This is a genomic window from Pseudomonas putida (assembly GCF_001941965.1).
GTDB lineage: Bacteria > Pseudomonadota > Gammaproteobacteria > Pseudomonadales > Pseudomonadaceae > Aquipseudomonas > Aquipseudomonas putida_L.
Genome location: NZ_MKZO01000079.1, coordinates 1 through 55,514 on the forward strand (window position 1 = coordinate 1; position 55,514 = coordinate 55,514).

The window sequence follows — 55,514 nt, forward strand, 5'->3', positions numbered from 1 at the left end:
TCAAGCCAGGGTTTGGCTGGCGGTGTCAAGCGATGCGGTATAGGTAGTCAAAAGGGCTTCTCCCATGCACTGATTTGAGCGCTAATTATATGATATTTATGGATAATTTCCAAAGTTGATGACATTGGCGTGCGCCAAGGGCCGTGAAGCGCTATGTAAACCCGCACACCAATGAGGTCGTTGAGACCAAAGGTGGTAATCACGCGACCCTGAAAGCCTGGAAGAGTGAGCATGGGTCTCAGGAAGTCGAAAGCTGGCTGCAGGCGTAATCATGGAGTCTATTGAGATCAAGGATGTTCCGGACTTCATCGATAGAGTTAGCCTCCAGGATCTGATTACTGGTGACTCGATATTTCGTGGTCAATCCAAGCAAGGCAACCTGCTGCCAGGGGTCGCAAGGCATAATCCAAAGAAAGACTCTACTGCTGACGAGATCAAAACCCTGGATGAGTTTCGAAAGCACGGCCTGACTAAATTTCCGGGGTACATAGACGTCGACAATGAGTGGGATTTACTTGTCCTGGCTCAGCACTATGGTCTAAAAACCAGGCTCTTGGATTGGACTCATAATGCTTTAGCGGCGCTATGGTTTGCTTGTAGCAGTCGTGGTGAGGGCGATGCATACGTTTACATGCTCGATGCCCACACTCTTATGCTTAAATCAATGGAGGGTAGTCCTTTCAAACAGGCTAAGACCAGGGTGATAACCCCTAGCTTGAGCAACGACAGGATCATCGCTCAATCAGGTTGCTTTACGCTCCATATGTTCTCAAGCACTACAGACAGCTTTGTGCCATTAGAGAAAAATAAGGTCATCAAAAAACATCTCACTGAATACGTCGTAAAGGGTAAAAAGAAGGTTGACTTTCTGATGACTCTTGAGCGCTGCGGCGTCTCTGCGAAGTCTATCTACCCTGACATCAACGGGCTCTGTCAGTTTTTGAATTGGCGTGCACAAGGTTCGTATTAAGTGTTGCGCTCTCTTTTGCTCCATCTGCATTATAGAGATGAGAACAATAAGAGAGCGCAATAATGGACATCCGAGCAGCGATCGTCGAAGCCAATACCATCAACATTATTCAGTCAGGTAGCCACGCAATCCTCAAAAAGCAGGCCGAGGTCGAGGAGTTTTGTCAGGCCGAGTGCATCCGGCTTGTCGAAGAGGCGGTACGCCTGGGGTCTACGAAAGCCTCGAAGCACCCGCACCTGAATGAGCTTCCGCTATGGCAGTACATCTGCGCACTCGCCTGTGAAAACGAGTTCTACCGCGCCCTGGAGCGCACAGCGCCCTAGCTGAAGCAAGCCCGGCACCCCCGCTGGGCCTTGACATTCCTCACTCTGATTGCCAATCTGTCAATAACTGCCATGATATGAAGGGTCGGCATATGCTCACGTTCATCACACCCCGCGACCGCCTGCTGCTCCGTTTTTTGAAGCCAAAAGTCGCGGCGTGGAGGTGGTTTGCAAAGGCCAAGGGATTGGTAGGCATCTCTGCTGAGAGCCACGAGTTCCTGGAGCGCGCTATGAACGAGCAAATCGAGAACTACGACAGTTACTCGATGATTGGTGGGTTCAAGTTCCAAGATGGCCAATATTTGCTTAAGCTGCAAACAGCGGATGGCATTGTAAATCGCTATTGTTCGTCGCTTCTCGAAGTCGCGGTGATTGTGAGTTTCAAATTCAAAGTGTGGAAAGGGCCTGTTCTCAGTCTCACTCCGCCGTTTTCTACAGCAGCGCTTAATGCCACGAGCCCCAGTGACTTTATTTCAAGACTTCTAGGGCTGCTGAGAGAAGAACGGTTAGATAAGCTTCGTCGTCTCTGGCTCGTTTATCTAACTACTGAGCGAGATAGCGATGCATCTAGGCTTTCGCAGGTCAAGTGCATTACGGGTATTCTGTCTGGTAATTATGCGGCAGTACACTCAGAAGTGGATGTCGGCGAGAAATATTCTGCTGACTTGGTAAGTCTAGGAATCGACAAGAAACAGGCATACGACGATATCTTCGATTTGATGCACCCTCTAATTTTGAAAGAGCTGCAATTGGACAGGCCCCATGCTTATCACTTGTATTCGATTTGTGAAAGTGAGGATGAGCTACGTCGACTATTAAGTGGGGACATGGGTTTTCTTCGCGGCAGAATGGCAATGATGTGCGCTGAACAGCGGGAATATATGTTTGGCTCGGAGCTGGGCTTATGATGTACCTGCAAAACATCATCAAATTCTGTTCTCCAGCCACGATCCGTTTCGATGGTGGAAAATACTACTTCGATGAGTGCGAGTTTGCCACTTTCATTGAGTTCTTTGATTATGTCGCTCAGGTTTACTCGTTCTCTGAGGCGACAGTTAATGTGGACTGGGAGTTTGAATGCCTAAGCAGCATCGCTCACAGTATTTCGGACGAGCAAACAAACATTGATGAGGTTGAGTTTCTCTGGCATCTGCTAAACACCGTTTTCTTCGACGACCTGGGCCGCAATGAAGCCTTAGATATGATTATGGCCAAACTGTACTGGTCTCTTAATAATAGCGATGTCGACGCAGCCTGCAACGCCCTCACTGCCTACGCTCAACAAGCTAGAGGGGGTGAGAATGCGGCTGTCGTTAGTTAGATATTTGCAGTGGGTATTCCCAGTGTTGCTTAGATCCGAAGATGGCTATGTAATCTACGAGCGACAGAAGTACAGGTCTGAGCGCGATCTGATTGTTGCTTTGTACTCAAACTTCTTGGCTTTGCCGGAAAGTTATTATCGTGAGCGTGGTTTTGATAAAGTCTGGGACTTGGTTGATACCGTTGCGGATGAGGATCTTCTCTATCATAAGCTGGGGAATGAGGTTGCGGGGATTGCTTGGGAGCAGGGGTTCGTTTCTAGACTAGACAAGATTCTAATTGTCAACGAAAATGCGGCAGATGAGTATTATTGGGGAGTGTCGGTTAAGAATGAACTGGCCCTCATGAAATTTGCCCTGAAGTACATGGGCAGGTTTGCAGATATGATTTATGGAGGAAGTATGAAGTCGCTCATTCAGAGCTTTCATGATAAGAAGCGCGAAGAATTCATTCGCCGCTATCGCCTAGTTAATCCGGAGCGCGCGGATATCCTTGATGAATGCCAGACTGATACTGAGTGCGACAAATTCTTGAAGAATGATAAGGATTTTATGCAGGTTCTTCGTCGACGGCTAATGGCTGTTGGAAAGTTTGACTCGATTGACTATCTTACAGGCGCTGATTTGGGTAATTGATTTGGTTAAGAAAAACTGAATTGAATTTTGATGCAGAGTGGGCGCTGGAGTTTAATGACCAGATGCCCATGCGTGGGAGATTCTGGCTCAGATCAAGGGGGAATGACATGTCCGATCAAGCAGCTGATGTAGTACTTCAACACTTCATATCGCGCAACCTCCGGGGCCTGCAATCCATCCGTCATCATCTTGACAAGCACGAACTAAAGGCAGGGGCGGCGCAGCTCTTGGCCGATATTGCAGATCATCTCGATGCCCATGGATTTGATGGCAAGAAAAAGCCGTTGGGCGATGAGTATCGCGACCTGCTGCTGGAGCTTGCGACAATACTTGGGCCAATGCCGGTACTACTGGGGACTCAGCGTGGTGCACCTATTTGTGGTGATTATGAGCTTGTGCGCTGCCTGCTGAACCAGCTCCAGGAACATCAGGACGAGCTTATCATCGAGCAAATACCAGCGGCACTGATGAACTCCCAGTTCATATCGGGATGTTGCTAGTCTGGTTTTATCTGCACAAGCTGCCAGCAGGTCGAAAGCCTGAGCGCAAACTGACAGCCATGGAGTTATACAAGGCTTTTGAGGCATTGGATGAAGTACTCCCGTTCCAGAGCCAAGGCGATGAAGAGAGAGCAGCGCTGGATCTAATGCGACTACTGAGTGAGACTGGCTATGTTCATAACATTCTGTATCGAGCGCAAGCGGGCCGCTTTACTCCTTGCCAGTCTTTCTATAAAAAATTGTGCCTGCTAGAACCGCATGAGCTGTATAACCTCAGCCTGTTTCACACCGGAAGACATGGTCAATAGTTAGCATTCATTCCCCCGCGTGTGTTGGGAGAAAGCCAATAAAAGCAGCCTAGCTGCACGCCGAGATGGCTTTCAAGCGTAGAGATCGCGCGGGTCACAGCAGCAGGAGAGATATCCAGCAGCCTGGCTGCTGCTGCAAAACTTCTTTGCTCGCCAACTGCGGCGAACACCTGCATGAGATGAAACTGATCCATAGCTTCGGGCAGCCTCTCTACCGCTGTCTGCAATACAGACTACAGGGCCAGGGGCTTCGGAGTCACCGAATTAGCAGTTGTAGCTCAGTCGATGGAGGTGGAGGTACACCAACCCTGAGTTCTCCGTCCGCTTCTGTGGTCACTGACAGATCGGGCGTTCCAGGGCCCCTTTCTTTCAGGTGATTTCAATAAAAGCCATAATATGTTTCACGTGGAACATGGCACCTTTTTGAGAAAAACGATTATCCGAGTATTGCGGGTGATGCGAGATGCCTTTTTCACGGCTGCCCAGTCAGGAGCGGTGCCAATGACGGCCCACGGTCGATGTAGAAAGGTTGAGAGCCCGGGCTATCTCGGCTTGACTCAGTCCATCGGCTTTCAATGCCTGGACGGCCTTTGTGGTTTCCACACCTTTGGCCACTTGGGGATGTAGTGGCCCGTCTTGGTCGATTGGGATCTGGCAGTCCAGAAGCTCCAGTCGCTCTAGCTCTTCGGTTGCCTCCTTTAACATCTCTCGGGCTGAGCCACTCCTTTTAGCCCCATGCACCAATGCCAGCACTGCCAAAGGGCCGATCTCTAAGGCCTCCGCCAATGCTTCATTGGTTTCGATGGTCACTGCACTCTCGGCGTGCTCTAGACGGCTGATGTAAGACGCATCCACCGTGCGTGCCAGCTCCAGTTGGTTCAACCCTTTTCTTTCTCTCAAGAAACGGAGCGTGTTGGCATAGGCTCTGCGCAGCTGCATCTACTGAATCCCGTAAAAGGAGACGGTATGCCGCGATTGATATGTCCCTCACAAATGCATATAGTCAATTGATAGGGTATTCGGCTTTCGCCTGAGCTTTTGAAGCGCCTGCCTGGGGAGGGGCTCCATGTCTGTGTTCCAGGCGAAAGAGGTCGCTGTGGTCTGGGGCTGCCTCCTGGTCTTGGCTGGCGAGCCAGCCTTCACGAGCAAGCATTAGGGCATTAGAGACCTTGGTGCTGCTGCCCACAAGCTTCCCCCGTATGCAGGAAGTATTTAAGAGGAAGGATGCAGCATGTCACAAATGCGTAAAGTTGTAGCGATCGTCAGGAACTATCAGGAAAGAATTTCGGGTGAGTCTGCGGCACGCTACACCCGCGTACGGCTTGAAGATGAGTCTGGCAAGACATACTACATTAAGCGCTTGGTAGTCCCTGACTATCTGGCTAGAAAAGGGGCCTTCAGTAATGATGTGTCACGGACGTGGTATGTTAAGAGTGTTGATAAGCACACTGTTGTCATCGTTGGGTATGAAGACAGTTTTGGAAAGTTCTTCTACGACCTTGACGAAGTAAAGACCCTTTCCAAGGGCGCCAAGGTGCAGGGCTTTATTTATGCTATTGCTGCTGTGCCGGCGCCCATAATCGTCGCTGTAGCGACTTATGGTCTTGGGCTTCTGTTGATGCCGCTCTTCGTCTATCAGGCTTATAAGTTCCTCTTCAAAGTTCCTTCCATTCTTAGCCAAGCGACGCTAAAGAAGGATTTTCAGAATTTTGGAATCAGCATTTAATATTCAAGCTGAAGTGTCGCAGGCTTGTTCGAGAGGCGGGCTGTCCTAGCGTCAACCCTACGCGCCATTGGGATGCGTAGGGTTGACACCATTCTCATAGTTGTTAAACCGTCCTGTTAACTCAAGATTTCCAGGAACGGTTTCTTGTCGATCATTGCTGCTTGAGACTTTTTCTTTAAAAGCTCGATTAAATCGCCTTGGTTCTGCAGCAAGCTCACTATTTCTTCTAGGGTGCACAGAAAGTTGGTTCTGTGATTGAGGAACTCTGCACACTGACTGATCACGGCCTGCGTGTACCTGCTGTTTGAAATGAAGACGCCCGACACATTTGCCCGGTTCATCACCCTGACCAGGTGTGGCCCGAAGTCGCCTACACCCACAGGGTCTTTAAGCCACTTCATTTCTACTAGGTGAATGGCGCCCGAGAGTTCAATGACGCCGTCGATTTGCTCCAGCACGATTGCGTTGTCCGGTGCCCTGCGGACGAAGTTCTCTCTCACATGGATGCCGTAAGCTCGGAAGAGATCATTCAGCACCCCCTCCAGGCGTCGGCCTCGTTCTTGCGGTTGGTCGTCCATACCGAAGAGGGCGAAGAGGCGGTTCTTAATGTCCTCGACCTCGTTGCGCTTGCGCGCGGCCTCCAGCTGGGCTGCACGGTGTGTTGCTTGTGCTTGATCGCGTTCAGCCTCTCGCTCCTGCTGCATCCTGGTAAATGCATCTTTTTTGTTTACGGCTTCACGCACGCTGGCTACCAGGCCCCTGGCTTCGAGACGGTCGTCTGGCCAGCAAGATTCGAAATCCTCAAATTCGACGACCCGACGGATCACCCCGCGACGTGGGCCTAAACCGCTATCACCACGCTGATTCAAACGTGTCAGCACGGTGCGCACAATCTCGTACTTCTTGATCGAGTCTGGCGTGGTTTTCACCGTTGCGCTGACGGCTGCCAAATCCTCCTCAGTGACCCCGGCGCCCTGGAAAAACAGGATGACGGATTGCTTGGACTTGACCAGTTTCGGGATGGTATTGATCAGCAGTTCCAAGAGGTCTGCCGGGTAGTGAAATTGCTCAGCCATGAACGCACTCGTTTTCCGTAACCTTTCCGATGGCTCACGCAAGGCGAGCCCGCTGCGCTGGTCATCATGGCCGTAGATGGTCGGAAGGTAAATCCCGGCGCAGGGTAGTGGCGACGTTTGCCAGTTCATCTGACGTGGTTGGGCTACGTGACTAAGGGCAACGTAATCTCTTTCGGCACGTGCAAGCCCTCGACGTAGCCTTCGTCTCATGATGCTGCGGCTCAGCAGAGGGACAAAGCGAGTGGTACAGCTACTCTCAGCTTCAGATTTCAACCTGGCGGCTGGAGTGCGCTCCCGCCGAGTGTGCATGTGCTTGATTCTCGCTATGCACACGACCGGCGTTGATGTTCTGGGAGCTGACCAGTCGGGTAATTCCGGTGCCTTGGAGACAAAACTGGATCTGGCATCGATAATCGCGCGTCTTGCGCGCGTGCGGTGTTTTTATGTTTGGGGAGTCGAAGGAATGAACATGCCATCTATCAAGGCGCGCTTTCAAAGGTTCTATTGCCTGTCGGTGATGCGTATCCACCGGGCACGGACGAAAATCGGGATTTGGCAATCTCGACACGGCGTTAAATTTGGCGCTGCCGCCGTGTTGGCCGGGCTGCTGTTGACCTACTTCTCTCTTCCTTCCCTGACAACGCTCGTGGGTGATTACTTCAAATCACCTGAAACGATTAGCGCGCTCAGAAGCCTCCTAGGTGGCACAGGCTCAGCGTTGATTGGTGCCGCTGCCATTGCATTCTCGCTCATCGTGTTTGCTATGCAGACCAACGTCGAGAGAATGCCTCACGGCTTGTTTAGAAAGCTCAGTTCTGATCGCAGGCTGTTGGTGTCATTCCTGGGATCACTGCTGACAGCCATCACTATAGCGGGCACATCACTGATCCCAGGCGCCAGCTGGGCAATCCCTTCGATACTCGGTGCGCTATGGGGCATTGCTGTAATCATTTTCTTGTTTCTATATGCGTATCGCCGTGCCCTTCAACTCATCAACCCGCTTGAGCAGCTCAATCTAATGTCTGCTGCTGTGGGGCGAGATTTGCGCAAATGGGGAAGACTTGCTGATAACGCCAGCATCCTGCTTGAGGAGGATCGGACTCCTGACCCTGGCGACGAGCGAAATCAGTTCAACGCTTCGAGGTCAGCGTTTTACAACGCCAACGCTTCTTGGGTGACCTCTACGCTCGAAGCGATTCACTACTGCGTTTCTTACGCGAAGCGCTTCGCAGGGCAGGGTGACTACGACGTCACTGATTTCGCGTTCCGTCAGCTGGTGACAATCAACACTGCGTACTGCGAGGCCAAGCGAGGGACGTTTGTTGGCAGCAACCCTTTTGTTGAAATGTCAGGGGTGAGTGACCAGACGATAAATACGTCTCTTGAGCAGCTCAGGCAGACCATGCAAGACGCGCTGTCCAAAGGTGATGAGCGCCTGGCAGAGAGTACGTTGCGAGCCTTTCTTGCGTTGTATGGGGTTTACCTATGCATAGAGTATCCAGGTGGCGGGCAGGGGAAGCATCACGCGCTGCTCGCATCTACTTACCTGGTGTCTGCAATCGAAACGGTCATACCTCACGATAAACCTGACTTGATGATGCATGGCGTTCGACTGGTGGGCAAAGCGTCTAGATTGGCTTTGCGCCATAAGATTCCCAATGAGAGCGCTGGCTTGGCGGAAAAGCTAGGCAAGCTTGCCTTGGTGGGGGTAGTGAAATCGAATCATCAACCCGTCACGCTGACCGTATTCGAGCAGCTGGCGGAGGTTACCTTCGATCTACTAGTTGAGGGTAAGCATGATATTCACTTCGCCATCAGCAAGCTGCGTGAGGCGGTCTCAACCGCGTCGCAATGTTTTCTCGGAACAACCGATAGTGTTATTGCGTCCGTGCATTCCAGTACGCTTGGGCCATATTATTCGAGCACGAGCACTCGATCGCTAAGGCATCGCCTCACATCTCTGGTGAATGAACTGCTGGTGGCCCCTGAAGAGCACGAGCAAGCGGCAAGGATCATTTCAAACATCACCACTTGGGCGCATCAGATCTACCTTCCGCACAGGGAGCTCCTCCAGCTAGCCGTGCAAAAGCGATCTCAATTCACGTTCGACGCTATTGAGTGGATTATTGGTATCTCTGAACTATTGGCTGCTGTTTCACACGCTCCTGCCTGTCCAGAACACCTCCAGGATGAGCTCAGTCGTCACGCGATCTGGCTTATAGACTCGATTTCCTGGCTTCCGGATGATAGAGACGCAGTAACATTCATCGAAACCTTCGCACTCACTGAGAACCTTTTTGAGGCTGCCTGGCGCAGCCATACACAGGGCTCTAGCGCGCTTTATGAAACATGCAAAGCGCGGCTGCTTGAGTGGGCAAAAAAAGGAGGCAAGCATGAGACGGGCTGGCAAATCCTGGACTCTTCAATGAAGGCCTTAGTGGCACTGGCCATTCAGGAGGGGACTGAGGATTCTGTCGTGCAGCTCAAGTCTCAGATTGCCAGAATGGTAGCGAGTGAAGGTGCTCCATCTCCAGAGTCCCGTCAGCAAACAGCTGAACGGTTGGCCGTGCGTGCGCGGAGGCCGGGGCAGCATCCGGCTTTGCGTGCTATCGATCGTGTCCTTGATCATCAAGATGCTGACAGGGTACGCGAAGCACTGATGGAAGTTGCGCAGCTGTTAAGGGGGGAGGCCTTGCCTGAGTCTCAATGACCTTGAAGCTTGTTCAGTTGGTTATTGAGCCAAGGGAAACTGTTAGGGAACAGCCGCGCTGCAGTATCACGGGCTGCGCTATGTGCAGCGGTAGCCTAGGCGTCCATCACCAAGATTTTGGCGGCCTATGTAGCTACCACTATCATCTTGCCTAGAAAGACGACTAAGCCAGCTACCTGGCTTTCTTGAACGGTTTGAAAAGCTTGTCGGGAACGATGTAAAGGTCGCCATTTGCGCGTGAGCAAGCCACGTACAGCTTGTTCCGAGTCTGAGGATTGGCTTCGTGTAAATTGCCATTCTGGTATCGTTTCCAGGTATCGGCGCCCAATACGACACACACGTGCTCGAAGTGATCCATGCCTTTGCTCGCTCCCCAGTTCAGCGAGTGGCAATCGTATTTGTCGTGTTCCTTCAAGAAGAGCTTCACGACGTTTGGATCGGCGTGAAGGGTTGCGGCTTGTCCAGGTTCTTCGATCGTAATGATCTCACTGACCCGCTCCTGCTGCGCGCCCATGGTGATCTGCAGCTTTGCGGTGATGAAATCGCAGACGGTTGTAGAACACCGCCAGCTGTGCCCCAGAGTGGTTTTGTCCACCTTGATTCCGGTGTCACGGAATCGTTTCTCGTACTTGGTGATGTCTTCATGGAGCGATTTATTAACCGAACCGTCCCGGCTGGTGTCGTAAGTATGCTGATAGAAGTCACCAACAAAGGTCATACCCGCCTTTGCTTTCGAGATATCCAGCAGTAGGTTGAAGTCGTGGCCGGCGAAATCCTGCACCTCATCGACGTAGACATAGTCATAGAAACGCTCGATCCGCGCGCGTATGGCCGGTATGCATTTCCTCATCTCCAGCAATTTAGCCAGGCGGTTGTAGTAGAGCCTTCGACTCCCATCCCTAAAGCGCGCCATGTCGCTGAGCGGTGTCCGGGGGTTGGTTGGCAGTCGGAAGTTCATGCCCCGGGTATCCAGCTCTAATTGCAGCAGTGGGCGGTAACAAAAACCGTGCAAAAAGGAGAAGTACGTCATGACGGTGATGTTGGGCGGGATCGTCCCGAATTTTTGGATGATGCGATGTCGAAGGTGGCGATAGTTGTTCTCGGTATAGGTGACGATCAGAGCGCGCTGGTCAAGGCTCAGGCGATCAATCACCAGGCTGGTTTTCCCGGATCCGGCAACCGCGAAAATCACGCTCTTATCCACTGGATCGCCTCCTGGATGTAGGTAGGTGCGACGAGTTCTTCTGGCTTCTTCGTAAGGAGCTCGAACGCCACATCCGCCTTGTTTTTGAGCATGTAATCCTGAACCGTTAGGGTCTTGCGTGCTCCCCCGAATAGACCGTCACAGGTTTTCTGGTTGTCGAGGTAAAGGCCGATCTCGAACGTAGAGCGCTCATTGTTCTCGTCAGCGAAAATCCGGGCACCGTCGTACAGGCTGGTCTTGTAGTTCTCGACGCAATTCTGCTGGTGGTCATGGTCGTTGTCCCGGATTGCCGCGACTCTGATCCCAAGGAGCTTGCCGAGCTCTAGATAGCGTTTGAAGCTGGTACCACCGATCGAAATGATGTGGACGTTGTCTGACTGCGGAGTGGTTCCCGCGTGCTTGTTATAGAAGTGTTCCAGAAGGATGAATTCGGCGTCCCCCTCGACCAAAATGACCCTGTTCGACAAGGCAAACTCAAGCACATTGTTGTCCGGGGCCTTCATGAAAAATTCGGCAGTGGACTCCGTCAGATCCTTGAGCCGGCCTGCCTTTTGCTCGGTTCCCAGGAGTAGAGCTCGACGAAGATCGAGTCGTGAACAGATGTGACTACTGTGGGTGGCGATGAAGAGTTGGGTTCCCTGGGTGCGGGTCAGACGTTCTACCAGGCGCTTCATGTTCGTGTGGCTCAGATGGTTCTCGGGCTCTTCGAGCAACAAGGCGTGTAGGCCACCTCTGGCATCATGCTTCTGCAGCGCAAAATTGGTCTTGATGAAACACTGCTCGCCCTTGCCACGGTTTTCGATTGGGATCCCTTCCTTGGTGATCACCAGGTCAGTTTCCAGATTCGAACGCACGCTGGTTCGCAATGCGAACTGGTACTCGCCCAGCTTGGCATTCAGCTCCTTGAGATTGTCTCTTTGGAAGCCTTCCTTGCCCTGACGGTATTGGTTTTCGAGCCGATGGCGGTCTGGCACTTGGGTGTGAAAACCGAACACCGTCCGTGTGTATTCCCGTGCGGCGTACTCGGTGTCGATTCGAGAGCTGTCGATGAGTAGGTGCTTCACAGGCCTTCGATAACTGACGTGGGGTGCCCCGGAGAAGGTGGAGAACTGCACCGCGTAGTATTCGTATGGAAAGCTCTCTTTGTTATCCCGAAGCAGTTCAAGAATGGTTCCGCCGAAATCCTCCACCAAGGGAACGATGGCCAAACGCAGGCCATCGCTATCTGCCCCCGTCGAGTTCTGGCGTCCGTACAGGCCCTGGTCATCACCCGCTTCAAGAAAAACGTCCACTATCACCTCTGGCAGCAAATCGAGGCGGGCTGGGCCTGCCAGAAATTTCCTCACTGCAGATTGGTTCAGTAACGCTTCGTAGCCAATGGTTTCGACCCGGTTGCGACTCGCGCTCAATGCGAGGTCAAGGGCTAGTAGGACGCTGCTCTTGCCCGTCTCATTGTCCCCGATCAATACGTTGGTGCCGGCATCAAACTGAAGAGTCAGATCGCAAAAGCTTTTGAAATTGTGCAGCACGAGTTTGGTGATGGCCGGCATGAGCGTTTCCTGTTTGACCTTCGGCAGGGGGGCAAGCGTTCATCAGTCGAGTTTGGATACCTGGGCTTTCAGAACCAAGGTCAATGTCAATCTGCGTTTAGTGAGGGTTTTGAAGCGTCCCTCCCTAGGGGCTTTCTCGGGTGCGGTTGTGGAGTGTTTCCACATGCCCAAAACTACGACCTCATCGTCCTTTTCAATGCCTTTGAGCCACGCTGAATCCCTGGCCCAAATGCTCACCTCCAGGCCAATACCATTCTCTGCGTCATCCGGATCGACTCGGAACTTGTTCATCTGCAGGTTGATAACGTTCTTGGTCTTGTCACCCCTGATTTCAGTCCTGACGCTGCTCACCGCACCTTGAATCGCGACGGGATGTTGAACTGCGTTGTGCGACACTGCGTAATATGCTTCCGCGTGGCGCTCCGGTTCGAAATAGAACTGATTCCAGGCGACCTTCACATTGCCCTCAAACACCAGCTCCAGATGCTGTTCGATGTCCTGGTCTTTGTCACAGAGTGCGCGGAGCTTCAGGGCCCGCTTGGCGGAGTTGATGTATGCAGGAAGAGGATTTGGGTTGTGGGTGTAAGTCCGACCGGCTGTAGCACGAGAGCCCCCATCGTCCTCGAAATTACGACCACCTTTTTCTAGGGCTTCCTTGATCATGACCAGACGCATCCGGTAACGATTGTGCTGGATGCTTTCGATCAGATCTTCGGAGGTGCTGGCAATCTCGTTAATTTCCTCGTCCACCCCGAAACGACAATTCGTGGCATGAGCACCTTTGGGATAGAGACGAAAATAACCTTGGACGAAAACAGACTTGTCATACATTTCCCGGGTGTACGGTGGGTTATGAGCGACTGGCGTACCGCATTTGCATTGAAGAGGTTCGGCACCCGTGCCCTTGGTGTATGTTTCTGCTTCCCATCTATCGCCGTTTTGGTCGAAGGCGTGATCCATTTTGATGCCCATAGTCACTCCTCATGTCAAAGCCGGATCCGATCCCATGTCATATCGAGCCTGAAACCAGGGGGCGCTCTGCCGGCGACTGGGTGGTAGCCGATACGGTTGCGCTCCAGATATTACGGACACCTCTATCGTTCTAGTTTCTGGCTATATGCCATCAGTGTACCGATCGAGGGCTGGTCTTCAAGTAGGGACTACTCGTACAGAGCCGACGTCCATCCCCGCAACGCTCGGTTCTATGGCATCAAGTTGGGGGCCGCGCTTGCGAAGGTTTTCCGGTCGACTGGTTTTCCAGTCGCACCAGTCTCGCTCCGCACTGCGGCCCCTGATGACATTCGGCCTCTGATAAACTCCCTGTTTTTTCGCGGTGTGGTTGGCGGATGACAATGGAGTGGCAGCCAAAGCGCGAACCGATCCAGGAGGAACAATGCCCGGTCTGCCAGCATGGTGTCGTGCTTCAGCGCACGGGTAAGTTCGGTGATTTCAAATCCTGCTCGGGCTTTCCTCGCTGCAAATACAAACCCGGTAAGCCGAAACGCCATGGAGCTCGGCAGCCAAAACTGACCCGTCGTCCGTATTGATTCCGTCGTCGGCCTTGATCTAGGGTGCGATCGCATCGCGCAGTCGACGATCGATAACCCAAGCCCGCCGATCAGCTCCAGCACCGTGCGGCATATCTGCTGAGTGACGTCGTCTGCCGCTAACCTGTCCCTGAGGGAGTGACACATGCGTATTACAGGACGTAGTGAGCCCGAGGTGTTCGCTGACCTTGGCGCGCTTACCGCCAAACCGGGTTACGTTCACGCGATCGCTTTCATCTGCCATCGCGATAACATGGTCGCCTTTCGAGATGAGTACACCGTTTCTGATCTGAGTGAGCTCTACGGCCCCAATCGACTTCTCAGAACGGAAATCAACACCCTGCTAGGGCTGATGGTGCGCCAGCCGTTGGATCTGACGCTCCCGGAGCCTGCTCAAATCCAAGCTTATGTAGAAAAAACCGATGCGCTGATGGCTGAGCTCCATGGCTCAATGAACAGCGTCATCTTCGAGGCGCTGAAGCGCAGATCTGCGAGCGCGACAGATCGCATGTCTATTTGGGAAGGGCCGGCGCTGAGGGAGCCAATCTTCTACGGCCCGGAGTCCGCTTACAGTTTCCAGTACAGAGATTTTTTCGTCGACAAGCACGAGCACGATGACGCTTGGCTTCAGCAGAATAAGGGCTTCACGAGTCGTCAGGCACAAACAGTTGCCCGTGCAATGTGTTCGCTCATGGACTTACGCGCAACCCAGCTGCACCAAAATGGTAAGAAAGCACTGGAAGCCGTCACTTCACCTCTAGCTCACTTCGAGTTCACCACTGAAGAAGTCGCTCGAAAAACTGGGCTGGACATTGGTGTCGTACAGGCGGTGTTTGAGGCATTGACGTTCACCGGTCAGAACGCGGAATTTCGGGAGCTGGGGGATTACAACAGCGTGGTCGGGACGCCGTTGTTGCCGACTGATCGCGGGTCGGTGCTTCTCTTCATGCACTACGCAATTTACGAATCACTCTACGAGTCACCGTTCTTTTGGATGAAAGACGACCATGTCTATCGCCGACTCGCCTCTGACAACCGTGGCGCTTTCGTTGAGCGTTTTGCTTACAAACGATTAGCTGCGGTCTTTGGAAGAGCCAGCGTTTTCACCAACGTCAACATTCTTGACGGGAAGAATAGGGCTGGAGAGGCTGACGTGCTGGTGATCTTCGGTGACCGCATGATCATCGTTCAAGCCAAAGCGAAGAAGCTAACACTGGCCGCACGGAAGGGGAACGATGGTCAGCTCAAGGCTGACTTCGCTGCGGCTATTCAGAAGGCCTCTGATCAAGCGTGGGACTGTGCTGAGGCGATTCTCTCCGGCAGGTGCCGGATGATCGATGATGCGGGGTGCGAGATCGCCATGCCTAATTCGATCAAAGAGATCTTCCCGTTCTGCGTGGTATCTGACCACTATCCTGCGCTAGCGCTCCAGGCGAGCCAATACCTTGAGTTCGAAACCACGGAGATCGTCCGGGCCCCGTTGGTTATGGACGTTTTCCTACTGGACGTCCTGACGGAAATGTTGGACTCCCCCCTGCGACTCCTCAGCTACGTACGCTTGCGGGCGATCGCACGTGACAAACTCAGAGTTAGCCATGAGCTGACAGCACTAGGTTATCACCTGAATCAAAATCTCTGGCTCGACTCAACCTACAGCATGGCATCGGTGGACGACTCGTTCGCAGGTGACGTGGATGTGGCGATGACGGTGCGCAGGGAAGGAATCCCAGGGAAAAGAACACCACCAGGTATTCTGACGCACATGCTAGGTACCCAGTATGAGCAGTTGATTGCCCAGATTGAGCGAGCAGCAGATCCTGCAATGCTTGAGCTTGGTTTCGTGCTGCTGTCGCTGGATAGCAGGGCGTGTCAGCACATCCACCAGGGTATAGCCGGTATCACGGGTATGGCCATGAGAGATGGACGCCCTCACGACTTCACCTTTGCCATTGATGGAGGGGAGGCGGGAATTACGTTCCATTGCTACCCAGCTCCAGATCCTGACGCGATTGAACACCTGAAACTGCATTGTGAAAAACGCAAGTACGTGGAGCAAGCTGCTACATGGTTCGGTGTTTCCGTCAATACGCAGGGAAAAATTCAATTCGGCATGATGTACAACCTACCCTGGGCTCAATCAGACGTGATGGACGAGCTGACTAAGGGAATGCGAAAGCCTGTAGCCATGAGCGCGGCGATGAAAATTTTGCAGAGAGGCATGAGGCACGTGGAGCCGGGCCGCAATGAAGCATGCCCATGCGGTAGTGGAAAAAAATACAAGAAGTGCTGTCGCTCTTGAGTTTATTGCGCCCGCTTTGCGCTGTGCACTAGTAGGGCAATTCGCACGAATGTAGTGGCCTGTGGCTCAAGGTGCCGGAAAGCAGATCTCTGCGTTTTGTCGCTTGCTGCGACCTACTAAGATTTTTGAGCGTTTAAGTGCGTCTTATGCCTCATGCTTCTTTTCTATCGGCATCAGTGCCATGCCTGCAAACTCATCAATAGCTTCTTCAAGAATCCATTCGTCTTCAATTCGAATGAGTAGTTCGCTGTGCGCGTCAGACTCAGCCAGAGATTTGAAGTCTGGGAAAGAATGAAACTCAGAGTCCATTGCCGTTGATCTCACGACGTCCCGAATATCGCTTTCGTCTGCAGCAGTTGTGTAGTCGCAGTCGGCATCAAGGTTGACACGACTATCCGAGAATTCGTTCGCAACGGAGTGGATGGTCTTGCGCAATTCTGCGGCTTCTTCCGCGGAAAGATTTAGCTGGGTGGTTACTACTTCGACAGCCTTTGCATTCCATGATTCAGTGCTGGAGTGATAGTCGAAGCAAAACTCATTGTAAGCGCTGAGTGTTTTGCGAATCAGGTCAGTGTCATTGGTTTGAATTACGGCTGTCATGATGAATTTCTCTTGCTCGGTTGGTGTTTTTAGGTGTGAATGGTTTAAATGCAGTCACTGATGTTGAAGTGGTCGAAACCGGACGCATGGGTTGGGGTTGGCGTTCAAAATGCTTTGATGCACCTGATTTGATCTGTCAGCTTGAATTTTTGCAAGACTTTGTCGATCTCATCAAGATCAAGGTCTTCACAATATTCAAGGCCCCAGTCTAAGTCTTCTGAATCATTCTCGCGGCCTTTTCTGAGGGCGTTGCGATCGATCAACAGTGTGATGGGGTCAACAGCGATCGTTATAACGTCGTTGCCGATTTGCATATCTGCATACGCATAACTGGAACTGTCGGTTTCTTGGACAATGACTACGCCGATAATGGTACTCATGAACAGGCTCCTGGGACGGGCTTTTAGGCTACCTGATGACATAGGCGCAAATCAAGTATCTGCCATGATATGTCTGGCTGATTGCCACAGGCTTCCCTGAAAGCGACATAGGGTAGAGATTCTCCGATCCACTCAGCACGGGTCATATGACCGGCGCTGAAATAGCCCTCGTCAAGCCATCCAAAGCCCAGGTGCGGGCAACATGCCTTCGCGTGATCAAGCGGCAGCTTGCATGCGTGAAGGCCAGAACCCCTGCCGCCAGGGGATGTTTCTTCAGCAGGTGCCGGAATTTCATGATTGTCGTGTCTTCGGGGATCGGCGCGCTGGGCGTCAGGCGCGCAAATTGGAGCATCGGAGTGGCCTCGCAACCCGCTTCTAACATCAGGCTCTTTCCCGCAGTCAGCTCACGAGCTCTCTGTCAGACTGCCATGCCATCGATAGCTCCTGTTCCTGCACGAACTGGGGCAGGGTGAGCAAGTCCGAACGCAGCTGGTAGTAGCGCTCGCCGGGCTTTTTGTCCTCAAGCTCCCAGTTAGCTTGGATGCCTAGGAGGCTCAGGAGCAGAGCGATGATGGCTTTGATTGTGTCTTCGAGCTCCTTTTGCTGACGCGCTTTGAAGCTAAGACGGAGAGGTCTTCGATTCTTGGCTCTGAGCACGATGTAGTAGACTCGCACTCGTTCTTCGCGCTCTGAATCTCTTCGCGCAGCCTCTCTCTCAAGAGCTGGAAAGGTTTCTGGGTCATAGGATATTCCCTCCAGGCTGACCAATTTTTGGAATGTGAGGCGGCTGCGTTTGAGCTTGCGACCAGGGATGATGGTGCCTTGGTGCTCGTACGCGATGCCGCTGGGTTGGCCCTCCTGGTTTTTTGTGAAGTGGACGAAAACCCTCTGCTGGCGTAGGAGCCGAATCAGCATGAACATGTCGCCATGGGCCTGTTGAGTGGTTTCAACGGCGCCTGCGATTTTCGCGATCATTCTGTGCTTGAGAGGGATCGTCCCTTCGCGCTCAGCGGCTTCCAAGGCGTTCCTAGAAATTGCGGTTCCCCAGGTTTTCGTAGGCGATGGGGCTTTGCTCAGGTCGAAGTGATCCTCAATCCTGGAGGTGGAGTCACAGCTGCGGGAGCGCTCGTTGCTGTCCCTCACTATGCTGAACTCTTCATCCAGGCGAATGCGGTTGGCGACGATATGGACATGCTCGTGATCGGTGTCCCCGTGAAGAACAGCGACCCACTTGTTCCTCTCATCAAAGCCGAGGTCGGACAGGTACATCTCGATCGCTTCGCGCCACTGTTCGTCGTTTAGGTGCTCACCAGGAGGTAATGCGAGGATTGCGTGCCAGACGGGCTTTACCACGCGATCACTATCAATTGCGTTGTTTCGCAACTTTTCGACAGCATCAAACTCAGCAATCATGCCTTCGGCATCGATCTTGTCCTTGTCATGCCCATGGCGCAAAGGATCAGGCGAAAAGCAGTTGCGGCCAATCGTTCTGATAGTTGTCAGTGCATGCTCGTGCTTCCGCAAGCCAAATATATACTCGATGCGGTTTCTGAAAGAGCCCACGCCTTTGTCTGTGATTTTTCCAATCATCTTATTATTCTCCAATGCCCAGTAGGCGATTATTTATTTTAAATAGCTCTTGGATAACTTGCTCAAGGCCTTCGCCTTTATTGAGCAGGCCAGCGATCCGTTGCAGCTCCAAGGAAAGTTGGATGTGAGTCAGGGGGATGCGCACCTTGCCTAGGGCTTTGGAGTGGATAAGGAAGTCGCGAACGAAAGCGCCTGCGGCTTGGTAGCCGGCTTCCTCACACTTGCTCTTAATGATCTCTCGCTCTTTTGCACTCAAACGAATGATGAGCGGTTTGTCTCGGCGTTTGGCAGCATCAAGTGTTGGTCTGCCTTTCTTGTTATTGTTATTCACGCGCAACCTCCGAAGGAGAGTGAGCAGCATTAAATGTCTATCGTAGACACAACTGGCCACCCACAAGATCTAGTTTTATTATGCAAATGGAGCAAGGGGTGGTGGAAGTGTTTTATGAAAAATATTTGACTTAAATGTCGCTAAAAGTGCCTCAAAAGGCAACTCAAGTGCCAGTCTTGGCACCGGAAGTGTCTTAAATGGCCCGATATACTTCTGACTTCGCAATGTGTCAATGCGATATATCGTGGCTGTTACTGTGTGTGAGTGCGGTGCGTGTCAGATGTCGCTTTGCTGGTGTGCGAAATTATGAATAGTCGCAGTCAGGAAGAGCGAAATGTCCTCATGTCACTAATCGTGAATGCGAAATACCTGGGTGTCGCAGTCGACCGCAGTGACCTAATGCTGGGTCGCACTCATGCTGAGCGGAGCTTGGTGCTTTATCCGAAATGCGAAACCTGTGTGTCCGCTCGATCAGAAGCTGTAGACCGCATACGCCTGGAAGATATGGGAAGTATCACGGCTGCCGAGCAGATCCTCTGCACCCTGGCCAGGCTTTGCGAAGCGCGCAGCGCGTCACGCCACTGAATAACGGCGTCGAGGTAGACGTCGAACCGAGCCGCACACTAAGGCTGGCCAACTCTGCATCGCAGGGATTCCGTCCCGAGTAACGAAGGGACTGGTGCATTCGAACCCACTCCCTTCAGCCGGGTGGAAAGGGCTATCCAGCCACATTCTCCGGCTCCCAGCAAAGCGAAGCGCTGAGGGCGCGTCCAATGGCCGGTTTGTTGCTCCGGCCACTGACAGTCAGCGGAAATCTGGATCACGTCACCCTTTGCGCAGCGAGCTAGGCCTCATTCCTAGGCCTGAATTTTCACGATGCGGTGGGAGCTACGTACGGACGGAAGCCGAGCCCAAAGAAGTTTTCAAGCAAGAACGCCTCCCTGAATTCGATTCCTGGTGTATGGCGCAGAATCTCGTAGATATCTCGCTTATGGGCCTCAGGCATGCGCGCGCCGAAGATGATGGCGGAGACGGTGGCTGGAGCTTGATAAAGCTTCTCGCCAACATCCATGATCGCTCGCCATTCTTTCTCGTAGCTCCATTGCTTGGCCTTAGTGAACAAGCAGGCATCCAAAAAATTCTCCGTGGCGCTGGCAGGCAGGTTTTTCGCCGAGAGTGACGGGTACACATCGGTGTACTTCACAGGTTTGGCCATGGTCTGCAGCGGGGAGGTCTCATCGATTTTGTACTCGATGCAGAAGCCCTTGTGATACTCGGCGTAGTGAGACCACATCAGAATTTCATCGGGTACCTCGCTGAGGCAAAGCACGCCAATGTTTTGCATGAGCGCACCGAGTCCGTCGCGAAGCCGCTCATAAGCAAGCTCGTCCTCCTTGCACGGCACCTTGAGTGAGTCCTCCACCGCAGCATTTTGTGTTGCCTTCTCGACCGCGTGGACTACGGACTCTGCCAGCTTGCTGCGGTCGAGGTTGATGGCGCAGTCAAACGGGTCATTAAAGGAGGCCGGCGTGGACAGCCAGACTTTTTTATCGGCCAGGGACTGCAGCGAGTACTGCGTGACGCGTTGGTATTTATACAGGTGGGAAGGCGTGCTCATGGTGTCCTGGTTCACTGGGCAGATGGGGTGTCGCCTGCTTGGCGGCTGGGCTTGCTGCGCAACATCCCACTTTAGCCCGGAAGCCAAGCCTGAAGCTACCTAACCTGGGGCTTCTGAGCCGCCCCTCGCTTGCTCACCGGCTGGAAGTCGCCGCTCGGTCGCCAAGCTCTGGCTTCATGATGGCGCGAATGTCGTACAGCAAGCTGCTCACGTCATGTAGCTTGCTGATGAACTCTTCCAGTATCTCGTTGGTGACCTCGAAGTAGCGGTTTTTCTCGTCCAGCCGACGGTGCAGAATTTGCTGCCTGGCCTGGTTGGTGATCGGGTAGGCATGCATGATGTCCGATCGCCGGGTGTTCAGCGCTTGGAACATGTCAGCGGCGGCGCGGCCAATAGGCCCGACCTCTGGCTTCGTGGCTTTGGCTTTCTTTACGCACTTGCGAAATTCGCTGAGGATCTCGCCACCCGTTCTTGCCTGAAGCGCAGTGCGATTTACGACCGGATCCATGTGGTGAGCGAGCTCGGCCATGAAGCTGCTGAGGGAGGCAAAGCCGTACAGCGCAACTCCAAGTCGGTAGATGTATCCATCGTCAGCAGGAAGCGCGAGCCGGGTGAGTCCTCTGATGGCTTTGGTGTTTAGTTCGAAGGTCATGACGTGTACTCCAATATCCTTATCACGTACAGAAGATGCCGGGCTCCGGCCTGCGTGCAAGCCTGATCGCAGCAGTGGCAGATGACCTGACCGAAACCCAAAAAGCCGGTCACGGCGACCTAGGCTTCTGCGCCCAGTACCTGACTGCCAAGAACCAGTAATCAGCGTTGCTCAAGCCTCGGTACGTGCCGCATAGGCGTTCCGGGGCTTTTTATTGCCCATTTTGCGACTTGTTATGCCGGCTCACTATGAGCAAGAAACTCCTGCTCAGTCTCAATGAGGCATTTCATCTCTCGAACAACCACAAACTCCAAAGTCGCTGGAAGCCCTAGGGCATCTAGCTCGCCCTCCGCAATTGCATAACCCGTTTCGGGGGAGTCCGACCCCAAAAATGCGCAAATCCAAGCTATCAAGTACCTCATCACGGTAGAGTTCTCCGTACAAGGAGTGGAAAATATAATGAATAGAGCCCACATTTTCTCTTAACAGGGGCAAAACATATAGATCATTTTTATGAGACTCAAGATCTCCGCGAACTATCTTCCCCCAACCATCAAATGAGTCAAGTAGCTCACCGGGCTCCATAGTCACAATCAGGGACGCATGCTCACCTGGCACCCGCTTCAGCTGGAAATGGAGCAATGGCAATCCGCAATGAGTAGTATAATTTCTTAGCTTGTACAACAGCCTGTAAGAAAAATACTTATCAAACTCGGAGCCGAGCAAATCTACATGGCTGGTTAGTTCAGCAGAGCATTCTCCGAAAGCACGAATTATCTTCAGTCTAAAGTGATCCACAAAAATTCGTGACGTATTTAAAAACTCAAGAATTAAGGCGCCAGGCTCAAATGAGTAATCTACAAGCGCTTCTTGATTCAACTCCGCATTTGACCTAACCGCTTCCACGGCATTCTTCATGAACCTCTCGTAAGCCTCAAAAGCCCTGACAACCAACCGAAACAACTCGTGATCTTTGCTAAATTTTCGAATTATTGCTGCATGCCTGCGATACAATTCATACTCATCTACAGAAAGATCACGAACAAACTTGGTTCTCATCCCCTCAGCAAGCACTAGCTGATATTTTTTTTGGTGAGTCGCTCACTGCACTTTACTCTCTTTATTTTTCACAACCCCAACACCATGTAACAAAATTGCTTAGTCACATTCTGTTTTTTGCCGAATCAGCCTACCTTGAAAGAAAACCAAAAAAAAGCCGCCCTGAAGGGCGGCGCAGATGTCGGCTGGTGAGACCGAAGACCAGTAAAAAGCTGGGCTAGATTAGTGCTAGCCCTCTGGTTCACCTAGGCGTGAGGGTGAGCGGTGACTTGTATTGGTAGTGTCGGTCGGCAGTGCCAGGGGTTGGACAGACTTCTTGGGGCATTGGCATAGCCAGCGACTGGACTGATGCAGAGCTGAGGGAGCGAAAGGGGGTCTTTAGGCGGGCGTAAGGGGGGCGACCAGTGGTTCTGAAATTGCACACTGAGTGCACACGGGATAGCCTGTAGATCTGCGGAAGGCCAGTAAAATCAAGGCTTTCAGGCGGTTTTGTCGATCCCATCCATCATCGGGGCCACGCTGAAGCGGCGGGACAGGGCGGCAGGCTCGGTATGCAGGGTGGTGACGGATTCTGGGAGCATTTTTCGACTACGCGGTGTTGGGGCTCGTCAGGGCGCTTCGGCTTGCGGGCGGAAGGGGCTGTGACAGAGGAAAGGGCGTCAGTTTACCAGCATGGGCGGGGGTTGGCTTGACGTGGTATCGACTTGGAGGAATAGCGGGTTGATTTCCCTTGGGCGGGCGTTAACCTTGAGCCTTCGAGATGAGTCTTCAATCGGCCCAGAGGCCGTTGCCGGAGTGCCAGGCTGTTGAGCCGCTACCAACCCCCGTTGACCCTGACCCCACGCATGCTGGCCCTGACCGCCGAGATAGCCGAGCGCGTAGGGCGTTTATCGGCCGTACATGAAGATGCCCTGACTCCGCAACTGCGCCGGGGCAATCGCATCCGCACCATCCAGGCATCCCTGGCAATCGAAAACAACACCCTGAGCGTCGAGCAGGTGACGGCGGTGCTGGAAGGCAAGCGCGTGCTTGGCCTGCCGCGGGAAATCCAGGAAGTGCGCAATGCTTTCTCCGCCTACGAGGCCATGTCAGGCTGGCATCCGGCTCGTCGCGATGATCTGTTGGCGGCCCATGCGTTATTGATGCACGGACTGATCGACGACGCTGGTCACTACCGACAGGGCGGTGTCGGTATCTATCGAGGCGACCGCTTGCTGCATATGGCACCACCGGCCAGCCGCGTCGCGCAGTTGCTGGATGATCTGCTCGACTGGCTGGAGCGCAGCGAGCTGCATCCGTTGATTGCCAGTTGCGTGTTCCATTACGAGTTCGAGTTCATCCATCCGTTCGCGGACGGCAATGGGCGCATGGGGCGACTGTGGCAGACGTTGATTCTCAGCCAGTGGCGAGCGGTCCTCGCTTACTTGCCGGTGGAAAGTGTGATTCGTGAACAACAGGATGCTTACTACGAGGCGTTGGCACGTTCGGACAAGCTTGCCGAGGCGACGCCTTTCGTTGAGTTCATGCTTGGAGCGCTACGCGAAGCGTTGCTCGAAAGTGACGCCACCGCACAAGTAACCGCACAAGTAACCGCACAAGTAAATGAGCAAGTAGCGCGTCTCCTGGAACATCTCCTGCCCGGAGAGGCATTGAAAGCCAGTGAGTTGATGCAACGCTTGGGACTGACGCACCGTCAGGCCTTCAGCAACAGCTATCTCAAGCCAGCTTTGGCCGCAGGCGTGATCGAGATGTTAAACCCGGACTCTCCCCGCAGCCCCGCGCAAAAGTACCGTCGAACTCCCAGGTCATAAATCGGCAGCAGCCTATACTCACCGCTCCCCAGCCCCTCACCCGGAGCCCTCATGGAGCAGAGAAAATCCGGTTCGTTCGCCATCCTCCGCCTTGTCCAGGCCCGCGCCCGGGGCAACCCGCGACGTACGGTGCTGCTGTGCTTCAGCGTGCTGTTCCTGATTACCCTGGTCCTGGCCTGCCGGCAGTACTGGCTGGTGCAGGAGCGCGAGCTGGATCATCGCCAGTACAGCCTGCATCTGCAGGCGATCGTGATGGAGACGGCGCTGGCCACCGAGCGGCGCGAGATGCACTTTCTGCGTGCCACGGCCGAACGGACATTGCTGGCTGCCCGCGAACTGCCCGGCGCATCCTCAGCACCGTTGTCGACCGGCGCGACAACGGGCATCGAGGTGGCAGCGGGAGACGCGCCGGTGCGCATCATCAGCGACGAGCAGGTGCGCGCGATCCCGGGGCTCAGCCGCAGCCCCGGACAATTGGCCGAGGATCTGCGCCTGGCACGGTGGATGAGCAGGGTGCTGGCGGTGCTGTTCCAGGGCAGCAATCAGCAGGACCACCTGTTCTATGTCTCCAGCTCCGGGGTGATGGTGGCCTATCCGCCGATCGACGATCAGCATGTCGAGCCGACCCTGCGCCAGTTCGCAGCCTCGCGTCTGTTCCATGACGAAAGCAGCGGCGAGTTCGAGGTGCGTTTCAAGGCGGTGCAAGGGCAGGTCTTCAGCAGCGATCCGCGCCTGTTGCTGGGGACGCCGCTGCGGATCGACGGGGTATTGCGCGGGGCGCTGGTGTTCGATGCGCCGCAGCAGCGGGTCCAGGAGTATCTGTATCGCACCACGCCAGTGGATGAGGCCCATGTCCTGCTGGACGGCGAGGGCGAATTGATCGCCTCCAGCGAACGCCACTTCAACGCAGAACAAGGCCTGGACGGGGTGTTCGGCGCCGCCGCCGATCCACGCAGCGACCTGCGTGGTGCGGGCCTGGTCGATTATGGCCAGGGCCCGGTGCTCTATCGCGAACTGGAAGGCTCGCGGGCGCTGCTGTTGGCCCATATTCCTGCGGCCAGCCTGCGCTGGGCGGTGATTTCCCAGTTCAGCACCTTGTTCGTCTGCCTGTGGGTATCCCTCGCGGCACTGATGGTCATCACTTTGCTGATCGTCGATCGCCTGTTCCGCAGCCAGCTCGCCCTCAACGAACGCATGCGCGACCTCGGCCTGGTCGATCCGCTGACCCGCCTGGCCAATCGTCGCCGCCTGCAGACCGACTTCGACGGCCTGGCCCGGCGCCTCAAGCGCGAGCAGCCGATGGCCCTGCTGATGCTGGATATCGACAAGTTCAAGCGGATCAACGACAACTGGGGCCATTCCACTGGCGACGAGGTGCTCAAGCACCTGGCGACCCTCTGTTCCGCGCTGGTGCGCCCGCAGGACCTGATGGCCCGCTATGGCGGCGAGGAGTTCTGCGTGCTGATGCCCGGTGTCGCCATCGAGCAGGCCAGTGCCATGGCCGAGACCTTGCGCGCGGCAGTGGCGCAGTCGGTGTGCCTGCCCAACCCGCAGACCATGCTCAGTACCGCGCCCTCGCCGGAAGTGCGCCTGACCATCTCCGTCGGGGTGGCCGAGGTGCTGCTGGACGACTGCCATTCGCTGGAGGAACTGGTCGCCCGGGCCGACCGGCGCTTGTATGCAGCCAAGCAGAACGGACGCAACCAGGTGGTGGCGGACGACGCCCTACGGGTGGTCTGAGAGGAAAGTCACCAACTGCCGGCCGTGGGAACCGAGGGTTTCCCACTGCCGGAAGCAAATGCGCAGTTCCAGGGTCGCCCAGCGCTCGCCAAGCGCGACCCAGCGCACCGGCAACTCCTGCTCCAGCCGCCGTGCCAGGGTTTCTGGGAGCATGGCGATCCCGGCACCCTGGGCCACCAGTTGCGCGATGGCCTCGAAGCCGGGGGCGCGGACGCGGATCTTCAGGGGCATGGACAGGCTCATGGCCTTTTCCTCGACGAAGCGCTGCATGGCCCGTTCCGGTGGCAGGCAGACGAACGGATACCCGAGTGCATCGTGCAAATAGAGTTGCGCGTGCTCTGCCAGCGCATGCTCCGCCGGCACCAGCAGGACCAGGCGCTCGGTGCGGAAGGGCAGCGACACCACGCCCTCGTTGACCAGGTTGCCGTCATACACCCCGATCTCGCATTCCCCCGCCCGCACCCTGCGCAGGATATCCGCGCTCGAGTGCTCGACCAGATGCAGGTCGATCTCCGGATAGTCGAACAGGAACGGCCCAAGCACCGTGGGCAGGATGGTGCTGTTGGTCACGGTGGACGCCGCCAGGTGCAGGGTGATGCGCTTCTGCCCGGCCAGCTCCTTGAGCGTGTCTTCCAGCTTGCGCGCTTCGCCGAGCACCGCGCGCGCCGATTCCAGGACCAGGCGTCCGGCCGGGGTGAGCTGCATGCCGTCGGCGCGACGACTGAACAGGGCAACGCCGCTACGCTCCTCGAACTGGCGCAGGCGGGTGCTGGCGGCCGACACCGCCACCGGAAAGCTCGCGGCGGCCTTGCTCAGGCTGCCGCTTTCGGCGATAGCAGCGATCAGGCGCAGGTCGGGCAGGTCGAAGTGCATCCTTGGTTTCTCCAATTCAGAACGCCCTGTTCGGAAAAAAGCGATTCTGGCGGATCGGCGTTCTGTTCAGAATAAGCCTGTCATATTTTGGTGCAGAGCTCTACGAAATGGCTTTCTCTCCCCGGATTCAGCGCTACATCGATAACGGCAGCCTGTTCGCAGTGCTGGCGGCCCTGGGTTTCAGCCTCAAGGCGATCTTCGTCAAGCTGGCCTACGCCGCTGGCACGGTGGACGCGATCACCTTGCTGGCCTTGCGCATGGCGCTGTCCCTGCCGCTGTTCCTCTGGCTGGTGTGGTCCAGCCGGCATCACGCCAATGCGCCGCTGACCTGGGGCAGCGCGGGCCGGGTGATGTTGCTGGGGCTGTTCGGTTACTACCTGGCGAGCCTGTTCGATTTCTACGGCCTGCAATACATCAGTGCCGGGCTGGAGCGGCTGATTCTCTTCACCTATCCGACCCTGGTGCTGATCTTCCAGGCCGTGGCCCTGCGCGAGAAGCCGACGTTGCGGGTGCTGGCGGCGATGGGGCTGTGCTACTTCGGGTTGGGCATCGCCTTCGTGCACGATGTCAGTGTGTCCGGGGTCGGCAACCAGGTGATCATCGGTTCGCTGTGGGTGTTCGCCAGCGCCGTGACCTACGCGCTGTATTACTCCGGCACCGGGATGATGCTCAAGAGCATGAGTTCGATGCGCCTGGCCGGGCTGGCGGGAACGGCGTCGTCCTTGATGGTGCTGGGGCACTATGCGTTGACCGGGGACTTCTCCCTGCTCGGCCATCTGCCGGCGGCGGTGTGGCTCAACGCCCTGGCGATGGCGGTGTTCTCCACGGTGCTGCCGATCTACTGGGTGTCCCTGGCGATCCAGCGCATGGGCGCGACGCAGACGGCGGCGGTGGGCAACCTTGGGCCGGTGCTGACGGTGTTCGCCTCGTGGGCGGTGTTGAGCGAGGAGATCTCGTTGTACCAGATCGTCGGGTTGGGGCTGGTGCTGTTCGGGGTGTCGCGGTTGAAGCCGGGGAAACCCAAGGTGGAGGCGGTGGGCGTTGGCAAGGCTGAGGCTCTCTAGTGTTTTCAAGGGCCTCATCGCTGGCAAGCCAGCTCCCACAATAGCGTGCACCGCCGAACCTGTGGGAGCTGGCTTGCCAGCGATGAGGCCATCAGCAACACCATCAAGCTGAAGATTTGACCCCCTCTCCCAAAACCACACAAATCCGGTTCCTGCCCTCCTGCTTGGCCCGGTACAACTGCTCATCCGCCACCTCGAACACCCTGGCTGCGTTCTCCGAATACAACGGCCAGGCCGCCACGCCCATGGACACGGTCATGTGCCCGATGGTCTCGAACGTCGTCTCCTCCACCACGCTGCGCAAGCGCTCCGCCACCCGTACCGCCGCCTCCGGCGTGGCCCCCGGCAACAGCATGAAGAACTCCTCGCCCCCGGAACGGCAGATCACGTCGTTGTCCCGCGAGCAGCCGCGCATCAGTTCGGCCAGGGCCTGCAGGACTTCATCTCCCACCGCGTGCCCGAAGGTGTCGTTGACCTGCTTGAAATGATCGATATCGATCGCCACCACCGCGAACGGCCGCTTCTCCGCTTGCCACAGGGTCACCGCCAGATCCAGGCCGCGGCGGTTGCGCAGGCCGGTCAGCGGGTCGGTCTGGATATCGTGGTTGAGCTTGCCGAGGCGCTCATGCAGCAGGCTGAGGCCAATCAGCAGCGCACGCTTGAGCTCGGAAGATTCGAAGTACCAGGAGCGCACGCGCTGGATCTGCCCGCTGGTGTCCGGCTCGCTGAGTTTGTGCGCGCCTGCGGCCAGTTGCTTGAGCGGCTGGGCGATGATCCGCGAGAACCACCAGATCAGGATGAAGCTGATGATCGCCAGCGGGAGGGTCTTGGCGAACATGCTCAGGAGCAGGTCATTGAGCCCATCGAGGGTCGCTTCGGTGGAGCGCTGGGCGACGATGCCCCAGTGCGCCGAGTGCACCGTGGCGAAACCGGCGAGCATGTCCACGCCCTGGCTATTGACCACCCGTTGGGTTCCGCTGTCGCGGTCGGCAAGGCTGTCGATCAGGCTGTTGGCCCCGACGATGCTGCCGACCCGCTCGGCGTCCGGGTGATAGAGCAGCCGCCGGTTGGCATCGACCACGTAGAGGTAGGAACCATTCTTGTAATAGTGCTCGCCGAGCAGTTCGTTGAGGATGCTCTTGTGCTTGAGGTAGATGCTCCCGCCCACCAGCCCGAGGTAGTTGCCGCCACGGTCGAAGACCGGGTGGGAGATGAAGATGATCAGGTTGTTGGTCGAGGAAATATAGGGGCTGGAGATCATCGGCTTGCGTTCGCGCAGGGCCGCCAGCGCGCCCTCGGTCTGCAGCTTGCGTCCGACGATTTGCAGGGTGTCCGGCGAGGTGGACAGCACCAGGCCTTCGGCATTGGTGACGATGATCGAGTTGAAGGTGTTGGTCTGCAGGCGCAGGCGCGCGGCCTCGGCGTCGAGGAAGGCGTTGTCGTCGAAATTGCGGGTCAGCAGATTGGCCGCGTAAGCCAGTTGCTGCTGCGACGCCTGCAGGTAGGTTTCGGTACTGGACGCCAGTTTCGAGGCGTAGGCGTGGTTGGCTTCCAGGGCATTGTCGATGAGCAACTGGTATTGCACGCGGTAGCTGGCATGGAAGCTGTTGAGCAGGGTGACTAGGGCCGTGATCAGCGTCAGCAGGAGAATCAGGCTGCGCAGGTCCCAGCGAAAGAACGTCTTGAACGGCACCGAAGCCCCCTTGCTTCTGATCCGGTAGAGTGCCGACAAGGGTAAGCCAATGGCCACAAGGAAGGTAGGCCAATGCGCGCGATCAGGTCTGGTGATGGACCGGCCACCGGCAGCAGTAATATCATGGAGCTATCAAATCCTCTGCCATGAAGGCGATGGACCCGTGCTCCCGGATCATCGCCCGGCACCGGCTTTTTCAAGGACCCACCGGCCGCAGGGCCGGCATCTTTTGAGTAGAACATGACGTCTCAGGACAACCGTTCCATCGAATTGTCGCTGGCTCAACTGGCCGCCCTCGACCGGGTGATGGCAATCGCCGAGTTCAGCCCGGACGGCACCCTGCTGCGGGCCAATGAAAACTTCCTGACCCTGATGGGTTACAGCCTGGAGCAGGTGCGGGGCCGGCATCACCGCACCTTCTGCTCGGCCAAGCAGGTGCAGAGCCCGGACTACGCCGACTTCTGGCCGCGCCTGCGCAACGGCGGCGGCAGCTCCGGCATCGTCGAGCGCATTCGCAGCGACGGCCGCAGTTGCTGGCTGGAGGCGACCTACACCCCGGTGTTCGACGAGCAGGGCGAGCTGGCCCAGATCCTCAAGATCGCCACCGACATCACCTCGCGCCTGGCCCAGGAACGCACGCAGCAGGAGCGCCTGCGCATGCTCTCGCTGGTAGCCGATGCCAGCGACACGGCGGTGATGATCAGCGACAGCCAGCGCCGTATCGCCTACACCAACGCTGGCTTCGGGCGCATGTTCGGCTGGCGTGCCGACGAGATCAAGGGCCGCAGCCCGATGGCCCTGCTGGTCCCGGAAAGGGACGAGCAGAGCATCGCCGAGTACTACGCCGAGATGTACGCCGCCGGCTCCATGCAGCGTGAAGAGATCGTCGTCGGCAAGCAGGGCCAGCGGTATTGGGCCAAGGTGGTGAGCAACCCGGTGTTCGATGCCGGCGGCAACCTGCAGCACACCGTGACCCTGTTCACCGACATCACCCAGGCCAAGATGCACGAGGCCTTGCAACACCGGGTGCTGGAGTCCATGGCCCGGGAGCAGCCGCTGACCGAGGTGCTGGAACTGATCTGCCAGGAGGTGGAGCGCATCGCCCCGGAACTGGCGGCCTCGATCCTGCGGGTCGACGAGGAAGGGCAGTTGCACTCCCTGGCCGCGCCCAGCCTGCCGGCGGAGTACAGCCGCCAGCTCAACGGCGTGCGCATCGGCCCGACGGTCGGCTCCTGCGGGACGTCGGCCTGGCGCAATGAGTCGGTGCTGGTCGATGACATTCTCAGCGATCCGCTGTGGGCCGATTACCAGGGGCTGGCCAGCCAGCTGGGCTTTCGCAGTTGCTGGTCGACGCCGATCCGCAACAGCCAGGGCGCGGCCATCGGCACCTTTGCCTTCTATTTCCGCCAGCCGCGCAATGTCGCCTCGGCGCTGTTCCACCAGCGTCTGGTGGATGCCTGCGCGCACCTCTGCGCCCTGGCCCTGGAGCGGGAAAACTCGCGCCAGCGGATCCGCCAACTGGCCTATTACGACGCCCTGACCGGGCTGCCCAACCGCAGCCTGCTACAGGCCAAGGCCGACCAGGCGATCGCCAGCGCCGACCGCAACAACGAGCAGGTTGCGGTGCTGTTCATCGACCTTGACCGCTTCAAGCAGGTCAACGATTCCCTCGGGCATCCGGCCGGTGACGAGCTGCTGCGCCAGGTGGCTGCGCGCATGCGCAGTGAACTGCGTGCCTCTGATATCGCCGGGCGTTTGTCCGGCGACGAGTTCGTGGTGATCCTGCCGCAGTGCGATGCTGACCATGCGGCTGATGCGGTGGAGCGTATCCAGGTTCTGCTCAGTGAACCCCTGACCATCGCCGACACCCACCTGGCGATTTCCGCCAGTGTCGGCGTGGCCATGTACCCGTCCGACGGCTGCGATGTGGACACGCTGTTGCACCGTGCCGACATGGCCATGTACCAGGCCAAAAGCAGCGGTCGCGGCTGCTTCAGCTTCTTCAGCAGCGAGTTGAACAAGCTCGCCCAGGAACGCCTGGCCCTGGAAAATGCCCTGCGCGAAGCCTTGCAGAAAGGCCAGTTGCGCCTGCATTACCAGCCGCAGGTGGAGATGGCCACCGGACGCTTGTACGGGGTCGAAGCCCTGGCGCGCTGGACGCATCCGCAGTTGGGCGAGATCTCCCCGGCGCGCTTCATTCCGTTGGCGGAGGAGTGCGGCCTGGTCGCCGAACTGGGGCGCTGGGCATTGCGTGAGGCCTGCCGGCAGTTGTCCGAATGGCGGGCCAGTGGCCTGGCGGTGCCGGCGGTGGCGGTGAACCTCTCGCCGACCAGTTTCCATAACCTCGACCTGCCGCGGATGATCGCCGACACCCTGCGCACCCATGACCTGGCGCCGGCGGACCTGACACTGGAGCTGACCGAGAACATCCTGCTGGACACCAACCCGAGCACCATGAAGACCATCGACGAAGTGCATGCCCAGGGCGTGCGCCTGTCGATGGACGATTTCGGCACCGGCTATTCCAGTCTGAGTTACCTGCGGCGCTTGCCGGTGTCGGAGTTGAAGCTGGACCGCAGCTTCGTTGCCGACATCGAGACCGACGAAGCGGCGCGGGCCTTGAGCAATGCGATCCTGGGGATCGGCCGCAGCCTGCACCTGACGGTGGTGGCGGAGGGCATCGAGACCGAATCGCAGAGCGTCTGGCTGGAAGAGCAGGGGTATCCGGTGGCCCAGGGCTACCTGTTCTCGCCGCCGCTGGCGCCGGATGCCCTGGCCCGCTGGCTGGAGGAGCGGGTGGTGGTGTTGGGGGAGGCTGAGGTTTTGGGGTGACCTTGAGGGCCCTATCGCTGGCAAGCCAGCTCCCACAGGTTCAGCGGTGCACGCGATACCTGTGGGAGCTGGCTTGCCAGCGATGAGGCCCTGAGGATCACCAGAGCGCCAGGGTGTAACTCACGATCAAGCGGTTCTCATCCAGATCATTGCCGAAGTGGCTGGAACGCACCGTCGCATTCCTCCACTTCACCCCCAGGTTCTTCAGCGGCCCGCTCTGGATCACATAGCCGATATCCATATCCCGTTCCCACTCCTTGCCCTCCGGCCGTCCGGCCCCCAGATCGATTTCGTCGCCGCTCAGATAGCGGGTCATGAAGGTCAGCCCCGGGATCCCCACGCTGGCGAAGTTGAAGTCATAGCGCGCCTGCCAGGAGCGTTCGTCCTTGTTGGCGAAGTCGCCGATCTGCACGAAGTTCACCAGGTACGCATCGGCGCCATTGATGTAGGCGAAGCCGGTGTCGCCGCTCATGCGCTGGTAACCCAGGCCGAAGGCATGCCCGCCGACGCCGTAGGTGAACATCGCCCCCAGTGCCTTGTTGTCGACATTGCTGCCGCCGTCATCCAGCGAGCGGGCGAAGCGCAGGTCGCTTTTCAGCGTCTGCCCGCCGCCCAGCGCCCAGGTGTGGCCGAGACCGAGCAGGTGCTGGCGGTACAGGTGCTCGAGTTCGCCGTAGCTGTAGCTGCTGCTCAGGCTGTCGGTCCACTTGTAGTTGAGATGGCCGAAGTTGAAACGGTCGCTGGCGTTGCTGCGGGTGACGATGCCTTTCGCCGCCCCGGTGGTAAGGCTGATGTCCTCGTAGTCCTGGGAGTCGCGCTGGTTGACCTGGCGCAACTGGCCGAGGTCGAGGCTCAGGTTGTTGATTTCCTGCACCGTGACCTGCCCGCCTTGGAAGACCTGGGGCAGCAGGCGTGAATCGTTGGGCATCAATACCGGCAACTTGGGGATCAGCGTACCGAGCTTGAGCACGCTGTGGGAGGCGCGGACCTTGGCCGTCAGGCCGAGGTCGCCGTAGCTGTCCCGGGCCCGCTTGGGGGCTTCGCGGTCACGCTGCAGCAGGCCGCTGCCGGCGCGGTCCGGGCTGGAGTCGAGCTTGAGCCCGAGCAGGCCGATGGCATCCACGCCGAAACCCAGGGTGCCTTCGGTGAAGCCGGATTCGTAGCGCAGCAGGAAGCCCTGGGCCCATTCATCGATCTTCGACTGGGCCGCGCCGTCCTGGCGGAAGTCGCGGTTGAAGTAGAAGTTGCGCAGTTCCAGGCTGGCCTTGCTGTCGTCGAGGAAGGCGGCCTGGACCTGGCTGCAGAGGAGGGCGAGGGCCAGCGGGGTAAGAGTGCGGTACATGGGGGGATCTCTTGTTGTTGTTTTGGGATCAGTGACTGGAAGCGGCAGCGGCGCCAAGGCCGGTCTGGGCGCGGACGAACTGGTCGTCGAAGGCCTCGCGTTCACGGGCGGCGCGGGCGCTGTGGTCGAGCAGCGAGACCACCACCGTGACCAGGAACGCCAGGGGCATGGAGAACAGCGCCGGGTGGTCGTAGGGGTAGATGGCCTGGGCATTGCCCAGCACCGCGACCCACACCGCCGGCGACAGGATCACCAGCACCAGGGCGCTGACCAGCCCGGCGAAACCGCCGGCCAGGGCGCCGCGGGTGGTCAGGCCTTTCCAGTACATGGCCATGATCAGCACGGGGAAGTTGGTCGAGGCGGCTATGCCGAAGGTCAGGCCGACGAGGAAGGCGATGTTCTGGTTTTCGAACAGCAAGCCCAGGCAGATCGCGACCAGGCCCAGGCCCACGGTGGCGAAGCGGGTCACGCGCATTTCCTGTTGTTCGCTGGCCGTGCCTTTCTTCAGCACCGTGGCGTACAGGTCGTGTGAAATCGCCGAGGCCCCGGCCAGGGCCAGGCCGGACACCACCGCCAGGATGGTGGCGAAAGCTACCGCCGAGAGGAAACCGAGGAACAGGTTGCCGCCCACCGCCTTGGCCAGGTGCATGGCAACCATGTTGCCGCCGCCGATCAGCCCCGCTTTCAGGTCACCACCGACGAAGAACTGCGGATCGGTGCCGACGATCACGATGGCGGCATAGCCGAGGATCATCACCACCAGGAAGAAGAAACCGATGAAACCGGTGGCGTAGAACACCGACTTGCGGGCTTCCTTGGCGTTGGGCACGGTGAAGAAGCGCATCAGGATATGCGGCAGCCCGGCGATGCCGAATACCAGGCCGAGGGACAGCGACGCCGCGTTGATCGGGTCGGCCAGCATCGCGCCGGGGCCCATGATGTTCCAGCCCGTGGCATGGGCCTCGACGGCGCGGGCGGCGAGGGTTTCGAAGCTGAAACCGAACTCGGCCATGGCCAGCAGGGCCAGGGTGCTGCCGCCGACGAGCAGCAGTACCGCCTTGATGATCTGCACCCAGGTGGTGGCGATCATCCCGCCGAAGATCACATAGACCAGCATCAGTGCGCCGACCACCATCACCGCGGTGCGGTAGTCGAGGCCGAACAGCAGCTTGATCAGTTGCCCGGCACCGACCATCTGCACCACCAGGTAGCAGCACACCACGGTCAGCGAGCCGAAGGCGGCGAAGGTGCGGATGCGGGTCTGGTCGAGGCGGTAGGAGACGATATCGGCGAAGGTGAAGCGCCCCAGGTTGCGCAGGCGCTCGGCCATCAGGAAGGTGATGATCGGCCAGCCGACGAAGAACGCCACGGTGTAGATGAAGCCGTCGTAGCCCTTGGCGAAGACCAGGCTGGACAAGCCCAGCAGGGTGGCAGCGGACATGTAGTCGCCGGCGATCGCCAGGCCGTTCTGGAAACCGCTGATACCGCCGCCGGCGGTGTAGAAGTCCGAGGTCGACTGGGTCTGACGGGCGGCCCACCAGGTGATTGCCAGGGTGCCGAGGACGAAGACGAAGAACATGCCGATGGCATGCAGGTTGACCGGCTGTTTTTCCGCGACGATCGGCGCGGCGAGGGCGAGTGTCGGGGCCAGCAGCAGGGCGCCGAGGCAGAGCAGGTGACGGCTCATTTCAGTTCCTCCAGCAGTTCGCTGCTCATGGCGTCGAAGCGGGTATTGGCGCTGCGTACGTACCAGCCGGTGAGCAGCCAGGACAGCACGATCAGCGCCGCTGCCACGGGAATGCCCAGGGTCAGTTGGCGCCCCTCGGCCAAGGGTGCATGCAGCCAGTGCGGCTGGAAGGCCACCACCGCCATGAACAGGTAATAGGCGCCCAGCACGGCAGCGCTGAGGGACCAGGACAGGCGCGAGCGATTGCGTACCAGTTGCTGGAATTTCGGATTGGCGCGGATCCGCGCACAACGTTGGGCATGGGACAGGTCGGTGCTGCTCATGGGGTGGGGCTCCTTGGTTTTTCTTATGGTTTTTTGTCCGGCACTTTTTTCAGGGTGCAGGTGGTCGTGGCGGCGGGCCTGGGCCCGTCACCGGATGCGGAGGTGAAATGCGGCTGGCGCGTTTACGCGCCGGGGATAGGTGTTCGGAAGACGAAGAGGTGACGGCAGAGAACAGGACTGAATATCGACATGTGTGGCACCCGGCGGCTGATTGTTAGCTCTTGATGTTTGCCGCTTCCCTGTCGAGGAGAGGCGGCGCAGATGGCTCGGGGGGAGTTATATAACAGTCCTGAGTTTATATGGAAGTAATACCTGCAATATATAGTATTTATACTATATTAAACTTGGTTTTTATTGAGGTTTCTGGCTGAAGCGAGGCTGCTTAATGGATTAGTTACCAGATGGTCAGCGAATCTCTTCAAGACTCTCCATCAATTCCCCGGCCTCAGCCCTCAACGCCCCGCAAAACGCTTCGACGAACCCCGAAGACGGCCGAAACTCCGGCTGCACCAGCATCACCCGATACGGAATCGATACCTCCAGCCGCCGCACCTGCAACCCTCGCCCGGCCTCGCGCAGCGCGCTCAGCGGATTGATGATTGCTACCCCCAGCCCTTCACGCACCATGGCGCACACCGACGCCGCGTTGGTGGTCTCGATCACCGTATGCCGCTCGACACCGGCCTGGCGGAACTGCTCGTCGAGTTGCTGGCGATAGATATCCCGCCCGGCCAGGTTGATAAAGGCCACGCCCTGGAAGTCCGCCACCGCCAGGCGCTCGCGTTGCAGCAACGCATGTCCGTCGGGCAGCACGCAGAGCATGTCGGCGCTGAACAGCAACTCGCCCCGCGTGCCCCGTGGTACCTGTTCACCCTCGGTCAGCCCCAGGTCATGCCGCTGGGCACTGAGGGATTCCTCCAGCAACGGCGATTCCTGGGCACTGATGCACAGCCCGACCCCGGCATGCTGGCGCTGGAACTGCTTGCACACCCGAGGCAGCAGGGTCTGGGAAAACAGCGGCAGGCAGGTCAGGTCCAACTGGCCATGCTCGAAACGGCGGATCGACTCCACCAGGCTGTTGATCCGTTCCAGTCCCACATAGGAACGTTCCACTTCCTCCAGCAGCATCAGCGCCTGGGCGGTGGGCAGCAGGCGTCCGCCCTGGCGATCGAACAATGTCAGGCCACTGAGGCTTTCCAGGCGCGCCAGCTCCCGGCTCACGGTCGGCTGCGAGGTAAACAGCAGGCGCGCCGCGCCGGTGACGCTGCCGGCCAGCATGATGGCGCGGAAGACTTCGATATGGCGGACGGACAGGGACATGGCGGCAGGCCTGTTGCTGGAGAGGATGCATATCAGAACTGAATGATCTGACAAAGAATAGATATTTTTCTGAATGGCTGTCGTTCGGCATCATGGCGATCTTCCCAATCCCCGCAGGATGTTTCCCGCAATGACCACGCCTTCCGCCCTGGCCGCCGCCGCGCTGCAATTCCCCACGCCGTTCTGGACCTACGATGCTGCGGTGATCCGCGAGCGCATCGCGCGGCTGGACTGCTTCGACGTGGTCCGCTTCGCCCAGAAGGCCTGCTCCAACCTGCATATCCTGCGTCTGATGCGCGAGCACGGCGTGCGCGTCGATGCGGTGTCCCTCGGTGAACTGGAGCGCGCCCTGCTGGCCGGCTACAGCCCGGAAGGCGATCCGGCCGGCGTGGTACTGACCTGCGACCTGCTGGACAAGCCGACCCTGGCCCGCGTGGTCGAGCTCAAGGTCGAGGTCAACTGCGGCTCTATCGACATGCTGCGCCAACTGGGTGAACACTCCCCGGGCCATCGCGTCTGGCTGCGCATCAACCCGGGCTTCGGCTACGGCCACAGCCGCAAGACCAACACCGGCGGCGAGAACAGCAAGCACGGCATCTGGCATGACGAAATCGGCGATGCCCTGGTGGTGATCCGTCAGTACGGCCTGCACCTTGTGGGCATCCACATGCATATCGGTTCGGGTGTGGACTACGGCCACCTGGCCCAGGTCGGCGGGGCGATGGTCGCCACCATCAAATCGCTGGACCACGATATCGAGGCGTTTTCCATTGGTGGTGGTCTGTCCACGCCGTACCGCGAAGGCGACGTGGCGGTGGATGTGCAGCGCTACGCCAGCACCTGGCAGCAGGCCCGGGAAGAGATCGAGGCGTTCCTTGCCCACCCGGTGCGCATGGAGATCGAGCCGGGGCGTTTCCTCGTCGCCGAGTCGGGTCGCCTGGTGACTGAAGTGCGTGCGGTCAAGCGTGCGGGCAGCCGTCAGTTCGTGCTGGTGGATGCCGGTTTCAACGACCTGATGCGTCCGGCCATGTACGGCGCCTATCACCATATGAGCGTGGTCGACGCGGCGGACCGTGCCGAAGTGGAATGCGTGGTGGGCGGGCCGCTGTGCGAGTCCGGCGATGTTTTCACCCAGGACGACCAGGGCCTGGTCCCGCGCTTGCTGCCGCAGCCGCAGGTCGGTGATCTGCTGGTGATGCATGACACCGGGGCCTATGGCGCGTCGATGTCGTCGAACTACAACAGCCGGCCGCTGCTGGCCGAGGTATTGCTGGACGGGGCCGAGGTGAGGCTGATCCGTCGGGCGCAGCCGCTGGCTGATCTGCTGGCGCTGGAGCAGGGGCTGTAATTCAGGATCTTCATTGCTGCTGATGGCCTCATCGCTGGCAAGCCAGCTCCCACAGGTTCACCTCTGCCCTTGAGACCGGTGCAATCCCTGTGGGAGCTGGCTTGCCAGCGATAGGGCCATCAGCAGCACCACAAGGTCAGGATCAGAACTCGAACTCCTGAGCCATCACCACCCGACAAAACGCCCCCGCCAACGTCCCGTTGTGATGCGCCACGATCGCCTGCGCGCTCAACCCCGGCGTATCCGAACAGCTGTGCCCATCCGCCACCAGCACCGCCGCAAACCCCAGGTCCCCCGCAGCACGACAGGTGCTGTCCACGCAGTACTGCGTCTTCATTCCGGCGATCACCACGCCCGTAGCGCCACAGTCCCTGAGCATTTCCACCAACCCGGTGCCGACGAACGCATTCGGCCGGCGCTTCTCGAACACCTGCTCGCTGCCGTCCAGGCGCAGCTCGGGGATCAACCGGGTCAGCGCACTGTCCGGCGCCAACGGCGAGCCTTCAGGCCCCACATGCCGGGCCAGAAACACCGGCGCACCAGCGGCATGCGCCTTGTCCAGCAGGCTATTGACCACTTCGATCATCGCCTCGCCGCGCCACGGTTTATCCGGGCCATGAACCAGGCCGACCTGCAGATCAAGAATCAAGAGTGCATCCATGGGTATCGCTCCTTGTGATAAGCCAGCGATACCGGAACCCCAACGAAAAAGGCCCCGTCCATCGCTGGCGGGGCCTTTCGGGTCTGGCTGTCAGCAGCTCAGGAACACCCGTGCACCCCGCCGTTGGCGGTGGTGGTCGTGGTCGAGGTGCTGTGGAAAAGGTTCATGAAGCCGACAGTAGCGTTGATGGCGGGTTGATTGCAACCCTCACTGCAGTGCCAGCGCCCGGCTCACCACCATCCCGGCCAAGCCCAGGAGGCAGGCGAGGGCGATGGCATAGGCGAGGGTTCGCCACGGTTGCCATTGCCGCAGGTAGCACAGGGTATGGGCGATGCGCGCGGCCGTGAATACGCAGAATAGCGCCAGGCTGGCGCCGGCGGCAGTGTCCAGCGCCACGCACAGGCCGCCGAGCACGAAGAACAGCGGGATATTTTCCAGATCGTTGGCCCAGGCCCTGGCTGCCCGCGTGACCTGGGGCAACTCCTCGGGGCTCGCCTGGCGACCGACGAAGCGGGCGTCTTCGGCATTCTGGAAGGTCAGGCGACTGATGCGGTAGTAGCCCTGATAGCAGGAGATGCCCAGCATCTTCAGGAACAGGATCACGACACACAAGGCATACACGGACAGCAGGGCGCTCATAGTCATTCCTTTGCAAGCGATGGCGGTGACGCAGGCTAGCAGGTGGCCAGGCGGGGTACCTGATATTTCTGTCAGGTGTGGGAAATGTCTGCCGGTCATAGACTGGCACTGCGCAGTTCGGCGACTTCGCCGATGAAGGCCGGCTATGCCGCTGCCACGTGCCGATCTTCTTCGAACCCCGCGGGAACGAAGCATCCCAACGATTGCAGCGTTATCAGGAGAGGACATCATGGATGTCAAGATTCTTGCCCAGTTGCACGGTGTCAAAGCGCAAAGCGTGGTGGATCATCAGGAAGTCGACGGCGCGGACATCCTGCGTATCGACCTGAAAAACGAACCTGAACTGCGCCGTGCAATCGAAACGCGCGCGCGCGACCAGGATATTTTCGACACGGACCGGACGGTGGATGGCACGGCAGTGCGGTTCACGCCTGATCACCTTCTCAAGGCGCGGCAGCTCAATTTTGTCGATCCCGGTTTGCCCGGTGAGCCGCGTATCCCGGGCTGGCGCCTGGTAGCCGAAGTCTATGGGCCACGTGCCCTTCATGGTGCGGTCGTCGAACGTCTTGGGTTCTATACGTTCGACCGGCACAGTGGCAGCACGACCTATGATTTTTCCCAGCCCAACGAGCACCTCACCCGGCCTTGGGCGAGATACAGCCTGGGGTATCTGGACGAAGGTGACAAACTGGTGATGCTGGGGGTCAACCCCAGCAAGGGCAATATCGAGGTCAACCATATCGACACCGGCGAGAATGCCCAGGAGCTGAGCGGCACATTCGCCCGGGTGCAGTTCGACATGCCCAATCTCCATGAGCACTTCCCGCAAGCGCCTGACCGCGGATTCCTGGTGTACCTGCCGTCCGGTTTCTATCGGTTGAACGGCACCTGGTAACGGCGCAGCGACCTGATATTTCTGTCAGGTGTGCAGGGAAGGCCATCGCCATGGACTGGCCTTGCGCATTTCGGCGACCTCGCCAATGAAGGCCGGGCGTGCCGCTGGCACGTGCCGGTCTTCTTCGAACCCCGCCGGGACGAAGCGTTACGCAAATGCCGGCGCACTCGAGGCCAACGGTAGTCCGGATGGGGTATTGTCCGGGCTACAGTCTGGCGAGGAGCGGCTCAGGGCCGCGCCGTTGGTTGCTGCGCTGGGTCGATACGAGCCAGTTGCACGGCCAGGACGTGGGGGGTGAGCTTGGTGCTCTCGTCGTACATCCTGTTCTGAATGGCGCCGACCACCTGGATGGCAGATTGAATCGAGCTCTCGCTGATTTCCGCAAAGTTTGGCATCGAACCCAGCTTTGGCGAGTTGATCCCGATCTTGGTGATTTCCATGGTGCCGGTCAGGTTGCCGGCCTTGGCCGCGAAGCCGATGGCGATGAGGCTTCCAAGGTCGAGGTTGGCCTTCTTGGTAGTGATCGACGCTTTGATCCGGATCCCGACTCCCACCAGGCAGGGCAGGTTTCCATTGTCGGTGAGCTCGTCTCGGTACTTGGAGTAATCGAAGATCACCGTGTAGTTACCGGCATTGCCGGAAAACTTCGCTCCCATGTAGCCGACGCCCACTTCGTGGTCGGTCTTCAGGATCGATACAAAGTTCTTTTCCAGCGGCAGCAGGTCATTGATTTCCTGGTTGTTCAGTTCCGACCAGTATTGCCGCTTGATCCCGTTGCCCGTTTGCCTTTCTACCCAGTCCGAGTTGCCCGGATGCACCGAAACGAACTCGTTCGTGGTGGGTGTCAGCTGATGATTGTCGACGTTTTTGTAGGGCACGGCACAGCCCGCCAGCGCACTGCACATGGCGAGGCTTGCCGACAGGGCTTTAAGTGTTGTTGTCATGCGCGTACTTCCTTCCTGGAACTTGATGGGTGGCAGAATGATGGCCGGTTGCCGGGAGGAGCATAGATGATCCCGTGTGGGCCGGATGAGGGTATGGTCCAGGCCAGGGAAGAAAATGTCAGTGCGCAAATATTTTGTGTATCTGTCTGGTCATGAACGGCTTCCCCGCCGGTTGACCTGTACATTGCGTTCACCCATCGCCGCCGCCTCGGGTCATGGCGCGCGAAGCTCGCCGTTGCGCAGATCCTCTCGACATGGAGCCGCGGCACCAGGGCCATGCGCGGGATCAGCTAACGCATGGCCGGGCGGGGTACCTGGTATTTCTGTCAGGTGGGGGAAACCTCTGCCGGTCATAGACTGGCCTCGCGCAGTTCGGCGACCTCGCCGATGAACACCGCACGTGTCGCTGCCGCGCGCGGTTTTCTTCGAACCCCGTCGGGACGAAGCATCCTGTTCATTGCAGCGCTACGAGGAGACGACATCATGGATGTCAAACAACTTGCTTTGCAGGCGGGCCTGAGACCGGAGAGCGTGGTGGAACACAAGCACGTCAAGGGCGCGGATATCTTCCGTATCGATCTGAGCAAGGCGCCTGAGCTGCGTCGTGCTGCGCAGCAGCGTTCCGCTGGCGGTATCCAGTTGCCCGATGGCGATATCTTCAACACCGGGTTCCTGCTCGACGGTGTGGAGCGCGACCCCGGGTACGTTGCCGAGCATATGGGGAAGGAGCGCAACTACAACTTCATTGGTCCGGACCATAGACCCATTCCCGCCTGGTTCCTGAGGGCGGAAAACTACGCGCCCAACAGTCTGTATGGCGCGCTCGTTGAGTTCGTCGGCTTCTGGGTCTTCGATAAACACAGCGGCTCCACGACCTATGATCTCTCCACGCCGCACGACGGGAGCCGGCCCTGGATGCGCTACGGCCTGGGCTATTTGCCGAACCCTGACGTCTACATGTATTACATCTCGTTCGCGCCGACTTCGGGCTTTATAGAAGTTAACCATGACGCGGCTGGCGAAAACCGCATGGACCTGAACGGTGCGTTCGCGAAGGTGCATTTCACCATGCCCAACTGCCGCGATGTGTTCCCGCAGGCGCCGGACCGTGAGTTCACCGTGGAGCTGGGTGGCCATTACCAGCTTGTCGGCACCTGGTAACGCTGCGTGGCTGGCGGCCAGGCCCTGGGGGCTGGCCGCCGGCTTTGCAGGCGCATCGCACTCTTCAGGAGGCACCCCCATGAATCCCGATTTTCTCGCCAGGCAATCCGGCGTCAGCGTACACAGCGTGATCGATTACCAGCACTTGGGCAGGACGCACATCCTGCGTATCGACCGGGACAAGGAGGCCAGGCGGCGTCAGGCGCTCAAGGCGCGCGCCGAGGCGGGATCTTGTGAGGCCATCTTCACCAGCGGTCCGGGTGAGGTTCATCCGGACGGCTGGCCTTTCTCGATTTCCCCGAACAGCCATTCCCGGAATACCTCCAGCGCCACCGGCGCTTCTCCCGGCCGGCTGACCAGCACATAGCGTTCGCTCAGTTGTGCCACTTCCGGCCAGGGTGCACGCAGCCGATCCTGCGCCAGATCCTCCTCGACATACAGGCGCGGCACCAGCGCCATGCCCATGCCGGCACGGGCGGCGTCGATCAGCAGGGAGAAACGGTCATAACGTGGGCCGCTTTCATGCTGGGGAAGCGCGATGCCGCTGTGCCGTGCATAGGCCGCCCATTGTTCGCCATCCTCGTGCTTGTGCAGCAACGGCAGCTCAGCGGGCGCACGCTCGGCCAGACCCGGATGGCACACCGCAAGCAGCGGCGCCTGGAACAACGCCTGCACCTGCATCCCGCTCCAGGCCGGGTGCTCGATATTGATCGCCGCATGCAGCCCGCTGTCGGCCAGGTTGAATGGCTCGGTGCGTTCACGAAGATTGATCCGCACCTGCGGGTGGCGCTGGTGAAAATCTGCCATGCGCGGAATCAGCCAGCGGCTGGCGAGGGTCGGGATCACGCCGATTTCCAGCGGCGCATCGACCCGGGCATCGGCCTGCAACTGGCGGGTGCGGCGCTCAATCAGGTCCAGCGCCTCGCGCATCTCGGCGGCGTAGCGCGCGCCCAGGTCGGACAGTTCGACGCGATTACCGACCCTGTGGAAAAGACGTACGCCGACCTGGTCTTCCAGCTTGGCGATCTGTCGGCTGATGGCGCCTTCGGTGAGTGACAGTTCCTGCGCGGCGCGGGCAAAACTCTGATGGCGGGCAGCGGCTTCGAGCGCGAGCAGGGCGGTGGTGCCGGGGAGACGTCGTGTCACGGGAGATGCAGTCCTTGCAAGGGGGCGACAGGATGACGCATGGGCAAGCTGCCTTGCAAAAAATTCGGTAACGATTTCGTCGTCGGGATCACTAGCATTCCTCATCCAACAACAACGGAGCCATGAGGGCTATGAGGACGATCGATCGGGTATTGCTGGGCGCCGGGCTGCTGGTGCCGTTCTGGCTGTTTTTCGGGGTGCTGATCACGGCCAGCCAGTTCCCGGGGTACAGCCATGTGGAGTTGGCCATGAGTCAGTTGGGCGCGGTGGGGGCGCCGACCCATGAGCTTTCGCCCTGGGTGAACAACCTGCCGCTGGGGCTGTTGTTCGTGTTGTGCGGGGTGGGCTTGTTCCGGCGTTTCGAGGGCGCGCGGCTGGCGTGGGTCGGGGCGCTGCTGGTGGTGGTGCATGGGCTGGCCAGCATGAGTGCCGGGTATTTCCCCTGCGACCAGGGCTGTGTGCCGGCAGAGCCCTCGTTCTCCCAGCGCATGCACAACCTGTCGGGGCTGGTGATGTTCCTCACCCTGACCCTGGCCAGCACGCTGTGGATCTTCCAGGGCAAACGCCTGCTCGGCTCGGTGGCCTTTTCCCGGTTCTCGCTGCTGTGCACGGTGCTGGCGCTGGTCACTGTCGGGTTGATGGCCGGGGCTATGGAAAGCGGACATGGCTTTGGCCTGTACCAACGCCTCAACTACGGAACTGCGGTGATCTGGCTGGCCGTACTGGCGTGGATGAGCCAGCGCTGAGGTGAGGGCTGGCAAAGACGGTGGACTACATGACATCATGTAATAACATTACGTTATTTCAATGAGTATCGATTGCGCATGTCTGCCCCGCCTTCCACCCGTCTTCACTCGATCGATGCCCTGCGTGGCTTGGTCATTCTCTTCATGTTGCTGGATCACGTCCGCGAGACTTTCTACCTGCATCTGCAGGTCAGCGATCCCATGGACGTGGGCCAGACTGATCCGACGTTGTTCTTCAGCCGCACCCTGGCGCACCTGTGTGCGCCGGTGTTCATTCTGCTGACCGGTCTTTCCGCATTTCTCTATGGCGAGAAGCAGCAGGGCAAGGCGGCGGTGTCGAGCTTCCTGTTCAAGCGTGGTTTGTTCCTGGTGGTGCTGGAATTCACCCTGGTCAACTTCGCCTGGACCTTCCAGTTGCCGCCGAGCGTGATCTATCTCCAGGTGATCTGGGCCATCGGTCTGAGCATGCTGGCCTTGAGTGCGCTGATCTGGCTGCCGCGGGCGGTGCTGACCGGGCTGGGTGTGGTGCTGGTGGCGGGGCATAACCTGCTGGATGGCGTGCACTTCCCGGTGGAGTCGGCGATGCACGTGCCGTGGGCGGTGCTGCATGACCGGGGCTGGATCGAGGTGTCCGAGGGGCTGCGTTTGCGCACGTCTTATCCGTTGCTGCCGTGGATCGGGGTCATTGCACTCGGGTATGCGATGGGGCCGTGGTTTGCCCGGGGCAGCGAGGCGCTGGTGCGGCGTCGGCGGTTGTTGCTGGCGGCGGGTTCGGCGTTGGGGGTGTTCTTCGTGCTGCGCTTGCTCAATGGGTATGGCGAGAAACCGTGGGCAGGTGGCGAGACCGCGGTGCAGACGGTCATGAGCTTTTTCAATATCACCAAGTATCCGCCTTCGCTGCTGTTCCTGGCGTTGACCCTGGGAATCGGGCTGTTGCTGCTGGTGGTGTTCGAGCGGCGGAACGAGGGCAGGGTGGTCCGTTGGCTGGCGGTGTTCGGGGCGGCGCCGATGTTCTTCTACCTGCTGCACCTGTATGTGTTGAAGGTGCTGTATGTGCTGGCGGTGGGGCTGTTCGGGACCAATCATGGGCAGTATTTCGGGTTTGATTCGATGGCCGCGGTGTGGGCCGGGGCGGTGGTGCTGGCGCTGGCGTTGTATCTGCCGGTGCGCTGGTTTGCCCGGTTGAAGGCGCGGCGGCGGGATATTGCCTGGTTGAAGTACTTGTAGGCTGACAACACGGACCATGTGGGAGCTGGCTTGCCAGCGATTGCAATAGTGAATTCACCATCGCTATCGCTGGCAAGCCAGCTCCCACAGGGTTAGCGGTGCTCGTGAGGTCTGTAAAGGTGTCGCATATAGCTACGAAATTCCCGCTATGTCCGACTTTTCTGTAGGCAATTTCCCAATCATACTTCCGCGCCTAGTTTGACGTTGCACTCCTGGAAATGGCTGCCTAGTCTTCGCCGGTCGCTGCGGTTTGGCGATCAGGTTTGGTCACCTGTCGACTTTTTTGGAGTCGCTCATCTTCAACGTTGAGCGCGTTGGCTGCTGTCATGGCGGCTGTGCGCGGAGCACCCTCGGGTGCGCCGGATAATGCTCCTGAAGTCCCGGTTGACCAATCCGCGTACAGTCGCCACCCAATTGTTTGGTCACGTTATGGATGGCGATTCTCTCAGACTTCCGGAGTGCCACCATGATCAAACCCGTACCCGATCCACCCCGCACCGCCCACACTCACTTCGCCACCTGCAACGGCACCCATCCGCCGTTGTTCAGCGTCTGCGAAGGCGCCAGCATGGAAGATGTCCTTGTGCACCTGACCATGTCCCTGTCCTCGGCTTATGAAACCAACTACCAGGTCTGCGAATCGGCGAGCAAGCCGATGCAGAGCCTTGCCTGGGCGACCCAGCATTCGCTGGAGATTTGTCAGGCGTTGGTGGAGTCGTTGCTTAAGAAGGCAGACGGGAAGCGGGGAGGCCTCTGATCCATTCGAGGCCATCTCACGCTGGTGGCCTCATCGTTCGCTATGGAGCAGGGTAAAAGCCCCCAGTTCGGTTCTGAACTGGGGGCCGCTAAGTAGGGGGTGTCTGTCGTAACAGATGTCATCAGGTACCGGCTTTGAATTCCTGAGCAGTCATTTGCCCGAGGTAGGAGCATGCCAATAGCGTGGCAGTGCTGCTGACTTCGGCCCCCTGCTTTGCAGTCTGAATATCGCGCAAGGTCACGTGCGGTTCAGGGAATCCGTAATACGTCGAGGCGTAGGCAGTGTGCCCACCATGGTTGTCGAAGAAGGTCAGGCAGTAATAGTGCAGTCTATCCATTGTTCCAGTGCTCCTTGCTTGAAAGACGATGGAGTGTAGTTGAGCGTTCTGATTTGTCGCCCTCCCAGCCATAAAAAGCCAAAGAAGACCGGGATCAGGGGGGGGGCGGCGATGAGCGAGCAGTTTTTGGGTGACGAGAAAGGCGATGAGGTCACTGCTGGTATTAGCATTGTGGAGCGTCCCTGAGGGTCCTCGGCCTACGAAACCAACTATCAGGTCTGCGAATTGGCGAGCAAGCCGATGCAGAGCCTTGCCTGGGCGACCCAGCATTCGCTGGAGATTTGTCAGGCGTTGGTGGAGTCGTTGCTTAAGACGGCAGAGCGGAAGCAGGGAAAAGAATGATCCTTCCAAGGCCATTTCATATTGATGGCCTCATCACTGACTACTTGCTCAGACAGTTCCCACCTGACAGTCGGAGTCATCCGGCTGACTAACCCACTACATCTAGCAAGCATTTGCGTCCTCAGGAAATAAAGGACGCAGACACATGACCGCCCGAAACAAGGCGCTGCTCTCGGCTTGTGCCGTACTGCTGTTCGCGCTGTTCACGGCACTCGCCATGATCACTCGCATCTCTCCCAGTCCCCGACATATCGGGGGCGAAAAACTGCCCTGGTCGGGTAAGCGTGTTGGAGATGATTGATGATGAAGGCGATACGTTTGCAGTCGAGTGGCTTTTGGCGCTGGCGAAGGATGAGGGCTTGTTCTTCAACCCCAGATCAGAGGACAAGAACATCAAGGTGATCATGGAGCGCTTCATGCCTGGGTCAACCCTCGAAGGTGTCTATGATCTGGATGACAGACCAGATACCCATCGATTTGATTTTGCCTACACGACCTCTCAACGAGACATATTTTTTAACGTCTACGTGAATGCCTTGGAGACCTGGCTTGATGTTTCGGAAAGCAGCCCAGGCCTCGGTGGATCTGCGATCTATGCGGGCGTAGCCAGCTTCGCCTTCAACACGCGACGTACCTTTGTCGGGGATCCTGGGGGGCTGTCCGACCTGGCGCTGCGTAGACGACTTGACAACATGCTATGCTCGGCAATCAAGCACGGCAGCACAGATCATATAGCTCCTCATCCTGATCAGATCAGCGGTAACGAGAGCTTAGGCGTTCCTCCTCTGACTTGGGTCAGGGGAGGGACTCCAGGCAACATCCAGCGCATGATTGAAACCGTAATCGTATCCCTAGAAAACGTTGTGCCGGAGGTGGCCCATGCCCATTACGACTTCCACGCAAGAGCCTTCTGCAATTCTGAAGGCAGACAGCTATTGGAGCCAGTTCTGGGAAGCTGGGGTCATCAGCTTGCAAGAAGCGGAAAGGCGAGCGCTGGGATCACTACGTTTAAGAGATGCATACTGCTCCGATCCCTTGTACGCCAGAAAAGCTGCGCGCGACCCCTCCTTCTGGAGCAAGTTCTACGCGACTCGCGTCAATTCGTAGACCACGGTGAGCTCCTGGGCATCTTCTATTGATTGTGCAGTCACTCTTTCCAAAAGGCCCCATTGGGGCCTTTTTCTTGGGTGTTTTCAGGTATGGCGCGTTGCGCATAAGTACAACTGCGGCATGATCAGACAATTCCTGTGTGATGACAGGAATAGTCCTACTGACTAATCCATCTGATCCAGTAAGCATCTGCGCCCTCGGGAAACCATGGGCGTGGATACATGACAATCAGCAACAAACGAATCCTCATCCTGCTCGCTACCTGCGCGGCGTTGCTGCTCGTTGTGTTCACGGCACACGCCATGATCACTCGCATCGATCCCAACCCCCGTCATACCGTGGGCGAGCAACTGGATGAACTGAACGGCGTCGCCATCTACTACAACGGTGGGGTCAATACGGTGCTGGGTCGGAACCTGAGTCCAGACGGTTACAACCTGGGCCTCCGTTACCAATGCGTAGAGTTCGTTAAACGCTATTACTTCGAGCGTTATGACCATCGCATGCCTGACTCATATGGCCATGCGAAGGATTTCTTCGATCCGAGGTTGATCGATGGTGAGGTGAATCCCCAGCGGGCCATGCTGCAATTTCGCAACGGCAGTTCCGTGCGGCCCCAGGCGGAAGATTTGCTGGTCTTCGCGCCCACGTTGCTCAATCGCTATGGCCATGTCGCAGTGATCGCCAATGTTGGCGAGGGCAGCTTGGAGATTGCCCAGCAAAATCCTGGACCCTTCGCTGGCTCAAGAGAGACATTGCGCCTGATGGCGCGTGAGGGGCGGTGGTACGTCGAACAGTCACAGGTTCTGGGTTGGTTGAGATTGTCGGACGTAGAGGGATTTCCGCCTCCCATGTAGGCAACTTCCTGATAACCCTTTCGCGCCTCGTTTGACATGGCACTCCTGGAATCGCACATCTAGTCTTCGCCGGTCGCTGCTGTCATGGCGGCTGTGCGCGGAGCACCTTTGGGTGCGCCGGAGTGTGTTCCAGAATGCCGGTTGACCAATCCACGTACAGTCGTCACCCAATCGTTTGGTCACGTTCTTGATGATGGTTTCCACCGCCTATAAGACCAACTACCAGGTCTGCGAGTCGGCGAGCAAGCCGATGTAAAGCCTGGCGTGGGCGACCCAGCATTCGCTGGAGATCTGCCAGGTGTTGGTGGAGTCGTTTATGAAATCGGGTCAGAAACCCATTTCCTGAGTTGAGCGCTGAACAAATAGGCTGCCGGGTCTGCACGGCAGTCTTTCCAAGCAACTTCAAAAAAGTCCTACAAATCCGTCAGAAACGTCTGATTTATCCAGTCTCTCCGAACCTTCACGGTTGCAGCCTCCCAACCGACACGCACCGCTGTCCTTTCATCTCGAAGACAAGGCCGGGGCTCACAAGCAAGGAGCAATGCCATGGATATCAGCACCTCACGTTTTACCACTGAAGTTTCGCCTGTGTTGTCCGTCACCCAGGAGCTGTCCTGCTTCGAGAAGGACGTTTGAATCATGGCCCGCTCAATACTCTTCGGCCTGGGTCAAGGTCTCCATGGTGACCAGACTACTACGGGCGCGGTCTGCTTCAGCAGCTTGCCCAACATGGCGCAGGATGGACGCGGTGTCCTGCGGCTGGGCGACAAGACCACGCGATGTCCTCGATGTGGTGAAGTCGGCACCATCGCTGAAGGCCTGGATGCCTTCAAATGGATGGGGCAGCCTACAGCAGTAGACGGGGCGCGTATTCAGTGTGGTTGCCCAGCAGGCAGCAATCGACTCATAGCGAAGGATGGAATGCCTACGGGGGTAGCAGAGCCGGCTACCGGGGCGGCAGCTAGCTCAAGCCCGGCTCAGCCACAACCCTATTCTCAACCTGCTGCTGCCACGCGGGCTGCTCCGCCAGTGCCTGCTGCTCGGTCTTCGACACCAACTGAAGACAACGAACTGGCCGAGCCCGGCTTCTACATCGTTCCGAAATCCATTGGTCGCCGCTCACTGGAAGCCGAACTGTTCGGGGGGGGCCTTCTCCCGAGGTGATGCGCAAGTTCAACGCAATGAACGGCAGTCTTGGTCAGGACATCGTCAAGGCTGGGCAGTTGGTTGTGCTCAGCGATCCCCGCAACTACATGTGCACGCAGGAAGAAGCGCATCTGATGGAGGCGGCGGAGGAGGTGGCTGAGGCATTGAAGGATCTGTCGCCGGAAGATGCTGATTTCATGACTGAGCATCAAGCTCAAATTGCGGCGATTCTCGGAAGCGTTTCGACTTGGGCAGGGGTGACCGCTGCGGGAATGGAAAAACACATGGGCGATATCACTCGCTCTTTGGTGAAGCTGGAAGAATTGTATGGTGACACTTACCGTAGGTATGGCCGTCTCAACGTTCCAGAATTTTTTGCCAGGCGGAAAGACATTCTGACGGAGCTTGATGGCAAGCTATTCAACTCCTCCAAAATTCGCAGTTTCCTTTCTTTAGGGAGTCATCCAACCTTGCAGAAATCCTTGGGTGTCTCGAGCAAGAGCTTGGTGCATCATTGGAAAAAGTCTGGTGGGGTGGGGCCAATTCCAGGCTATTCTAAGTACGTAAGGACTATGGAAAGAGCGACTTCCTACATGAAGGGGGGTGGTTACCTTGCTATCGGTGTTGGTGATGTCTCCTCCGCACTCATAATCAAGGAGGCTTGTGAGGCAGGCTCGTCAGGAACATGTGCAAGGATTGCAATAACTGAAACTTCAAAGTTTGCGGGGATGTCTTGGGGAGGAATGCAGGCCGCGAAGATAGCAGTGAAAGAAAGCGCGTATGTGTGCTGGAAATTATCCAAGGATCCGAGGAGGTTTGCAGTCTGCAATATCGCGGTTGTCGCGGGCTCCTCCTACGCCGGAGCCGAGCTTGGGGCGATTGCGGGGGCAGCGGTTGGTGAGGCTGCTGTACAGACTGGAGAGGTCATTCATGACCTTTATCTGTATGACTGATTGGTATGTCTGGTCATCCATACTAATGTTTATCTCTATTTTAGGGGTGCCGGTTACCTTCGCGGTTTCGTTTTCCTATAGGGTGTACATAACAAGAAAGTATCTGGACGAAATGATGATGGAGATAAAAAGCAGTCCTGATCTGAGCTCTACGATGAAAGTGTATGCTTCATTGGGGTTTTTCAAGAAAATGCTCATTCCAGGACTTCTGCATGGTGCAGTATCAGAACCTAGGTTTCTTTCGATCGGGTTTATTTCGAATGGTGATGTTAAGTCATTTCCGAGGCACTTTAGACGCATCCTGTCCAGGGACAGCATTTTTCAGAAGGTTAGTATTTTCTGGTTTCTGATCGTTGTGCTGCTTTCGTATCTTTATCTTGGCTAGCGTCAGATCTATACCACGCGGCTCCTGTGTGAGCATCGCACGTTAGACACTGAAATAAAAAAGGCCGCTGGATCCCTCCAGCGGCCTTTCTCATCCAGCCAGCGCCCAATCAAAACGCCAACTTATACCCAATCAACAACAACATCCCCGCCAGACAAGGCCGCAGCACCGAGTCCGAAATCTTCCCGGTCAGATGGCTGCCGATATAGATCCCCGGCAGCGAGCCCAGCAGCAGATACCCCAGCAGCGACCAGTCCATGTTGCCCATGCTCGCATGCCCCAACCCGGCGACCAGGGTCAGCGGCACGGCGTGGGCGATCTCGGTGCCGACCAGGCGGCGGGTGACCAGGTACGGATAGAGCAGGAACAACGCCACGGTGCCCAGCGCGCCAGCGCCGATGGAAGTGAGCGAAACCATCACCCCCAGCACCACACCAGTGATCACGGTCAGGATGTTGAGGCTGCGCCCGCTCAGGTGATAGCGGTCACCGGCATGCTTGCTGGCGAAGGCCTGGAGTTTGGATTTGAACAGGATCGCCAGCGCCGTGAGGATCAGCACCACCGCCAGGCCCTGCTTGATGACGGCGTTCAGCGCCGCCGTGTCGGTGTGCAGGGTGCTGAGGAACCACAGGGTCGCTGCCGCCGCTGGCACGCTGCCCAAGGCCAGCCAGCCGGTGATGGCCCAGTCGATGTTCTTCTGCTTGCCATGGACCCAGACGCCACTGGCCTTGGTGATGGCCGCGTAGAGCAGGTCGGTGCCGACCGCCGTGGCCGGGTTGATGCCGAACCAGAGCAGGATCGGGGTCATCAGCGAACCGCCGCCGACGCCGGTCATGCCGACGATGAAACCTACTACCAGACCTGCAATGGTGAAACCAAACGAACCTACATCCATACGCTACCTGACACGCTCTTGATCGACGGGGCCGGCGCAGCATAACGGATGTTTTTATGCCCAAATATATTTGTATCGAATTAGCTTATAACCGATATCGATTCGGTCTATGCACTGAAGCTGGCCTGGATATGTGTCAGGTGCATTTTTGTTGCCTTTGAGGGCCTCATCGCTGGCAAGCCAGCTCCCACAGGTATCGCGTGCACCGCTGGACCTGTGGGAGCTGGCTTGCCGGCGATGAGGCCTTAAAGAGCGCCGCGAATCCCAGGCTTTTTACGCAATCTTTATGCCTCAAGCCCTACATCTGTCTCGTCCCTTTACGCCCCTAAGCCAGAGAATTTTCCTACGCGGCAACCGCCGCCGAACGGAGATTTCTCATGAGCATTCTGGACGGGGTGTCACTGCTGCTGGCAGTGGCGTTGTTGGTGTACCTGATGGCCGCGCTGCTGCGCGCCGATCGCGGCTAGGGAGCGGCCATGCACAGTTACGATTACGCATTGCTCCTGGCCTTCTTCGCCCTGGTGCTGCTGCCGGCACCCTGGCTCGGGCGCTTCTACTACAAGGTCATGGAAGGCCAGCGCACCTGGCTGAGCCCGGTGCTCGGGCCGGTCGAGCGCGGTTGCTACCGCATCGCCGGGGTCGACACCCAGCAGGAACAGAACTGGAAGCAGTACGCCCTGGCCCTGCTGGTGTTCAACCTCGCTGGCTTCCTGTTCCTCTTCGCCGTGCTGCGTCTGCAGGGCTTCCTGCCGCTGAACCCGCAACAGCTGCCCGGCCAGGAGTGGTCGCTGGCGTTCAATACCGCCATCAGCTTCATGACCAACACCAACTGGCAGTCCTACAGCGGCGAAGCCTCCCTCAGCTACCTGAGCCAGATGATCGGCCTGACCGTGCAGAACTTCGTCAGCGCCGCCACCGGCCTGGCCGTGCTGGTCGCGCTGTGCCGCGGCATCGCCCGCCGTAGCGCCGGCACCCTGGGCAATTTCTGGGTCGACATGACCCGGGCCACCCTCTACGGCCTGCTGCCGCTGTGCCTGGTACTGGCGCTGATCCTGGTGTGGCAGGGCGTACCGCAGACCTTCAGCGACTACGTGCACGCCGTGACCCTGCAAGGCGCCGACCAGGTCATCCCCCTCGGCCCGGCCGCCAGCCAGATCGCCATCAAGCAACTGGGCACCAACGGCGGCGGCTTCTTCGGGGTGAACTCGGCCCATCCGTTCGAGAACCCGACGGCCTGGTCGAACCTGTTCGAAGTGGTGTCGATCATCCTGATCCCGGTGGCCCTGGTCTTCACCTTCGGCCATTACGTCAAGGACCTGCGCCAGAGCCGGGCGATCATCGCCGGCATGCTCGCGCTGTTCCTGGTCGGCGGCGCCACCGCGCTGTGGGCCGAGTACCAGCCCAACCCGGCGCTGAGCAATCCGCAGGTGGAACGGAGCGCGCCGCTGGAAGGCAAGGAAAGCCGCTTCGGCACCACCGGCAGCGTGCTCTGGACGGTGACCACCACAGCCGCCTCCAACGGCTCGGTCAACGCCATGCACGACAGCCTCAACCCGCTCACCGGGATGGTCGCGCTGGTCAACATGATGGTCGGCGAGGTGATCTTCGGCGGCGTCGGTGCCGGGCTCTACGGCATGCTCCTGAACGTATTGATCGCGGTGTTCCTCGCCGGCCTGATGATCGGCCGCACCCCGGAATACCTCGGCAAGAAGCTCCAGGCGCGGGAGGTGCAACTGCTGGTGGCGACCCTGGTGGTGATGCCGGTCGGCGTGCTGATCCTCGGCGCCCTGGCCACCGCGCTGCCGGGCCCGGCAGCGAGCATCAGCAACCCCGGCCCCCACGGTTTCAGCCAGTTGCTCTACGCCTACACCTCGGCGGCGGCGAACAACGGCTCGGCCTTCGCCGGCCTGGGCGCCAACACCACCTTCCATAACCTGATGATCGGCCTCGGCATGCTGATCGGGCGCTTCGGCTACATCCTCCCGGTGCTTGCCCTGGCCGGCAGCCTGGCGCTGAAGAAGACCGCACCGGTAGGGCAAGCCAGCTTCCCGACCCACGGCCCGCTGTTCGTCACCCTGCTGGTGGTCACCATCCTGCTGGTTGGCGGCCTGACCTTCCTTCCGGCCCTGGCCCTTGGCCCGGTCGCCGAACACCTGAGCCTGGCCCTGCAAGGAGTCACCCCATGAACATGCCGATTCGCGACGTGAAAACGGCACCAACCACCCGCGCGCAAACCTCGTTCGCCGCCCTGTGGCGGCCAGCGCTGGTGCAAGCCTTCGTCAAGCTCGACCCGCGTCAGCTCAAGCGCGCCCCGGTAATGCTGGTGGTGGAACTGACGGCGATCTTCACCACGCTGCTGTGCCTGCTGCCCGATGAGCAGGTACCCACCGGCGTGGCGGTACAGATCGCCCTGTGGCTGTGGTTCACCGTGCTCTTCGCCAACTTCGCCGAAGCCCTGGCCGAGGGCCGTGGCAAGGCCCGCGCCGACAGCCTCAAGGCCGGTAACCAGGGCCTGACCGCACGGCGTCGCACTGCCGCCGGCAGCTTCGAAGTGGTCGCCGCCACCGCCCTGCGCAAGGGCGATGTGGTGCGGGTCGAGGCCGGCGAAATGATCCCCGGCGACGGCGAGGTGATCGAAGGCATCGCCGCGGTCAACGAGGCGGCGATTACCGGTGAATCCGCGCCGGTGATCCGCGAGTCCGGCGGCGATCGCTCGGCGGTCACCGGCAGCACGCGGCTGGTGTCGGACTGGCTGCTGGTGCGCATCAGCACCAACCCCGGCGAGTCGACCCTGGACCGCATGATCGCCCTGGTGGAAGGCGCCAAACGGCAGAAAACCCCCAACGAGATCGCCCTGGATATCCTGCTGATCGGCCTGACCC

The 55,514-nt window shown here is 58.2% G+C and carries 52 protein-coding genes and 3 pseudogenes (1 of these 55 running past the window's edge); 29 read left to right on the forward strand and 26 right to left on the reverse strand.

From position 1 onward, the window contains the following. Window positions 1-128: 128 nt before the first annotated feature. The 7 genes and pseudogenes from PSEMO_RS34010 to PSEMO_RS32605 form a co-directional block, all read left to right on the forward strand. Window positions 129-269, forward strand: a pseudogene (locus PSEMO_RS34010) (DNA binding protein); the annotation flags it as partial. A 2-nt stretch (window positions 270-271) separates the two neighbouring features. Continuing rightward, window positions 272-970 carry an FRG domain-containing protein gene (locus PSEMO_RS31260; protein ID WP_081430373.1) on the forward strand — a complete coding sequence of 233 codons (699 nt, stop codon included), beginning with the start codon at window positions 272-274 and terminating at the stop codon, window positions 968-970. Between the two features lie 62 nt (window positions 971-1,032). Beyond that, on the forward strand, window positions 1,033-1,293 hold the full coding sequence (locus tag PSEMO_RS31265; RefSeq protein WP_075806726.1) for a hypothetical protein: 261 nt from the start codon (window positions 1,033-1,035) through the stop codon (window positions 1,291-1,293). Between the two features lie 92 nt (window positions 1,294-1,385). Next, complete coding sequence (locus tag PSEMO_RS31270) at window positions 1,386-2,201, forward strand: hypothetical protein (protein ID WP_075806727.1); 816 nt, start codon at window positions 1,386-1,388, stop codon at window positions 2,199-2,201. Then, entirely contained in the window at window positions 2,198-2,614 is a 417-nt protein-coding gene (locus PSEMO_RS31275; RefSeq protein ID WP_075806728.1) for a hypothetical protein, read from the forward strand. Before PSEMO_RS31270 ends, PSEMO_RS31275 begins: the two co-directional genes overlap by 4 nt. Beyond that, entirely contained in the window at window positions 2,595-3,248 is a 654-nt protein-coding gene (locus PSEMO_RS31280; RefSeq protein WP_075806729.1) for a hypothetical protein, read from the forward strand. Before PSEMO_RS31275 ends, PSEMO_RS31280 begins: the two co-directional genes overlap by 20 nt. Window positions 3,249-3,355: 107 nt before the next feature. Next, entirely contained in the window at window positions 3,356-3,748 is a 393-nt protein-coding gene (locus PSEMO_RS32605) for a hypothetical protein (protein ID WP_144443658.1), read from the forward strand. Window positions 3,749-4,106: 358 nt separating this feature from the next. Here PSEMO_RS32605 and PSEMO_RS31290 read toward each other — a convergent pair. Further along, window positions 4,107-4,250 (reverse strand): annotated as a pseudogene (locus tag PSEMO_RS31290) (helix-turn-helix domain-containing protein); the annotation flags it as partial. Between the two features lie 292 nt (window positions 4,251-4,542). Further along, window positions 4,543-4,995 carry a helix-turn-helix domain-containing protein gene (locus PSEMO_RS31295; protein ID WP_075806730.1) on the reverse strand — a complete coding sequence of 151 codons (453 nt, stop codon included), beginning with the start codon at window positions 4,993-4,995 and terminating at the stop codon, window positions 4,543-4,545. 292 nt (window positions 4,996-5,287) lie between these two features. On the opposite strand from PSEMO_RS31295, the gene PSEMO_RS31300 reads away from it, so the two are divergent. Continuing rightward, a complete protein-coding gene (locus PSEMO_RS31300; protein WP_075806731.1) occupies window positions 5,288-5,782 on the forward strand; it encodes a hypothetical protein in 495 nt (164 codons plus the stop codon). 116 nt (window positions 5,783-5,898) lie between these two features. Here the strand turns inward: PSEMO_RS31300 and PSEMO_RS31305 are convergent, their stop codons facing one another. After that, window positions 5,899-6,858: a restriction endonuclease gene (locus PSEMO_RS31305; protein WP_075806732.1), complete on the reverse strand. Its 960-nt coding sequence runs from the start codon at window positions 6,856-6,858 to the stop codon at window positions 5,899-5,901. A 325-nt stretch (window positions 6,859-7,183) separates the two neighbouring features. Here PSEMO_RS31305 and PSEMO_RS31310 point away from each other — a divergent pair, with 325 nt between their 5' ends. After that, a complete protein-coding gene (locus tag PSEMO_RS31310; protein WP_144443659.1) occupies window positions 7,184-9,568 on the forward strand; it encodes a hypothetical protein in 2,385 nt (794 codons plus the stop codon). A 172-nt stretch (window positions 9,569-9,740) separates the two neighbouring features. On the opposite strand, the gene PSEMO_RS31315 is transcribed toward PSEMO_RS31310, so the two are convergent. Genes PSEMO_RS31315 through PSEMO_RS31325 form a run of 3 tightly spaced genes read right to left on the reverse strand, consistent with a single transcriptional unit; the run spans window position 9,741 to window position 13,294 of the window. After that, a complete protein-coding gene (locus PSEMO_RS31315; protein WP_075806734.1) occupies window positions 9,741-10,772 on the reverse strand; it encodes an AAA family ATPase in 1,032 nt (343 codons plus the stop codon). Beyond that, on the reverse strand, window positions 10,757-12,322 hold the full coding sequence (locus PSEMO_RS31320) for an ATP-dependent nuclease (protein ID WP_075806735.1): 1,566 nt from the start codon (window positions 12,320-12,322) through the stop codon (window positions 10,757-10,759). The genes PSEMO_RS31315 and PSEMO_RS31320 overlap by 16 nt, the downstream gene beginning before the upstream one ends. A gap of 42 nt (window positions 12,323-12,364) precedes the next feature. Continuing rightward, on the reverse strand, window positions 12,365-13,294 hold the full coding sequence (locus PSEMO_RS31325; RefSeq protein WP_075806736.1) for a hypothetical protein: 930 nt from the start codon (window positions 13,292-13,294) through the stop codon (window positions 12,365-12,367). A 380-nt stretch (window positions 13,295-13,674) separates the two neighbouring features. On the opposite strand from PSEMO_RS31325, the gene PSEMO_RS34470 reads away from it, so the two are divergent. Next, window positions 13,675-13,869 carry a topoisomerase DNA-binding C4 zinc finger domain-containing protein gene (locus PSEMO_RS34470; protein WP_372239155.1) on the forward strand — a complete coding sequence of 65 codons (195 nt, stop codon included), beginning with the start codon at window positions 13,675-13,677 and terminating at the stop codon, window positions 13,867-13,869. A 145-nt stretch (window positions 13,870-14,014) separates the two neighbouring features. Then, window positions 14,015-16,168, forward strand: coding sequence for a nuclease-related domain-containing protein (locus PSEMO_RS31335; protein ID WP_075806738.1), 2,154 nt, complete (start codon window positions 14,015-14,017; stop codon window positions 16,166-16,168). Window positions 16,169-16,312: 144 nt separating this feature from the next. On the opposite strand, the gene PSEMO_RS31340 is transcribed toward PSEMO_RS31335, so the two are convergent. The 8 genes and pseudogenes from PSEMO_RS31340 to PSEMO_RS33375 all read right to left on the reverse strand — a co-directional run bounded on the left by PSEMO_RS31340 (window position 16,313) and on the right by PSEMO_RS33375 (window position 22,257). Beyond that, entirely contained in the window at window positions 16,313-16,768 is a 456-nt protein-coding gene (locus PSEMO_RS31340) for a hypothetical protein (RefSeq protein WP_075806739.1), read from the reverse strand. 104 nt (window positions 16,769-16,872) lie between these two features. Then, on the reverse strand, window positions 16,873-17,148 hold the full coding sequence (locus PSEMO_RS31345; RefSeq protein WP_075806740.1) for a hypothetical protein: 276 nt from the start codon (window positions 17,146-17,148) through the stop codon (window positions 16,873-16,875). 241 nt (window positions 17,149-17,389) lie between these two features. Continuing rightward, window positions 17,390-17,530: pseudogene (locus tag PSEMO_RS33370) on the reverse strand (IS5/IS1182 family transposase); the annotation flags it as partial. 17 nt (window positions 17,531-17,547) lie between these two features. Then, the gene (locus tag PSEMO_RS31355) at window positions 17,548-18,738 is read right to left on the reverse strand and encodes a relaxase/mobilization nuclease domain-containing protein (protein WP_075806742.1); all 1,191 of its coding nucleotides are present in this window, start codon (window positions 18,736-18,738) and stop codon (window positions 17,548-17,550) included. A 4-nt stretch (window positions 18,739-18,742) separates the two neighbouring features. Next, on the reverse strand, window positions 18,743-19,069 hold the full coding sequence (locus tag PSEMO_RS31360) for a plasmid mobilization protein (protein WP_144443660.1): 327 nt from the start codon (window positions 19,067-19,069) through the stop codon (window positions 18,743-18,745). Window positions 19,070-19,940: 871 nt separating this feature from the next. Then, entirely contained in the window at window positions 19,941-20,687 is a 747-nt protein-coding gene (locus tag PSEMO_RS31365; RefSeq protein WP_075806744.1) for a DUF2971 domain-containing protein, read from the reverse strand. A 133-nt stretch (window positions 20,688-20,820) separates the two neighbouring features. Continuing rightward, complete coding sequence (locus tag PSEMO_RS31370) at window positions 20,821-21,339, reverse strand: hypothetical protein (RefSeq protein WP_075806745.1); 519 nt, start codon at window positions 21,337-21,339, stop codon at window positions 20,821-20,823. A 273-nt stretch (window positions 21,340-21,612) separates the two neighbouring features. Continuing rightward, window positions 21,613-22,257, reverse strand: a complete 645-nt coding sequence (locus PSEMO_RS33375; protein ID WP_144443661.1) for a hypothetical protein — start codon at window positions 22,255-22,257, stop codon at window positions 21,613-21,615. A gap of 947 nt (window positions 22,258-23,204) precedes the next feature. Here PSEMO_RS33375 and PSEMO_RS31380 point away from each other — a divergent pair. Next, a complete protein-coding gene (locus tag PSEMO_RS31380) occupies window positions 23,205-24,209 on the forward strand; it encodes a Fic family protein (protein ID WP_075806747.1) in 1,005 nt (334 codons plus the stop codon). A 51-nt stretch (window positions 24,210-24,260) separates the two neighbouring features. Then, the gene (locus PSEMO_RS31385) at window positions 24,261-25,949 is read left to right on the forward strand and encodes a diguanylate cyclase (protein ID WP_075806748.1); all 1,689 of its coding nucleotides are present in this window, start codon (window positions 24,261-24,263) and stop codon (window positions 25,947-25,949) included. Here PSEMO_RS31385 and PSEMO_RS31390 read toward each other — a convergent pair. Continuing rightward, window positions 25,935-26,822 (reverse strand): LysR substrate-binding domain-containing protein, encoded by an 888-nt coding sequence (locus tag PSEMO_RS31390; RefSeq protein ID WP_075806749.1) that lies wholly within the window; start codon window positions 26,820-26,822, stop codon window positions 25,935-25,937. The genes PSEMO_RS31385 and PSEMO_RS31390 overlap by 15 nt on opposite strands. Before the next feature lie 107 nt (window positions 26,823-26,929). Here PSEMO_RS31390 and PSEMO_RS31395 point away from each other — a divergent pair, with 107 nt between their 5' ends. Beyond that, the gene (locus PSEMO_RS31395) at window positions 26,930-27,886 is read left to right on the forward strand and encodes a DMT family transporter (protein WP_075806750.1); all 957 of its coding nucleotides are present in this window, start codon (window positions 26,930-26,932) and stop codon (window positions 27,884-27,886) included. 103 nt (window positions 27,887-27,989) lie between these two features. On the opposite strand, the gene PSEMO_RS31400 is transcribed toward PSEMO_RS31395, so the two are convergent. Next, window positions 27,990-29,579, reverse strand: coding sequence for a sensor domain-containing diguanylate cyclase (locus tag PSEMO_RS31400; RefSeq protein WP_075806751.1), 1,590 nt, complete (start codon window positions 29,577-29,579; stop codon window positions 27,990-27,992). A 240-nt stretch (window positions 29,580-29,819) separates the two neighbouring features. On the opposite strand from PSEMO_RS31400, the gene PSEMO_RS31405 reads away from it, so the two are divergent. Next, complete coding sequence (locus PSEMO_RS31405) at window positions 29,820-32,411, forward strand: sensor domain-containing protein (protein WP_075806752.1); 2,592 nt, start codon at window positions 29,820-29,822, stop codon at window positions 32,409-32,411. Between the two features lie 97 nt (window positions 32,412-32,508). Here PSEMO_RS31405 and PSEMO_RS31410 read toward each other — a convergent pair whose 3' ends face one another. From PSEMO_RS31410 to PSEMO_RS31425, 4 genes are all read right to left on the reverse strand, one after another. Beyond that, the gene (locus PSEMO_RS31410) at window positions 32,509-33,753 is read right to left on the reverse strand and encodes an OprD family porin (RefSeq protein WP_075806753.1); all 1,245 of its coding nucleotides are present in this window, start codon (window positions 33,751-33,753) and stop codon (window positions 32,509-32,511) included. Window positions 33,754-33,781: 28 nt separating this feature from the next. Further along, complete coding sequence (locus tag PSEMO_RS31415; protein ID WP_075806754.1) at window positions 33,782-35,440, reverse strand: cation acetate symporter; 1,659 nt, start codon at window positions 35,438-35,440, stop codon at window positions 33,782-33,784. Continuing rightward, entirely contained in the window at window positions 35,437-35,763 is a 327-nt protein-coding gene (locus PSEMO_RS31420) for a DUF485 domain-containing protein (RefSeq protein WP_075806755.1), read from the reverse strand. The genes PSEMO_RS31415 and PSEMO_RS31420 overlap by 4 nt, the downstream gene beginning before the upstream one ends. Before the next feature lie 405 nt (window positions 35,764-36,168). Beyond that, window positions 36,169-37,083 carry a LysR family transcriptional regulator gene (locus PSEMO_RS31425; protein ID WP_064303161.1) on the reverse strand — a complete coding sequence of 305 codons (915 nt, stop codon included), beginning with the start codon at window positions 37,081-37,083 and terminating at the stop codon, window positions 36,169-36,171. A 130-nt stretch (window positions 37,084-37,213) separates the two neighbouring features. Here PSEMO_RS31425 and lysA point away from each other — a divergent pair, with 130 nt between their 5' ends. Further along, on the forward strand, window positions 37,214-38,431 hold the full coding sequence (lysA, locus tag PSEMO_RS31430; protein WP_075806756.1) for a diaminopimelate decarboxylase: 1,218 nt from the start codon (window positions 37,214-37,216) through the stop codon (window positions 38,429-38,431). A 142-nt stretch (window positions 38,432-38,573) separates the two neighbouring features. Here lysA and PSEMO_RS31435 read toward each other — a convergent pair whose 3' ends face one another. Both PSEMO_RS31435 and PSEMO_RS31440 read right to left on the reverse strand, forming a co-directional pair. Continuing rightward, window positions 38,574-39,092, reverse strand: coding sequence for a cysteine hydrolase family protein (locus PSEMO_RS31435; protein ID WP_075806757.1), 519 nt, complete (start codon window positions 39,090-39,092; stop codon window positions 38,574-38,576). 207 nt (window positions 39,093-39,299) lie between these two features. Beyond that, entirely contained in the window at window positions 39,300-39,731 is a 432-nt protein-coding gene (locus tag PSEMO_RS31440; RefSeq protein WP_075806758.1) for an MAPEG family protein, read from the reverse strand. A 229-nt stretch (window positions 39,732-39,960) separates the two neighbouring features. Between PSEMO_RS31440 and PSEMO_RS31445 the strand changes: the two genes are divergently transcribed. Continuing rightward, window positions 39,961-40,626 (forward strand): hypothetical protein, encoded by a 666-nt coding sequence (locus PSEMO_RS31445; protein ID WP_075806759.1) that lies wholly within the window; start codon window positions 39,961-39,963, stop codon window positions 40,624-40,626. A gap of 227 nt (window positions 40,627-40,853) precedes the next feature. Here PSEMO_RS31445 and PSEMO_RS31450 read toward each other — a convergent pair whose 3' ends face one another. After that, window positions 40,854-41,570: a hypothetical protein gene (locus tag PSEMO_RS31450; protein WP_144443662.1), complete on the reverse strand. Its 717-nt coding sequence runs from the start codon at window positions 41,568-41,570 to the stop codon at window positions 40,854-40,856. 387 nt (window positions 41,571-41,957) lie between these two features. On the opposite strand from PSEMO_RS31450, the gene PSEMO_RS31455 reads away from it, so the two are divergent. Further along, window positions 41,958-42,731, forward strand: a complete 774-nt coding sequence (locus PSEMO_RS31455) for a hypothetical protein (RefSeq protein WP_144443663.1) — start codon at window positions 41,958-41,960, stop codon at window positions 42,729-42,731. Between the two features lie 267 nt (window positions 42,732-42,998). Here the strand turns inward: PSEMO_RS31455 and PSEMO_RS31465 are convergent, their stop codons facing one another. Further along, on the reverse strand, window positions 42,999-43,877 hold the full coding sequence (locus PSEMO_RS31465) for a LysR substrate-binding domain-containing protein (RefSeq protein WP_075806761.1): 879 nt from the start codon (window positions 43,875-43,877) through the stop codon (window positions 42,999-43,001). Window positions 43,878-44,008: 131 nt separating this feature from the next. On the opposite strand from PSEMO_RS31465, the gene PSEMO_RS31470 reads away from it, so the two are divergent. The 3 genes from PSEMO_RS31470 to PSEMO_RS31480 all read left to right on the forward strand — a co-directional run bounded on the left by PSEMO_RS31470 (window position 44,009) and on the right by PSEMO_RS31480 (window position 46,607). After that, window positions 44,009-44,623 (forward strand): DUF998 domain-containing protein, encoded by a 615-nt coding sequence (locus tag PSEMO_RS31470; RefSeq protein ID WP_075806762.1) that lies wholly within the window; start codon window positions 44,009-44,011, stop codon window positions 44,621-44,623. Window positions 44,624-44,701: 78 nt separating this feature from the next. After that, window positions 44,702-45,850: a DUF1624 domain-containing protein gene (locus PSEMO_RS31475; protein WP_075806763.1), complete on the forward strand. Its 1,149-nt coding sequence runs from the start codon at window positions 44,702-44,704 to the stop codon at window positions 45,848-45,850. Between the two features lie 466 nt (window positions 45,851-46,316). Next, a complete protein-coding gene (locus PSEMO_RS31480) occupies window positions 46,317-46,607 on the forward strand; it encodes a hypothetical protein (protein ID WP_075806764.1) in 291 nt (96 codons plus the stop codon). 121 nt (window positions 46,608-46,728) lie between these two features. Here the strand turns inward: PSEMO_RS31480 and PSEMO_RS31485 are convergent, their stop codons facing one another. Then, entirely contained in the window at window positions 46,729-46,944 is a 216-nt protein-coding gene (locus PSEMO_RS31485) for a hypothetical protein (RefSeq protein WP_075806765.1), read from the reverse strand. A gap of 487 nt (window positions 46,945-47,431) precedes the next feature. Between PSEMO_RS31485 and PSEMO_RS33660 the strand changes: the two genes are divergently transcribed. The 5 genes from PSEMO_RS33660 (at window position 47,432) to PSEMO_RS31505 (ending at window position 51,352) form a co-directional block, all read left to right on the forward strand. Further along, window positions 47,432-47,587, forward strand: a complete 156-nt coding sequence (locus PSEMO_RS33660; protein WP_178392091.1) for a hypothetical protein — start codon at window positions 47,432-47,434, stop codon at window positions 47,585-47,587. Continuing rightward, complete coding sequence (locus PSEMO_RS33665) at window positions 47,580-48,425, forward strand: hypothetical protein (RefSeq protein WP_178392092.1); 846 nt, start codon at window positions 47,580-47,582, stop codon at window positions 48,423-48,425. The genes PSEMO_RS33660 and PSEMO_RS33665 overlap by 8 nt, the downstream gene beginning before the upstream one ends. 192 nt (window positions 48,426-48,617) lie before the next feature. Continuing rightward, window positions 48,618-49,253, forward strand: a complete 636-nt coding sequence (locus PSEMO_RS31495) for a CHAP domain-containing protein (protein WP_075806767.1) — start codon at window positions 48,618-48,620, stop codon at window positions 49,251-49,253. Window positions 49,254-49,892: 639 nt separating this feature from the next. Next, window positions 49,893-50,417 carry a PAAR domain-containing protein gene (locus PSEMO_RS34475; protein ID WP_075806768.1) on the forward strand — a complete coding sequence of 175 codons (525 nt, stop codon included), beginning with the start codon at window positions 49,893-49,895 and terminating at the stop codon, window positions 50,415-50,417. Next, entirely contained in the window at window positions 50,417-51,352 is a 936-nt protein-coding gene (locus tag PSEMO_RS31505) for a hypothetical protein (RefSeq protein WP_075806898.1), read from the forward strand. The genes PSEMO_RS34475 and PSEMO_RS31505 overlap by 1 nt, the downstream gene beginning before the upstream one ends. Before the next feature lie 494 nt (window positions 51,353-51,846). Here the strand turns inward: PSEMO_RS31505 and PSEMO_RS31515 are convergent, their stop codons facing one another. Continuing rightward, on the reverse strand, window positions 51,847-52,632 hold the full coding sequence (locus tag PSEMO_RS31515) for a sulfite exporter TauE/SafE family protein (RefSeq protein ID WP_075806770.1): 786 nt from the start codon (window positions 52,630-52,632) through the stop codon (window positions 51,847-51,849). A gap of 377 nt (window positions 52,633-53,009) precedes the next feature. Here PSEMO_RS31515 and kdpF point away from each other — a divergent pair, with 377 nt between their 5' ends. The 3 genes in view from kdpF to kdpB are tightly spaced (at most 9 nt apart) and all read left to right on the forward strand, a layout consistent with a single transcriptional unit that may run on beyond the window. Further along, the gene (gene kdpF, locus PSEMO_RS31520) at window positions 53,010-53,099 is read left to right on the forward strand and encodes a K(+)-transporting ATPase subunit F (protein WP_075806771.1); all 90 of its coding nucleotides are present in this window, start codon (window positions 53,010-53,012) and stop codon (window positions 53,097-53,099) included. Between the two features lie 9 nt (window positions 53,100-53,108). Next, window positions 53,109-54,818 carry a potassium-transporting ATPase subunit KdpA gene (kdpA, locus tag PSEMO_RS31525; protein ID WP_075806772.1) on the forward strand — a complete coding sequence of 570 codons (1,710 nt, stop codon included), beginning with the start codon at window positions 53,109-53,111 and terminating at the stop codon, window positions 54,816-54,818. After that, window positions 54,815-55,514, forward strand: partial view of a potassium-transporting ATPase subunit KdpB gene (gene kdpB, locus PSEMO_RS31530; RefSeq protein ID WP_075806773.1) — the start only. The gene runs 1,355 nt beyond the window's last position; 700 of the gene's 2,055 nt are visible here — the first part of the coding sequence; its start codon is at window positions 54,815-54,817; its stop codon lies beyond the right edge, outside the window. Before kdpA ends, kdpB begins: the two co-directional genes overlap by 4 nt.

What these genes read in the sequence shown, in the direction of transcription:
- PSEMO_RS31260 (WP_081430373.1), top strand. Translation starts at nt 272, where the DNA reads ATGGAGTCTATTGAGATCAAGGATGTTCCGGACTTCATCGATAGAGTT.
- PSEMO_RS31265 (WP_075806726.1), top strand. Translation starts at nt 1,033, where the DNA reads ATGGACATCCGAGCAGCGATCGTCGAAGCCAATACCATCAACATTATT.
- PSEMO_RS31270 (WP_075806727.1), top strand. Translation starts at nt 1,386, where the DNA reads ATGCTCACGTTCATCACACCCCGCGACCGCCTGCTGCTCCGTTTTTTG.
- PSEMO_RS31275 (WP_075806728.1), top strand. Translation starts at nt 2,198, where the DNA reads ATGATGTACCTGCAAAACATCATCAAATTCTGTTCTCCAGCCACGATC.
- PSEMO_RS31280 (WP_075806729.1), top strand. Translation starts at nt 2,595, where the DNA reads ATGCGGCTGTCGTTAGTTAGATATTTGCAGTGGGTATTCCCAGTGTTG.
- PSEMO_RS32605 (WP_144443658.1), top strand. Translation starts at nt 3,356, where the DNA reads ATGTCCGATCAAGCAGCTGATGTAGTACTTCAACACTTCATATCGCGC.
- PSEMO_RS31295 (WP_075806730.1), bottom strand. Translation starts at nt 4,995, where the DNA reads ATGCAGCTGCGCAGAGCCTATGCCAACACGCTCCGTTTCTTGAGAGAA.
- PSEMO_RS31300 (WP_075806731.1), top strand. Translation starts at nt 5,288, where the DNA reads ATGTCACAAATGCGTAAAGTTGTAGCGATCGTCAGGAACTATCAGGAA.
- PSEMO_RS31305 (WP_075806732.1), bottom strand. Translation starts at nt 6,858, where the DNA reads ATGGCTGAGCAATTTCACTACCCGGCAGACCTCTTGGAACTGCTGATC.
- PSEMO_RS31310 (WP_144443659.1), top strand. Translation starts at nt 7,184, where the DNA reads ATGCACACGACCGGCGTTGATGTTCTGGGAGCTGACCAGTCGGGTAAT.
- PSEMO_RS31320 (WP_075806735.1), bottom strand. Translation starts at nt 12,322, where the DNA reads ATGCCGGCCATCACCAAACTCGTGCTGCACAATTTCAAAAGCTTTTGC.
- PSEMO_RS31325 (WP_075806736.1), bottom strand. Translation starts at nt 13,294, where the DNA reads ATGGGCATCAAAATGGATCACGCCTTCGACCAAAACGGCGATAGATGG.
- PSEMO_RS34470 (WP_372239155.1), top strand. Translation starts at nt 13,675, where the DNA reads ATGGAGTGGCAGCCAAAGCGCGAACCGATCCAGGAGGAACAATGCCCG.
- PSEMO_RS31335 (WP_075806738.1), top strand. Translation starts at nt 14,015, where the DNA reads ATGCGTATTACAGGACGTAGTGAGCCCGAGGTGTTCGCTGACCTTGGC.
- PSEMO_RS31340 (WP_075806739.1), bottom strand. Translation starts at nt 16,768, where the DNA reads ATGACAGCCGTAATTCAAACCAATGACACTGACCTGATTCGCAAAACA.
- PSEMO_RS31345 (WP_075806740.1), bottom strand. Translation starts at nt 17,148, where the DNA reads ATGAGTACCATTATCGGCGTAGTCATTGTCCAAGAAACCGACAGTTCC.
- PSEMO_RS31355 (WP_075806742.1), bottom strand. Translation starts at nt 18,738, where the DNA reads ATGATTGGAAAAATCACAGACAAAGGCGTGGGCTCTTTCAGAAACCGC.
- PSEMO_RS31365 (WP_075806744.1), bottom strand. Translation starts at nt 20,687, where the DNA reads ATGAGCACGCCTTCCCACCTGTATAAATACCAACGCGTCACGCAGTAC.
- PSEMO_RS31370 (WP_075806745.1), bottom strand. Translation starts at nt 21,339, where the DNA reads ATGACCTTCGAACTAAACACCAAAGCCATCAGAGGACTCACCCGGCTC.
- PSEMO_RS33375 (WP_144443661.1), bottom strand. Translation starts at nt 22,257, where the DNA reads ATGAAGAATGCCGTGGAAGCGGTTAGGTCAAATGCGGAGTTGAATCAA.
- PSEMO_RS31385 (WP_075806748.1), top strand. Translation starts at nt 24,261, where the DNA reads ATGGAGCAGAGAAAATCCGGTTCGTTCGCCATCCTCCGCCTTGTCCAG.
- PSEMO_RS31390 (WP_075806749.1), bottom strand. Translation starts at nt 26,822, where the DNA reads ATGCACTTCGACCTGCCCGACCTGCGCCTGATCGCTGCTATCGCCGAA.
- PSEMO_RS31395 (WP_075806750.1), top strand. Translation starts at nt 26,930, where the DNA reads ATGGCTTTCTCTCCCCGGATTCAGCGCTACATCGATAACGGCAGCCTG.
- PSEMO_RS31405 (WP_075806752.1), top strand. Translation starts at nt 29,820, where the DNA reads ATGACGTCTCAGGACAACCGTTCCATCGAATTGTCGCTGGCTCAACTG.
- PSEMO_RS31410 (WP_075806753.1), bottom strand. Translation starts at nt 33,753, where the DNA reads ATGTACCGCACTCTTACCCCGCTGGCCCTCGCCCTCCTCTGCAGCCAG.
- PSEMO_RS31415 (WP_075806754.1), bottom strand. Translation starts at nt 35,440, where the DNA reads ATGAGCCGTCACCTGCTCTGCCTCGGCGCCCTGCTGCTGGCCCCGACA.
- PSEMO_RS31420 (WP_075806755.1), bottom strand. Translation starts at nt 35,763, where the DNA reads ATGAGCAGCACCGACCTGTCCCATGCCCAACGTTGTGCGCGGATCCGC.
- PSEMO_RS31425 (WP_064303161.1), bottom strand. Translation starts at nt 37,083, where the DNA reads ATGTCCCTGTCCGTCCGCCATATCGAAGTCTTCCGCGCCATCATGCTG.
- lysA (WP_075806756.1), top strand. Translation starts at nt 37,214, where the DNA reads ATGACCACGCCTTCCGCCCTGGCCGCCGCCGCGCTGCAATTCCCCACG.
- PSEMO_RS31435 (WP_075806757.1), bottom strand. Translation starts at nt 39,092, where the DNA reads ATGGATGCACTCTTGATTCTTGATCTGCAGGTCGGCCTGGTTCATGGC.
- PSEMO_RS31440 (WP_075806758.1), bottom strand. Translation starts at nt 39,731, where the DNA reads ATGAGCGCCCTGCTGTCCGTGTATGCCTTGTGTGTCGTGATCCTGTTC.
- PSEMO_RS31445 (WP_075806759.1), top strand. Translation starts at nt 39,961, where the DNA reads ATGGATGTCAAGATTCTTGCCCAGTTGCACGGTGTCAAAGCGCAAAGC.
- PSEMO_RS31450 (WP_144443662.1), bottom strand. Translation starts at nt 41,570, where the DNA reads ATGACAACAACACTTAAAGCCCTGTCGGCAAGCCTCGCCATGTGCAGT.
- PSEMO_RS31455 (WP_144443663.1), top strand. Translation starts at nt 41,958, where the DNA reads ATGAACACCGCACGTGTCGCTGCCGCGCGCGGTTTTCTTCGAACCCCG.
- PSEMO_RS31470 (WP_075806762.1), top strand. Translation starts at nt 44,009, where the DNA reads ATGAGGACGATCGATCGGGTATTGCTGGGCGCCGGGCTGCTGGTGCCG.
- PSEMO_RS31475 (WP_075806763.1), top strand. Translation starts at nt 44,702, where the DNA reads ATGTCTGCCCCGCCTTCCACCCGTCTTCACTCGATCGATGCCCTGCGT.
- PSEMO_RS31480 (WP_075806764.1), top strand. Translation starts at nt 46,317, where the DNA reads ATGATCAAACCCGTACCCGATCCACCCCGCACCGCCCACACTCACTTC.
- PSEMO_RS31485 (WP_075806765.1), bottom strand. Translation starts at nt 46,944, where the DNA reads ATGGATAGACTGCACTATTACTGCCTGACCTTCTTCGACAACCATGGT.
- PSEMO_RS33660 (WP_178392091.1), top strand. Translation starts at nt 47,432, where the DNA reads ATGACCGCCCGAAACAAGGCGCTGCTCTCGGCTTGTGCCGTACTGCTG.
- PSEMO_RS33665 (WP_178392092.1), top strand. Translation starts at nt 47,580, where the DNA reads ATGATTGATGATGAAGGCGATACGTTTGCAGTCGAGTGGCTTTTGGCG.
- PSEMO_RS31495 (WP_075806767.1), top strand. Translation starts at nt 48,618, where the DNA reads ATGACAATCAGCAACAAACGAATCCTCATCCTGCTCGCTACCTGCGCG.
- PSEMO_RS34475 (WP_075806768.1), top strand. Translation starts at nt 49,893, where the DNA reads ATGGCCCGCTCAATACTCTTCGGCCTGGGTCAAGGTCTCCATGGTGAC.
- PSEMO_RS31505 (WP_075806898.1), top strand. Translation starts at nt 50,417, where the DNA reads ATGCGCAAGTTCAACGCAATGAACGGCAGTCTTGGTCAGGACATCGTC.
- PSEMO_RS31515 (WP_075806770.1), bottom strand. Translation starts at nt 52,632, where the DNA reads ATGGATGTAGGTTCGTTTGGTTTCACCATTGCAGGTCTGGTAGTAGGT.
- kdpF (WP_075806771.1), top strand. Translation starts at nt 53,010, where the DNA reads ATGAGCATTCTGGACGGGGTGTCACTGCTGCTGGCAGTGGCGTTGTTG.
- kdpA (WP_075806772.1), top strand. Translation starts at nt 53,109, where the DNA reads ATGCACAGTTACGATTACGCATTGCTCCTGGCCTTCTTCGCCCTGGTG.